The organism is Curtobacterium sp. MMLR14_006, from assembly GCF_001864985.1.
In the GTDB taxonomy this organism is placed as follows: domain Bacteria; phylum Actinomycetota; class Actinomycetes; order Actinomycetales; family Microbacteriaceae; genus Curtobacterium.
Window position 1 is genome coordinate 1 of the sequence record NZ_MJGU01000023.1, and the last position, 57671, is coordinate 57671.

The 57671-nt window shown below is 72.5% G+C and carries 49 protein-coding genes (1 of these 49 running past the window's edge); 25 read left to right on the forward strand and 24 right to left on the reverse strand.

Annotated elements, in window-relative coordinates; translation table 11 throughout:
- Positions 1-323 precede the first annotated feature (323 nt).
- The 4 genes from BIU94_RS11795 to BIU94_RS11810 are packed head-to-tail and all read right to left on the reverse strand — an operon-like array spanning position 324 to position 3980.
- A complete protein-coding gene (locus tag BIU94_RS11795; protein ID WP_071260455.1) occupies positions 324-1136 on the reverse strand; it encodes a fructosamine kinase family protein in 813 nt (270 codons plus the stop codon).
- A 45-nt stretch (positions 1137-1181) separates the two neighbouring features.
- Positions 1182-1877 (reverse strand): response regulator transcription factor, encoded by a 696-nt coding sequence (locus BIU94_RS11800; protein WP_083404784.1) that lies wholly within the window; start codon positions 1875-1877, stop codon positions 1182-1184.
- Entirely contained in the window at positions 1865-3076 is a 1212-nt protein-coding gene (locus tag BIU94_RS11805) for a sensor histidine kinase (protein WP_071260457.1), read from the reverse strand. The genes BIU94_RS11800 and BIU94_RS11805 overlap by 13 nt, the downstream gene beginning before the upstream one ends.
- A gap of 55 nt (positions 3077-3131) precedes the next feature.
- Positions 3132-3980 (reverse strand): LysR family transcriptional regulator, encoded by an 849-nt coding sequence (locus tag BIU94_RS11810; protein ID WP_071260459.1) that lies wholly within the window; start codon positions 3978-3980, stop codon positions 3132-3134.
- 70 nt (positions 3981-4050) lie between these two features.
- Between BIU94_RS11810 and BIU94_RS11815 the strand changes: the two genes are divergently transcribed.
- Positions 4051-4956 (forward strand): DMT family transporter, encoded by a 906-nt coding sequence (locus BIU94_RS11815; RefSeq protein WP_083404785.1) that lies wholly within the window; start codon positions 4051-4053, stop codon positions 4954-4956.
- A 43-nt stretch (positions 4957-4999) separates the two neighbouring features.
- On the opposite strand, the gene BIU94_RS11820 is transcribed toward BIU94_RS11815, so the two are convergent.
- Complete coding sequence (locus tag BIU94_RS11820) at positions 5000-5647, reverse strand: TetR/AcrR family transcriptional regulator (protein WP_071260462.1); 648 nt, start codon at positions 5645-5647, stop codon at positions 5000-5002.
- Positions 5648-5788: 141 nt separating this feature from the next.
- On the opposite strand from BIU94_RS11820, the gene BIU94_RS11825 reads away from it, so the two are divergent.
- The 7 genes from BIU94_RS11825 to BIU94_RS11855 all read left to right on the forward strand — a co-directional run bounded on the left by BIU94_RS11825 (position 5789) and on the right by BIU94_RS11855 (position 14525).
- Positions 5789-7465: an ABC transporter substrate-binding protein gene (locus BIU94_RS11825; RefSeq protein WP_071260464.1), complete on the forward strand. Its 1677-nt coding sequence runs from the start codon at positions 5789-5791 to the stop codon at positions 7463-7465.
- 82 nt (positions 7466-7547) lie between these two features.
- Positions 7548-8372, forward strand: coding sequence for an ABC transporter ATP-binding protein (locus tag BIU94_RS11830; RefSeq protein WP_071260467.1), 825 nt, complete (start codon positions 7548-7550; stop codon positions 8370-8372).
- A complete protein-coding gene (locus BIU94_RS11835; RefSeq protein ID WP_071260470.1) occupies positions 8369-9181 on the forward strand; it encodes an ABC transporter ATP-binding protein in 813 nt (270 codons plus the stop codon). The genes BIU94_RS11830 and BIU94_RS11835 overlap by 4 nt, the downstream gene beginning before the upstream one ends.
- A complete protein-coding gene (locus BIU94_RS11840) occupies positions 9178-10248 on the forward strand; it encodes an ABC transporter permease (protein ID WP_071260472.1) in 1071 nt (356 codons plus the stop codon). The genes BIU94_RS11835 and BIU94_RS11840 overlap by 4 nt, the downstream gene beginning before the upstream one ends.
- A 2-nt stretch (positions 10249-10250) precedes the next feature.
- Positions 10251-11339, forward strand: coding sequence for an ABC transporter permease (locus tag BIU94_RS11845; protein WP_083404786.1), 1089 nt, complete (start codon positions 10251-10253; stop codon positions 11337-11339).
- Positions 11336-13609 carry a glycoside hydrolase family 3 N-terminal domain-containing protein gene (locus tag BIU94_RS11850; protein WP_071260474.1) on the forward strand — a complete coding sequence of 758 codons (2274 nt, stop codon included), beginning with the start codon at positions 11336-11338 and terminating at the stop codon, positions 13607-13609. Before BIU94_RS11845 ends, BIU94_RS11850 begins: the two co-directional genes overlap by 4 nt.
- Positions 13610-13655: 46 nt before the next feature.
- Entirely contained in the window at positions 13656-14525 is an 870-nt protein-coding gene (locus BIU94_RS11855; protein WP_071260476.1) for a UbiA family prenyltransferase, read from the forward strand.
- A gap of 86 nt (positions 14526-14611) precedes the next feature.
- On the opposite strand, the gene BIU94_RS11860 is transcribed toward BIU94_RS11855, so the two are convergent.
- From BIU94_RS11860 to BIU94_RS11870, 3 genes are all read right to left on the reverse strand, one after another.
- Positions 14612-15802 (reverse strand): FAD-dependent oxidoreductase, encoded by a 1191-nt coding sequence (locus BIU94_RS11860; RefSeq protein ID WP_071260479.1) that lies wholly within the window; start codon positions 15800-15802, stop codon positions 14612-14614.
- 9 nt (positions 15803-15811) lie between these two features.
- Positions 15812-17026 carry an acyltransferase gene (locus BIU94_RS11865; RefSeq protein ID WP_071260482.1) on the reverse strand — a complete coding sequence of 405 codons (1215 nt, stop codon included), beginning with the start codon at positions 17024-17026 and terminating at the stop codon, positions 15812-15814.
- Between the two features lie 385 nt (positions 17027-17411).
- Positions 17412-17984, reverse strand: a complete 573-nt coding sequence (locus tag BIU94_RS11870) for a TetR/AcrR family transcriptional regulator (protein ID WP_071260486.1) — start codon at positions 17982-17984, stop codon at positions 17412-17414.
- A gap of 96 nt (positions 17985-18080) precedes the next feature.
- Here BIU94_RS11870 and BIU94_RS11875 point away from each other — a divergent pair, with 96 nt between their 5' ends.
- Positions 18081-18986: an NAD-dependent epimerase/dehydratase family protein gene (locus BIU94_RS11875; RefSeq protein WP_071260489.1), complete on the forward strand. Its 906-nt coding sequence runs from the start codon at positions 18081-18083 to the stop codon at positions 18984-18986.
- 168 nt (positions 18987-19154) lie between these two features.
- Here BIU94_RS11875 and BIU94_RS11880 read toward each other — a convergent pair whose 3' ends face one another.
- Positions 19155-20453 carry an NAD(P)/FAD-dependent oxidoreductase gene (locus BIU94_RS11880; RefSeq protein ID WP_071260491.1) on the reverse strand — a complete coding sequence of 433 codons (1299 nt, stop codon included), beginning with the start codon at positions 20451-20453 and terminating at the stop codon, positions 19155-19157.
- Positions 20454-20553: 100 nt separating this feature from the next.
- Positions 20554-21102, reverse strand: a complete 549-nt coding sequence (locus tag BIU94_RS11885; RefSeq protein WP_071260493.1) for a dihydrofolate reductase family protein — start codon at positions 21100-21102, stop codon at positions 20554-20556.
- Between the two features lie 79 nt (positions 21103-21181).
- Between BIU94_RS11885 and BIU94_RS11890 the strand changes: the two genes are divergently transcribed.
- Both BIU94_RS11890 and BIU94_RS11895 read left to right on the forward strand, forming a co-directional pair.
- Positions 21182-21955, forward strand: coding sequence for an alpha/beta fold hydrolase (locus BIU94_RS11890; protein WP_071260497.1), 774 nt, complete (start codon positions 21182-21184; stop codon positions 21953-21955).
- On the forward strand, positions 21952-22677 hold the full coding sequence (locus BIU94_RS11895) for a triacylglycerol lipase (protein ID WP_254784807.1): 726 nt from the start codon (positions 21952-21954) through the stop codon (positions 22675-22677). The genes BIU94_RS11890 and BIU94_RS11895 overlap by 4 nt, the downstream gene beginning before the upstream one ends.
- A gap of 119 nt (positions 22678-22796) precedes the next feature.
- Here the strand turns inward: BIU94_RS11895 and BIU94_RS11900 are convergent, their stop codons facing one another.
- Positions 22797-23183: a VOC family protein gene (locus tag BIU94_RS11900; protein ID WP_254782989.1), complete on the reverse strand. Its 387-nt coding sequence runs from the start codon at positions 23181-23183 to the stop codon at positions 22797-22799.
- A 36-nt stretch (positions 23184-23219) separates the two neighbouring features.
- Positions 23220-24227 (reverse strand): LacI family DNA-binding transcriptional regulator, encoded by a 1008-nt coding sequence (locus tag BIU94_RS11905; RefSeq protein WP_071260501.1) that lies wholly within the window; start codon positions 24225-24227, stop codon positions 23220-23222.
- 385 nt (positions 24228-24612) lie between these two features.
- On the opposite strand from BIU94_RS11905, the gene BIU94_RS11910 reads away from it, so the two are divergent.
- From BIU94_RS11910 to BIU94_RS11920, 3 genes are read left to right on the forward strand one after another with little or no spacing between them, the layout of a single operon-like run.
- Positions 24613-25485, forward strand: a complete 873-nt coding sequence (locus BIU94_RS11910) for a sugar ABC transporter permease (protein WP_071261886.1) — start codon at positions 24613-24615, stop codon at positions 25483-25485.
- Complete coding sequence (locus tag BIU94_RS11915; protein WP_083404789.1) at positions 25482-26408, forward strand: carbohydrate ABC transporter permease; 927 nt, start codon at positions 25482-25484, stop codon at positions 26406-26408. Before BIU94_RS11910 ends, BIU94_RS11915 begins: the two co-directional genes overlap by 4 nt.
- Before the next feature lie 5 nt (positions 26409-26413).
- Positions 26414-28036: a hypothetical protein gene (locus tag BIU94_RS11920; RefSeq protein ID WP_083404790.1), complete on the forward strand. Its 1623-nt coding sequence runs from the start codon at positions 26414-26416 to the stop codon at positions 28034-28036.
- A 250-nt stretch (positions 28037-28286) separates the two neighbouring features.
- Here BIU94_RS11920 and BIU94_RS11925 read toward each other — a convergent pair whose 3' ends face one another.
- The 10 genes from BIU94_RS11925 to BIU94_RS11970 all read right to left on the reverse strand — a co-directional run bounded on the left by BIU94_RS11925 (position 28287) and on the right by BIU94_RS11970 (position 40933).
- Positions 28287-29621, reverse strand: coding sequence for a family 16 glycoside hydrolase (locus BIU94_RS11925; protein WP_071260504.1), 1335 nt, complete (start codon positions 29619-29621; stop codon positions 28287-28289).
- The gene (locus tag BIU94_RS11930) at positions 29618-30556 is read right to left on the reverse strand and encodes a hypothetical protein (RefSeq protein WP_071260506.1); all 939 of its coding nucleotides are present in this window, start codon (positions 30554-30556) and stop codon (positions 29618-29620) included. Before BIU94_RS11930 ends, BIU94_RS11925 begins: the two co-directional genes overlap by 4 nt.
- Before the next feature lie 41 nt (positions 30557-30597).
- Positions 30598-31218 carry a hypothetical protein gene (locus BIU94_RS11935; protein ID WP_071260510.1) on the reverse strand — a complete coding sequence of 207 codons (621 nt, stop codon included), beginning with the start codon at positions 31216-31218 and terminating at the stop codon, positions 30598-30600.
- 230 nt (positions 31219-31448) lie between these two features.
- Entirely contained in the window at positions 31449-32117 is a 669-nt protein-coding gene (locus tag BIU94_RS11940; RefSeq protein WP_071260513.1) for a CatA-like O-acetyltransferase, read from the reverse strand.
- A 32-nt stretch (positions 32118-32149) separates the two neighbouring features.
- Positions 32150-32518 carry a VOC family protein gene (locus tag BIU94_RS11945; protein WP_083420952.1) on the reverse strand — a complete coding sequence of 123 codons (369 nt, stop codon included), beginning with the start codon at positions 32516-32518 and terminating at the stop codon, positions 32150-32152.
- A gap of 19 nt (positions 32519-32537) precedes the next feature.
- Positions 32538-36410 (reverse strand): ATP-dependent RNA helicase HrpA, encoded by a 3873-nt coding sequence (hrpA, locus tag BIU94_RS11950; protein WP_071261894.1) that lies wholly within the window; start codon positions 36408-36410, stop codon positions 32538-32540.
- 18 nt (positions 36411-36428) lie between these two features.
- On the reverse strand, positions 36429-38261 hold the full coding sequence (locus BIU94_RS11955; RefSeq protein WP_071260518.1) for a thioredoxin domain-containing protein: 1833 nt from the start codon (positions 38259-38261) through the stop codon (positions 36429-36431).
- 91 nt (positions 38262-38352) lie between these two features.
- Positions 38353-38898, reverse strand: a complete 546-nt coding sequence (locus BIU94_RS11960) for an AAA family ATPase (RefSeq protein ID WP_071260520.1) — start codon at positions 38896-38898, stop codon at positions 38353-38355.
- A gap of 2 nt (positions 38899-38900) precedes the next feature.
- Entirely contained in the window at positions 38901-39968 is a 1068-nt protein-coding gene (locus tag BIU94_RS11965) for an NAD(P)-dependent oxidoreductase (RefSeq protein ID WP_071260522.1), read from the reverse strand.
- 98 nt (positions 39969-40066) lie between these two features.
- On the reverse strand, positions 40067-40933 hold the full coding sequence (locus BIU94_RS11970; RefSeq protein ID WP_175472215.1) for a sulfurtransferase: 867 nt from the start codon (positions 40931-40933) through the stop codon (positions 40067-40069).
- Between the two features lie 174 nt (positions 40934-41107).
- On the opposite strand from BIU94_RS11970, the gene BIU94_RS11975 reads away from it, so the two are divergent.
- The 5 genes from BIU94_RS11975 to BIU94_RS11990 all read left to right on the forward strand — a co-directional run bounded on the left by BIU94_RS11975 (position 41108) and on the right by BIU94_RS11990 (position 48069).
- Entirely contained in the window at positions 41108-42160 is a 1053-nt protein-coding gene (locus BIU94_RS11975) for a hypothetical protein (RefSeq protein WP_071260528.1), read from the forward strand.
- Between the two features lie 74 nt (positions 42161-42234).
- Entirely contained in the window at positions 42235-42411 is a 177-nt protein-coding gene (locus tag BIU94_RS17845) for a hypothetical protein (protein ID WP_175472216.1), read from the forward strand.
- 26 nt (positions 42412-42437) lie between these two features.
- Positions 42438-43841 (forward strand): nuclease-related domain-containing protein, encoded by a 1404-nt coding sequence (locus tag BIU94_RS11980; RefSeq protein WP_071260530.1) that lies wholly within the window; start codon positions 42438-42440, stop codon positions 43839-43841.
- Positions 43838-44548, forward strand: coding sequence for a hypothetical protein (locus BIU94_RS11985; RefSeq protein WP_139196027.1), 711 nt, complete (start codon positions 43838-43840; stop codon positions 44546-44548). Before BIU94_RS11980 ends, BIU94_RS11985 begins: the two co-directional genes overlap by 4 nt.
- A complete protein-coding gene (locus BIU94_RS11990) occupies positions 44545-48069 on the forward strand; it encodes an AAA family ATPase (protein WP_071260536.1) in 3525 nt (1174 codons plus the stop codon). Before BIU94_RS11985 ends, BIU94_RS11990 begins: the two co-directional genes overlap by 4 nt.
- A 327-nt stretch (positions 48070-48396) precedes the next feature.
- Here BIU94_RS11990 and BIU94_RS11995 read toward each other — a convergent pair whose 3' ends face one another.
- A complete protein-coding gene (locus BIU94_RS11995; protein WP_071261900.1) occupies positions 48397-49938 on the reverse strand; it encodes an MFS transporter in 1542 nt (513 codons plus the stop codon).
- Between the two features lie 168 nt (positions 49939-50106).
- Between BIU94_RS11995 and BIU94_RS12000 the strand changes: the two genes are divergently transcribed.
- Positions 50107-50775 carry a TetR/AcrR family transcriptional regulator gene (locus BIU94_RS12000; RefSeq protein ID WP_071260539.1) on the forward strand — a complete coding sequence of 223 codons (669 nt, stop codon included), beginning with the start codon at positions 50107-50109 and terminating at the stop codon, positions 50773-50775.
- 295 nt (positions 50776-51070) lie between these two features.
- Here BIU94_RS12000 and BIU94_RS12005 read toward each other — a convergent pair whose 3' ends face one another.
- On the reverse strand, positions 51071-52711 hold the full coding sequence (locus tag BIU94_RS12005; protein WP_071260542.1) for a dolichyl-phosphate-mannose--protein mannosyltransferase: 1641 nt from the start codon (positions 52709-52711) through the stop codon (positions 51071-51073).
- Between the two features lie 66 nt (positions 52712-52777).
- Here BIU94_RS12005 and rsmI point away from each other — a divergent pair, with 66 nt between their 5' ends.
- From rsmI to BIU94_RS12030, 5 genes are all read left to right on the forward strand, one after another.
- Positions 52778-53599 (forward strand): 16S rRNA (cytidine(1402)-2'-O)-methyltransferase, encoded by an 822-nt coding sequence (gene rsmI / locus BIU94_RS12010; protein ID WP_071260544.1) that lies wholly within the window; start codon positions 52778-52780, stop codon positions 53597-53599.
- A gap of 122 nt (positions 53600-53721) precedes the next feature.
- The gene (metG, locus tag BIU94_RS12015; RefSeq protein ID WP_071260546.1) at positions 53722-55290 is read left to right on the forward strand and encodes a methionine--tRNA ligase; all 1569 of its coding nucleotides are present in this window, start codon (positions 53722-53724) and stop codon (positions 55288-55290) included.
- Positions 55287-56219, forward strand: a complete 933-nt coding sequence (locus BIU94_RS12020) for a TatD family hydrolase (protein ID WP_071260548.1) — start codon at positions 55287-55289, stop codon at positions 56217-56219. Before metG ends, BIU94_RS12020 begins: the two co-directional genes overlap by 4 nt.
- A 2-nt stretch (positions 56220-56221) precedes the next feature.
- On the forward strand, positions 56222-57073 hold the full coding sequence (rsmA, locus tag BIU94_RS12025) for a 16S rRNA (adenine(1518)-N(6)/adenine(1519)-N(6))-dimethyltransferase RsmA (protein WP_071260550.1): 852 nt from the start codon (positions 56222-56224) through the stop codon (positions 57071-57073).
- A 360-nt stretch (positions 57074-57433) separates the two neighbouring features.
- A protein-coding gene (locus BIU94_RS12030; protein ID WP_139196386.1) for a type II toxin-antitoxin system VapC family toxin crosses the window boundary here: on the forward strand, positions 57434-57671 show its 5' portion. Its footprint extends 302 nt past the window's final position; 238 of the gene's 540 nt are visible here — the first part of the coding sequence; it begins with the start codon at positions 57434-57436; the stop codon falls past the right edge of the window.

Below are 57671 nucleotides of genomic sequence, written 5' to 3' on the forward strand. Positions count from 1 at the left end.
ACGGCGACGACGACGAGCGCGGCGATCGGCACGCCCGCGATCCACAGGCCCGCCCGCACCTGCGTGCGTCGGATCGTCGGCGGGGCGTGCGAGGAGCGGGCGAACTCGGTGGCCGCCACGAGTTCGGGGGCGGCGGCCGGGGGAGCCGGTTCCGGCTGGGGGGCGGTCGTCCTCGAAGGCCGGGACCTCGACGACCAGGTCGGCCGGGTCCGGTCGGCCGGGCAGCTCGTCGTACTGGTTCGTCATGCGGGCCTCCTCGTCGTGACCGTCCACCCAGTATCGCGCTCGGACACCGGCCGCGCACGACGCTCCGCCCGCCGCGGTCAGGCGTACCGCTGTGCCGCGCGCAGCGCCGACCCGGTGTACGACCCGCCGAACAGGAACACGTGCAGCAGCAGGGGCGCGAGCTGGTGCAGTTCGACGCGCTCCTGCCAGCCGTCGGCCAGCCGGGACTCCCGGTCGTAGGCGGCGAGCACCGTCTCGAGCCGGGGCAGCCCGAACAGCCCGAGCAGCGCCAGGTCCGTCTCGGCGTGCCCGCCGTGCGCGATCGGGTCGATGAGCACTGCCCCGGTCGGCTCCGACGAGTCGGTCGGCCAGAGCACGTTGCCCGCCCACAGGTCGCCGTGCAGTCGCGCCGGTCGGTCGCCGACGAGCGCCGGCTGCGGCGACCCGAGGGTGCCGTCCTGCACCCGGTCGGCGACCCGGTCGAACACGGCGGCCTGGTCGTGGTCGAACCCGCCGGCGTCGACGATGCGGCGGACGAAGTCCCGGATGCGGTACTCGGCGAAGAACTCGCCCCACGTGGCCGGCGCGCGCTCGGCGCTGACGAACGGGGTGCGCGAGCGCCCCATGCGCAGCGGCGACCCGGCCGGCCAGCCCGCGGGCGGCGCGCCCCAGTGGTCCGCACCGGCGGCGTGGGTGTGCGCGAGGGAGCGTCCGAACCGCTCCGCCTGCGCGGCGGTGGGGGAGCCGTCGGAGACCAGTTCGAGGTCGAGCACCGTCCGGCTCGGCCGTCCGAGCACCCGCGCCGTCCTGGTGCCGCCGTCCGGCTCGGCGGCCGCGAGCCACTCGAGTCCGGCCGCCTCGGCGGCTGCCTCGTCGGGGGTGGTGAAGGTCTTCACGTGCGTCTCGGCCATCGCCCCATCCTGCCGACGACCGCGGCGTGCCCGTTCAGCGCCCGGTCACCCGGCGGCCCGCCCGCGCCGGGCCGCGTGCACGACCAGCGCGAGCTGCACCCGGTTCTCGACGCCGAACTTCTCGTAGACGTGGCCGATGTGCGTCTTCACCGTGGCGAGCCCGACGAACAGGTCGGCGGCGATCTGCGCGTTCGACGCCCCGTTCGCGACGGCGAGGGCGACCTCGGTCTCGCGCTCGGTGAGCAGCGCGAGCAGTCGCCGCTCCGCCGCCCCGTCGGTGTCGGGGCGCACCGGCCCGGCGTCCGGTGCCGCGGCGAACGCGATGACGCGGTCGAGCACGGACGGCGACAGGATCGACCGGCCGGCGGCGACGGTGCGCACGGCCTCGACGAGCTCGTGCGGCGGGGTGTCCTTGAGCAGGAACCCGCGGGCACCGCTCCGGAGGGCGCCGAGCACGAGGTCGTCCCCCTCGAACGTCGTCAGGACGAGCACGGCGAGTTCCGGCCGACGCCGCAGTTCGCGAGCGGTCGCGACCAGGCCGTCGCAGCGCGGCATCCGGATGTCCATGAGCACGACGTCGGGTTCGGTCGCCGCGATGACGCCCTCGGCCTCGAGCCCGTCACCGGCCTCACCGACGACGTCGAGGCCGTCGTCGCCGCTGAGTAGCAGCCGGAGGCCGGCGCGCACGAGCTGGTCGTCGTCGACCAGGACGACCCGGACCGGTGCGGTCACGCCGTCCACGGCAGCACCGCCTCGACGGTCCAGACGCCCTCGACACCGGCCCCGGCGCGGAAGGTGCCGCCGACGAGCCGGGCGCGCTCGGCGAGGCCGCGCAGCCCGTGCCCGACGTCGATCGTGCCGGCGTCGGCGGCGTCGTCGGTCGACGCGACCGGGTTCGTCACGACGACCCGCAGGGCCGGGGCGGGGAGCAGGTCGAGCACCACGTCGACCGGCCGCCCGGTCGCGTGGCGGCGGGCGTTCGTCAGGGCCTCCTGCACGATGCGGTACGCGTGGCGACCGACGACGGCCGGCACCGTGTCGAGGTCGCCGAGCGTGGCCCGGACCGTCGTCCCCGCGGCGCGCGCCTGGTCGAGGAGCGCGGGCAGGTCGCCGAGCGTCGGCTGCGGAGGCGCGGTGCCGGTGACCTCGTCGCCCCCGGTGGACGCGGGGTCGCGCAGGACCCCGAGCACGTCGCGCAGGTCGGTGAGCGCGGCGTGCGCCTCGGCGCGGACCACGCCGGCCGCGGCCGCCGTCTCGTCGGGGGAGAGCGCGGGACCGCGGTACTCGAGCGCCCCGGCGTGCAGCGCGACGAGGGACAGCCGGTGTCCGAGCACGTCGTGCATCTCGCGGGCGATGTGCGCGCGTTCCTGCTCGCGGGCGCGGTCCTCGCGGAGCTGCTGGTCGCGTTCGAGCAGGGCAGCGCGTTCGCGGAGCGACACGACGAGGGCGCGGCGCTGGCCGACGCCGATGCCGATGGCCGCCAGCAGGGCGACGACGACGGCGGCGGCCACCACGACCTGCCACAGCGGTGTGGCGTCGTCCGGCACGAGCAGGCCCTCGTACACGATCGTGGCGACGACCATCACCGCGCTCGTCACGGCGATCTCGACGACGCGACGGCGGGTGGCGACCGAGACCACCGCGAGTGCGGCCGCCCCGATCGCCAGCGTCGAGACCGCGCTCAGCGCGACGACCACGATCGTTACCAGCAGGGGCGCACGGTGTCGGAACGGCACGAGCAGCAGGGCGAGGAACCCGCACAGCAGGTCGGCGACGAGCAGACCGCCGACACGGGCGTCGTTCCACCCCGCGGTGTCGAGCGTCGACCAGACCAGGGCGAAGGCGGTCACGCCGGCCAGCGCGGCGACGGCCAGCCGCCAGGTCTCCGCCCAGATGCGTCGACCGACGGGGACGGCGGGCAGGGTCGCGGTCGTGGTCATGCTCCGAGCCTAGGAAGCCGGGGCTGTCGGCGGATCCACCGAAGGTCGTACGCGCTCAGACCGCGTCGACGAGCGCCCGGGCCAGCGGGTGCCACTCGCGCGACACCGGCCCGCTCAGCACGAGCGTCCGTTCCAGTCGTCGGGCCATCGGCACCATGACGAGGTCCGGCGGCAGCATCACGCGTCCGAGCGTCGGCACGATCGAGACGCCCTCGCCCCGTTCGATCATGCCGAACATGGTGCTCATCTCCCGCACGCGGTGGGCGTAGCGGAAGGGACGCCCCTCGAGCTCGTGCAGCTTCTGGATCTGGTACTCGCAGCCGCCACCACCGGCGACGAGGCCGTCCTCGTGCAGGTCGTCGAGCGAGAGCGCGGGCAGTTCGGCGAGCGGGTGGTCCCGACGGACGACCGCTGCCATCTCGTCCTGGGCGACGACGACCCCGCCGACGGGGACCGGCGAGGGGTCGACGAGCACGGCGGCGTCGACGGTGCCGGCCTCGAGCCACTCGGGCATCTCGTCGTCGTCCCCCTCGTAGACCTGGACGTCGACGTCCGGCAGGGTCACCGCCCACAGCTCGCGGAGTCGCGGCAGCAGGCCCTGGCAGACGGTGGGGACGGCGGCGAGCCGCACGGTGCCGCGGGCCGTGGCGGGCCGGACCATCGCCTCCAGGGCGTCGACGGAGGCGAGCACGCTGCGGGCGTGGGCCAGCAGACGCTCGCCGAGGGGTGTCGGGGTCGCGACGCCGCCGCGGCGGACCACCGGTCCGCCCACCTCGCGCTCGAACCCGGCGACGGCGTGCGACACCGCGGACTGGCCGACGCCGAGCTCGGCGGCGGCCGCCGTGAACGAGCCGGCGTCGAGCGTCGTGACGAACGCCCGCAGCTGCGGGACGGAGACGGTCATGCGTGCTCCTCATGTCGGTATGAGCGACATGCGTTCGCGACATGCCGCCCGGTTGTCGAGACTGTACCTCGTGAACGCCGCCCTCTACGTCCTCGTCGCCCTCACCTGGGGTTCGAGCTTCCTCTTCGCGAAGATCGGACTCGACGGCCTCGCGCCCCAGCAGGTCGCCACCGTGCGGACCGTGCTCGGCGCCGTCACGCTCGTCGTGGTGCTGCTCGCGACCCGGCGGCGCTGGCCCCGGGAACCGCGGGTGTGGGGGCACCTGGCCGTCGTCGCGGTGTTCCTCAACGCGCTGCCGTCGTCGCTCATGGCGTGGGCCGAGCAGACGGTGCCGTCGGGACTCGCGAGCATCTACAACGCGACGACCCCGATCATGACGCTGGCCGCCCTCGCGGTGCTCGTGCCGTCCGAGCGGCTGCGCGGCCGGCAGGTGCTCGGGATCGTGCTCGGCATCGTCGGGGTCCTCGTGCTCGTCGGGCCGTGGGACGTCCTCACCGACCCCGAGGTCCTGGCGAGCGTGCCGGGACAGGTCGCGCTGCTCGGCATGACGGCGTCCTACGGCGTCGGGCTCGCCTACCTGCGCCGGGTCGCGGTGGCGAGCGCGTACGACCCGGTCACGTTGGCGACGGTCCAGCTGACGCTGGCCTCGGGGATGCTCCTGGTGGTCGCGCCCGGCATCGCGACCGGTCCGGTGCAGCTGGACGGGAGGATCGTGGCCGCGATGGTCGCGCTCGGTTGCGTCGGGACGGGGCTGGCCTACGCCTGGAACACGCGCCTGGTGCAGGCGTGGGGCGCGGGTCGCGCGTCCACCGTGACCTACCTGACGCCGGTGGTCGGGGTGGCGCTGGGCGTGCTCGTGCTCGGGGAGCGGGTGCGGTGGAACGAGCCGGTCGGCGGCCTGGTCGTGCTGCTCGGCATCGCGCTCGCGTCCGGGGTGCTCGGGCGTCGCCGGACGGCGGTGCGGACCGCGGTCTGACAGCGGGGCCCCGTGGCGTGCGGCGCCGACGTCCGGTGCCGGGTCAGTCCTCGTCGAGGTGCGCCGACAGCGGCGGACCCGGGTGCAACACGCCGTTCACGATCGCCTGGATCGCGAACTCGCTCGCCGCGGCGAGGTCGACGGCCGACGGGTCGAGCAGCCACTGCAGCTGCAGGCCGTCCATGACCGCGAGGACCGCCGCCGAGGCGTGGTCGACGGTGCGCAGGTCGGTCACGCCCTCGGCTGCGCAGAGCGCACGGAACGCGTGGTCGACGTCGGACCGCAGGGTCCGGTACCGCTGCTCGAAGTAGGCGCGCGCCGGGTGGTCGTCGGTCACGGACTCGGACGACAGGACCGTGTAGACCTGCACGATGCCGGGCCGGAGGCTGTTGCGCAGCACGGTCGACACGAAGTGCACGAACAGGCCAGCGCCGCCCGGCATCTGCTTGCCGTCGAGGTCGGCGACGTCGTCGCGGTCGCGGAACTCGATCACCTCGAGCAGCAGGGCCTGCTTCGAGCCGAAGTGGTGCAGGACGCCCGCGCGGGTGATGCCGACCTGGTCCGCGATGTCGGCCAGGGTGCCGTTCGTCGAGCCCTTCGCGCCGAACGTGTCGACCGCCGCCCGGAGGATGTCCTGCCGCTTGCGTTCGGTCTCGGGTCGTGGCGTGGCACTGCTGGCAGTCGTGGTCATCGCACCGGTCTCCCGCCTTCGAGTCGCTCGTCACACTACACCGGATCGTTACTTGCTTTCTGGTCAGTAAGTACGTTACGTTCTGCCGCAGTCGCCTGTTCAGCAGGCCACGGAAACGACGAAGTTCCCGAGGGAGAAGCAATGAGGCTCAAGAAACACCTGATCACGGCGACCGCAGTCGCCGCGCTGGGCGCCATGGTGCTCACCGGATGCTCGAGCGGCGGCCAGGGCGGCTCCGGCGGCTCGGGCTCGTCGACCCTGACGATCGCCAAGCCGGACGGCGCTGCCGTCCTCGCGACGCAGATCAACAACCCGTTCATCAGCACCGGCTCCGGCATGTCCCTCGGGTACGACCGGATGATCTTCGAGCCGCTCGCGATGGTCAACCCGGTGGGCGACAACCAGACCACCCCGTGGCTCGCCTCGAAGGTCACCTGGAACGACGACTACACGAAGCTCACCGTCACCCCCCGCGAGGGCGTGAAGTGGAGCGACGGCGAACCGTTCACGGCGGACGACATCGTCTTCACGTACTCGCTCATCAAGGACAACCCCGCGCTCGACCTCGGCGGCCTGAAGCTGACCAGCATCGAGAAGGACGGCGGCGACGTCGTCATGGACTTCAGCGAGTCGAAGTTCGTGAAGCAGGGTGACGTGCTGCACGTCAGCATCGTCCCCGAGCACCAGTGGAAGGACATCGCGGACCCGACGAAGGACGCGGTCAAGGACGCCGTCGGCACCGGTCCGTACACGATCTCGACCTTCTCGTCGCAGGGCGTCGTGCTCAAGGCCCGCTCGGACTACTGGGGCGGCAAGGTCCCCGTCGCGCAGCTGAAGTACCTCGAGTACAACGACAACACCGGCCTGCTGCGCGGTCTGCAGAACCGTGAGACCGACTGGGCGCAGATCTTCATCACCGACTTCGAGAAGAACTACGTGCAGAAGGACCCGGAGCACAACGTGTTCTGGGGCGCCAACATCCTCAGCCCCGACATGATCGTCGTGAACACCACGAAGGCACCGTTCAACGACGTCGCGCTCCGCAAGGCCGTCAACATGGTCATCGACCGCAAGGCGCACGCCGAGAAGGCCCGCAGCAACGCCGGGCCCGAGCTGAAGAACGTCACCGGCATCCCGCAGCCGACCGGCGACCAGTACATCGCCGACGAGTACAAGGACCAGGAGTTCTCGATCGACGTCGACGGCGCCAAGAAGGTGCTGACCGACGCCGGCTACACGTGGAAGAGCGGCGCACTGACCGACCCGTCGGGCAAGGCAATGTCCTTCACGCTGCAGAACCCGCAGGGCTGGAACGACTACGTCACCGGCATCCAGCTCATCGCCACCCAGGTGGAGAAGACGCTCGGCGCCGACGTCAAGGTCGCGACCCCCGACGCCGACACCTGGACCTCGAACGTCGCCACCGGCAACTTCGACGCCGTCCTGCACTGGAGCGGCTCCGGTTCGAACCCGTGGCACATCTACGACGACACGATGAACGGCGCCTACCTGGAGCAGGAGTCCGGCGGCAAGGTCGCCGACAACTTCGGCCGCTACGACAACCCGGAGGCGACCAAGCTGCTCAAGGAGTACGCCGCGGCCTCGGACGACGCGACGCGCAAGGAGGCGCTCGACGAGGTCCAGAAGATCTTCGTCGAGGACGTCCCGGCGATCCCGATCGGCACGCACCCGCAGCTCGGTGAGTACAACACCCGGAACTTCACCGGGTGGCCGAGCGAGGAGGACCAGTACGCCACGGCCGACCCGACGCAGCCGTGGGCCGTCCAGGTCCTCATGCAGCTGAAGCCGGCGAAGTAGCACCTCCACTCCAGTCCGGGGCGGGGCACGGACCACCGCGTCCCGCCCCGGACGTCGCGGTCAGCAGGAAGGCGACGAGCACATGACCGACACACTCCTCTCCGTGCGCGACTTCTCGGTCGTGTACGACGTCGACCCGCCGGTGCGCGCGGTCAAGGGCGTCACCCTCGACATCCAGCGCGGCGAGATCGTCGGTCTCGCCGGCGAGAGCGGATGCGGCAAGACCACCCTGGCGTACGGGGTCCAGCGACTCCTGCGGCCGCCGGCCGTCATCACCGACGGCAGCGTCGTGTTCCACGACCGTTCCGGCGAGGACGTCGACGTCAACGCGCTCGACGTCGAGGCCATGCGCCGCTTCCGCTGGGACAAGATCTCGATGGTCTTCCAGGGCGCGATGAACGCGCTCAACCCGGTGGCGACGATCGGCGCCCAGCTCGACGACGTGTTCGTCGTGCACCGCCCCGACCTGGACCGCAAGCAGCGCCGTCGTGCCGTCGTCGAGCTGCTCGACATCGTCAAGGTCGGCGCGCAGCGCTTCCGGTCGTACCCGCACGAGCTCTCCGGTGGCATGCGGCAGCGCGTCATGATCGCGATGGCGCTCGCGCTCCGTCCGCAGCTCATGATCATGGACGAGCCGACCACCGCGCTCGACGTGCTCGTCCAGCGCGAGATCCTCAGCCAGATCTCGCAGCTCCGGCACGAGTTCGGGTTCTCGGTCGTCTTCATCACCCACGACCTGCCGCTCCTGCTCGAGATCAGCGACCGCATCGCGATCATGCGCGAGGGCGAGATCGTCGAGCTGGCGACCGCCGAGCGCATCTGGAACGACCCGCAGCACGACTACACCCGCAAGCTCCTGGCATCGTTCCCGCGTCTGACCGGGGAGAAAGGGGTGGTCGTACGATGACGACCCTCGAGTTCACCAACGTCACGAAGGTCTACAACGTCCGGGGCTCCGGACAGCTCAAGGCCCTCGACGACGTCAGCTTCACGCTGTCCTCCGGGCAGACCATCGGCCTCGTCGGCCAGTCCGGCAGCGGCAAGTCGACGATCGCGAAGATCCTCACGCAGCTGGAGCGGCCGACGTCCGGGCAGGTCCTGCTCGACGGGTCGCCGATCCCGACCTCGGGCAAGGGACTGCGGAAGTACCGGCAGCAGCTGCGCATGGTCTTCCAGGACCCCTTCGCCTCGCTGAACCCGTACCACTCGATCCGCCACCACGTCGAGCGGCCGCTGCGGCTCGACCGGGTCGTCCCGCGCGACCAGGTCGACGACGAGGTCCGTCGGCTGTTGGAACGGGTGCGCCTGGACGCCGACGCGGTGATCGACCGTCGCCCGCACGAGCTCTCCGGCGGTCAGCGGCAGCGCGTCGCGATCGCCCGTGCCCTGGCGTCGCGTCCCTCGCTGCTCGTCGCCGACGAACCGGTCTCGATGCTCGACGTCTCCATCCGCCTCGGCGTGCTCAGCCTGCTCGCCGAACTGCAGCGCGAGGAGGGGCTCGGCGTCCTCTACATCACCCACGACCTCGCCACGGCGCGGCACTTCAGCGACGAGATCATGGTCCTCAACCAGGGCCGCGTCGTCGAGAGCGGCCCCGCCGACGACGTCATCCTGCGCCCGCAGGACCCCTACACGCGCGAGTTGCGCTCCGCTTCGCCCGACCCCGAGAAGCACTTCCGGGACCTGTCGGCACAGTCATCAGGAGGTGCGCGGTGAGCGCCGAACTGCAGACCCCGGTCGACCCGACGCTCGTCGGCACGACCGCCACCGGCACGGACGGGCAGCGCAGCCGCGTGCCGTGGCGGTTCATCGGTGGCCGCGTGCTCTTCTATGCGTTCACCCTCTGGGCCGCGATCACGATCAACTTCTTCCTGCCGCGCATGCTCAAGGGCGACGCGGTCGACGCGTTCATGGCCCGCAGCCAGGGGCAGCTGACGCCGGACGCCGAGAAGTCCCTGCGGGCACTGTTCGGCCTGGACACCTCGGTGCCGCTCTGGCAGCAGTACCTCGACTACTGGAACATGCTGCTGCACGGCAACCTCGGCATCTCGATCTCGACGGGCCTCGCACCGGTCGGTGAGGCCATCGCCTCGGCGCTGCCGTGGACGCTCGGCCTCGTCGGCTTCGCCACGATCATCTCGTTCCTCATCGGCACCGCTGTCGGCGCGGTCATCGGCTGGCGCCGCGGCAGCAGCCTGGACGCACTCGTCCCGATCACGACGTTCCTCGGCACCGTGCCGTACTTCTGGCTGGGCCTCATCTTCATCGCCGTGTTCTCCACCGCCCTCGGCTGGTTCCCGGCCGGCCACGCCTACGAGATCGGCGTCGAGCCCGGGTGGAACGGCCCCTTCATCCAGGAGGTCGCGTCGCACGCGGTCCTGCCGGTCGTGACGATCGTCATCGTCTCGCTCGGCGGCTGGGTGCTCGGCATGCGCAACATGATGCTCACCGTCCTCGACGAGGACTACATCACGGTCGCGCAGGCGAAGGGCATGCCGAACCGTCGCGTGCTGTGGAAGTACGCCGCGCGGAACGCGGTGCTGCCGCAGATCCAGAGCTTCGCGCTCGCCATCGGGTTCATCGTCGGCGGCACGCTCGTCATGGAGATGGTGTTCTCCTACCCGGGCATCGGACTCCTGCTGCTCAACGCCACCAACGCGAAGGACTACGCGCTGATGCAGGGCATCTTCCTCGTCCTCGTCCTGGCGGTCCTCGTGGCGAACGTCATCGCCGACATCGCCTACGCCGTCCTCGATCCCCGTACCCGTCAGACGGAGGCCTGATCATGAACAGTCCAGCCGAGAAGACCCCCGTCCTCGTGCAGCCGGTGGGCGCCGGCGCCCCGGAGACCGCGGCCGTCCTGACCACCGAGCCGGCAGGCCCCCGCCGCGGCGGCGACAAGACCTTCTGGTCGCAGCTGCGGGCGTCGACCGCGATGTTCGCCAACCCGAAGTCCGCCACCGGGCTCGTCATCCTCGGGGTGTTCGTGCTCGTCGCGGTCTTCGCTCCGCTCATCGCCCCGGCCGACCCGCACGCGCAGAACCTCGACGCGACGCTCGAGCGGCCGTCGTTCCGGCACCTGCTCGGCACCACGCACATCGGGCAGGACGTCTTCAGCCAGCTCGTCTACGGCACGCGCGGCGTGCTGGTCGTCGGGTTCCTCGCGACCATCATGGCGACCGTGGTGGCGATCGCCGTCGGCGTCACCGCCGGGTACCTGCGCGGGTGGAAGAGCGAGTCGCTGTCCGCGCTGTCGAACGTGTTCCTCGTCATCCCCGGGCTCCCGCTGATGATCATCGTCGCCTCGCAGTTCCAGGACCCGCCGCTCTGGGTCGTCGCCGCCGTGCTCGGCTTCACCGGCTGGGCGTGGGGCGCCCGGGTGCTCCGCGCGCAGACCATGTCGCTCCGCAACCGCGACTTCATCCAGGCGGCCCGCGCGAACGGCGAGCCGCTGCACCGGATCATCCTGGTCGAGATGCTGCCGAACCTCATGGCGATCATCGCCTCGAGCTTCGTCGGCACGATGACCGCGGCCGTCCTCGGCCTGACGACGCTCGCGTTCATCGGGGTCATCCCGGTGTCGAACCTGAACTGGGGCACGATCCTGTTCTGGGCGCAGCAGAACAACGCGTTCCCGGACTACTGGTGGTGGTACGTCCCGGCCGGGCTCTGCATCGCCCTGCTCGGTGTGGCGCTCTCGCTCATCAACTTCGGCATCGACGAGTACGTCAACCCGCGCCTGCGCTCCGCCGGTGAGCGTGCCCGTGCGATGAAGCGCAAGGGCATGAACGTCAACGCCGCCGTCACCCAGGTCCGTCCGGTCCGCACGGCCGCCGACCCGGACGACCGCGATCCGTCAGGGGACCGCGCATGAGCACCACCGCACCCGCCGCCGCGACCGACGGGCGGCCGGACGGCGCCCCGGCCTACACCGACCCGTCCCTGCCGACCGCCGACCGCGTCGCCGACCTGCTCGCCCGGATGACCGTGGAGGAGAAGGTCGGGCAGATGCTGCAGCTCGACGCCCGCGACGACCTGCGCGACCACGTCCTGCGGCGGAACGTCGGCTCCGTCCTGCACACGTCGCCGGAACGCATCCTCGAGGCGAACCGGCTCACCGCCGAGACGCGCCTGCGGATCCCGCTGCTCGTCGGCGAGGACTGCATCCACGGGCACTCGTTCTGGCCGGGGGCGACGATCTACCCGACCCAGCTCGGCATGGCCGCGTCGTGGGACACGGACCTCGTCGAGCGGGTGGCGCGTGCCACCGCACGCGAGGTCGCCGCCACCGGCGTGCACTGGACCTTCTCGCCGGTGCTCTGCATCGCCCGGGACCTGCGGTGGGGGCGCATCAGCGAGACCTTCGGCGAGGACCCGTTCCTGATCGGCGAGCTCGCCAGCGCGATGGTGCGCGGGTACCAGGGCGACGGCCTCGACGACCCGACCGCGATCCTCGCCACGGCGAAGCACTTCGCCGGTTACTCGGAGACGCAGGGCGGCCGGGACGCCAGCGAGGCCGACATCTCGCGTCGCAAGCTCCGCAGCTGGTTCCTGCCGCCGTTCGAACGCGTCGCCCGCGAGGGCTGCCGCACGTTCATGCTCGGGTACCAGAGCACCGACGGCGTCCCGATCACCGTGAACGACTGGCTGCTCAACGAGGTGCTGCGCGGGGAGTGGGGCTGGACGGGCACCCTGATCACCGACTGGGACAACGTCGGCCGCATGGTCTGGGAGCAGCAGGTCCAGCCGGACCACGCCCACGCGGCCGCCGCCGCGGTGCGCGCCGGCAACGACATGGTGATGACCACGCCCGCGTTCTTCGAGGGCGCCCTCGAGGCGGTCGAGCGCGGCATGCTCGACCCCGACGCGTTCGACGCCGCGGTGGCGCGCATCCTCACGCTCAAGTTCGACCTGGGCCTGTTCGAGGACCCGCGGCTGCCCGCCGCCGACCTCGACGACGTCATCGGCACCGAGGAGCACGCGGCGCTCAACCTCGACGTCGCGCGCCGGTCGATCGTGCTGCTCGAGAACGACGGCACGCTGCCCCTCGACGAGTCGGAGCCGCTCCGGGTCGCGGTCGTCGGACCGCTCGCCGACGACGCGCAGACGCAGCTCGGCGACTGGGCCGGCGGGTCCGGTCAGGCGGGCTGGCTCGACGGCCAGCCGCGGTCGATGATCACCACGGTGCTCGACGGTCTGCGCGGGATCGGGACGTGGGACGTCCGCCACGCGACCGGTGCCGAGATCCTGAGCCTCGAGCAGGACCCGCAGGGCGCGACGTTCCCGGACGGGCAGCCCCGGCCGCCGGTCGTCGTGCCGGCCCCGTCCGACCCGGCGCTGCTCGCCGAGGCCGTCCGCGCCGCCGAGGAATCGGACGTCGTCGTCGCCGTGGTCGGCGACCGCATCGAGCTCGTCGGCGAGGGGCGCTCCACCGCCACGCTCGACCTGATCGGCGGCCAGGGCGCGCTCCTGGACGCCCTCATCGCGACGGGGAAGCCCGTCGTGGTCGTCCTGCTCGCCTCGAAGCCGCTCGTGCTGCCGCCGTCGGTGGCGGACGCCGCCGCGGTCGTCTGGGCGGCGAACCCCGGCATGCTCGGTGGTCGGGCGCTCGCCGAGCTGCTGGCCGGCCGGGTCGAGCCCTCGGGGCGCCTGCCGATCTCGTTCGCCCGGCACGTCGGGCAGCAGCCGACGTACTACAACCAGATCCGCGGGCAGCACGGCGACCGGTACGCCGACCTGACCCAGGAACCGGCGTGGGTCTTCGGCGAGGGCCGTTCGTACACCACCGTCGAGTACACCGACCTGGCCGTCGTCGACCCCGAGCTCGGCCCGGACGACACCGTCGTGGCCGAGGTCACCGTCCGGAACACCGGCGCGCGGCCGACCCGTGAGACGGTCCAGCTCTACGTCCGCGACGCGGTCACGAGCGTCAGCTGGGCGGACCGCGAGCTCAAGGCGTTCCGGCAGGTGGACGTCGCCCCCGGCGCCGCGGTGCGGGTGCGGATCGAGCTCCCGGTCGCGGACTGCTCGATCGTCGACGCCGCGGGCGTGCGCCGGGTCGAGCCCGGAGCCTTCGAGGTGCTGGTCGGACCGTCCTCGCGGCCGTCGGCACTGCACGCCGCGCGCTTCACGGTGACGGGCTGACCCGGTCACGCGGTCGGCGTCGGTCCCGCGACCGTACGCTGACCGTGTGACCGACTCCGGCAGACCCTCGACCGCCCGGCTGCTGTTCGCCTCGTCCCACCCCGGGCCGACGGTGACCGTGACGGTCCTGGCCACCGTGCTCGCCGCGGCCGTCGGGCACCCGGTCTGGCTCGTGGTGCTGGTGGCCGCGGCGGTCGTGGCCGGGCAGCTCTCGATCGGCCTGGCGAACGACTGGATCGACGCCGACCGCGACCGTGCCGTCGGACGGAGCGACAAGCCCGTCGCGCGGGGTCTCATCGACGTCCGCACCGTCCGCACGGCGGCGTTCGTGACCGCGGCCGTCGCCGTGCTGCTGTCGATCGGCCTCGGTCCGGTCGCCGCGGTCGCGCATCTCGTGCTCGTGGCGGCGGGCTGGGCCTACGACGCCGGGCTGAAGCGCACGGTGTGGTCGGTGGCGCCGTTCGTGGTCGCGTTCGGCGCGTTGCCCGTCGTCGCCGTCGCCGCTGGTCCGGCCGGGCAGTGGCCGGCGCCGTGGGCGGTCGCCACCGGCGCGGTGTTCGGCATCGCGATCCACTGCACCAACGTGCTGCCGGACCTGGTCGACGACGCCGCCACCGGGGTCAGGGGCTTCCCGCACCGGCTCGGGCTGCGCGGCGCGGGTGTGACGGCGTTCGGCGCCCTCGTCGTGGCGGCGATCCTCGTGCTCGGGGGCCAGCTGGCCGGGGACGACCCGGTGCGCGGCGTCGGCGTCGTGCTCGCCGTGGGCGGCACCGCCGTGGTCGTCGTCCTGGCGGCGGTGGGCGTGCGGCTCGTGGTCGCCGGTCGGGCCTCGCGGACGCTCTTCCGGCTCGTCATCGCGTCGTCGCTCGTCCTCGTGGTCGAGCTCGGGCTGGCCGGGGCGCGCCTGGTCGGGTGACGCCGGCCGTGACCTGGTGGAACGTGCCCGCCACCGGCTCGGCCCGGCCGGCGCGGGGGAGCCGACCAGACGACCGACGTGCGCCGTCAGGCCCAGCGCATGGCGTAGAGCCGGGCCAGGCCGTGCGCGGTCGGGAGCGCCAGGGCGGACCGGAGCACGGCCTCCCGGGCGACCGCCGCGACCGGGCCGAGCGGACGCCCCGTCGCCATGTTCGCCTCGGCCTGGCGGGCGGCCCGGCGGGCCGATGCCTGTCGCCGAGCGGCGTACCGCGGCCACGGGCCGGCGGCACCGGAGGCGACCGCACCGGCGAGCAGGGGTGCGAGGTCGACGGCGTCGAGCCAGCCGAGGTTCATGCCCTGGCCGCCGATCGGGCTGATCTCGTGCGCCGCGTCGCCGACCAGGACGACGCGGCCGACCCCGACGCGGTCGGCGGTCCGCCGTCGGACGCCGAACGTGCTCGTCATGGTGCAGCTGGTGGGGTCGGGGTCGGCGCCCGTGCGGGAGCGGACGAGCGCGGCCAGGCGGGCGGCGGCCTCCGGGTCGGGCGTGCCGCGGTCGCCCGCGCCGGACGGTGTCGGGGCGTCGGCGGGCAGGAGGGCGACGTACCGACGGCGTCCGCCGGGCAGCGGGAACGACTCCGTCACGCCGTCCGGTCCGACGTCGACGAGTGCTGCGGTCCGGGCCGAGGGGTCCTCGGGGTCGGCGAAGTCGCCCATCAGGTAGCGCTCCGGGTAGTCGCGTCCGGTCGTGCGGATGCCGAGCAGGGCGCGGACCGCGCTCCGGCCGCCGTCCGCGCCGACGACGAACGACGCCCGCAGGGTGGTCGTCGCGCCGTCGGGGCCGACGCCCGAGGCGACGACGTGGTCCGGGTGCCGGTCCAGCCCGGAGACGGTCGTGCCGGTGGTCAGCGCTCCCGGCGCGAGTGCCTCGAGACGCTCGCGGAGCAGGGACTCGGTGCGGTGCTGGTCGAGCGTCGCGACGTAGGGGTGGGTGGTCGAGGCACGCGCGAACGACAGCGTGCCGAGCGTGCGGCCCCGGCTGCGTGCGACGCCCCGGCGGACGAGGACGGCCTCGGCGAGCACGGCGCCGGCCAGCCCGACGGCCGCGAAGGCGTCGAGCGAGGGCGGGTGGATGCCGATCGCGCGCGAGCCCACGGGCGGTTCCGTCCGACGTTCCCACACCCGGACGTCGAGCCCGCGGGCGGCGAGCAGGACGGCCGTGAAGAGGCCGACGGGTCCGCCGCCGACGACGAGGACGTCGGTGCGGTCACTGGTCACGGGCCGAGCCTACGGTCCGACGGGGTCCTGCGCGGGCGCGGCGGTGGCCCGGGCGGCGGCAGACCGCGCCTCGAGCCGCTTGCGGAAGCGTTCGACGGGCACCTCGACCGCGTAGGCGGCGCCGATCGACACGACCAGGACGGCGGCGACCAACCCGATCGTCCCCCAGGCCCCGATCGCGAAGGTGCCGAGCAGGGCGATCACGAGCGGGTGCCAGAGGTACGCCGAGTACGAGACCCGTCGGCCGAACCAGGAGACCGGGGTCCACGCGAGTGCGGCGGAGACGGGGGAGCGCACCGAGACGAGGCCGCCGATGAGCAGCGCCGACACGAGCGCGGTCGCGGGCAGCACCACGCCGAAGGTCCAGGCGTGCTGGGTCCAGTCGTCGTCGATCCAGACGAGCACCCCCACCAGGAGCGCGAACCCGAGCCAGGTCGCCACGGTGCCGGCCAGACCGGCCGCGAGCACGCGGACCCGGGCGTCGTCGAGCAGCAGGGCGAGCGCGCATCCGACCGCGAGCGGCACGACGCCGAGCACCGGCGAGAAGTAGACGTCCGGCGTGGCACCGCCGCTCGGGGTGCGGTAGCTCAGCCACGACGCGACCGAGGCGCCGACGACGAGTGCGCCGAGTCCGGTGAGCAGCCAGCGTCGCCGGGTCCGCAGCGTGGCGAGCAGCACCAGGACCGGCGGCCACACCAGGTAGAACTGCTCCTCCATCGACAGGCTCCACGTGTGCGCGAAGACCCCCTGCGTGGTGTCCCAGAACGCCCGGAACAGGTTGCCGGTGTAGGTGAGGGCGATGAAGGCGGCCTCTCCCGCCGAGAAGGTCGCGCCCTTGTAGTCGCCGACCCAGTTCCAGAGCAGGAGCCCGACGACCACGAACGCGAGCAGCGCCGGGTAGAGCCGCAGCAGTCGCTTGCCCCAGAACGTCCCGAGCCGCACCCGACCGGTCCGGCGCCGCTCGCCGAGCAGCAGCGTGGTGATGAGGAAGCCGGAGAGCACGAAGAAGACCGTGACGCCGATGAAGCCGCCCTCGAACTGCGGCACGTGCAGGTGGTACAGGACCACGACGAGGATCGCGAGGGTGCGCAGTCCGTCGAGGGCCGGCGCGCGGTGTGTCAGCGGCGGCGGCGGTGCGGTCGGGGACCCGGCAGCTCGGGCGTCCGCAGCGCGCGGGGGAGCACCGACCCGCGATCGCGCGGGCGTGAGCGTGTCCGTGGTCACGGTCCTCCTGTGCGGTGTCGGGCGGCCGGAGGCCGCGCCCGGAACTGCCTGCCGGGTCATCCCAGGGTGCTCCGCCCGCCCTTGAGGAACCTCAGAGTGCCCGCGCCTTCCGTCCGGCACCGGTCCTGGGCGCTGCGTCCAGTGAACAGGAGACGTCGGGTGTCGTGGTCGGATCCGGCGGTTCTGCTCACCGGGCGAGTGCGCGTCCCGCGCGGACGGGCCAGTCGCGGGACGGGAGGCCCGTGGCGGCGCCGCCACGCGCCTCCCGTCCGTCGTCGGTCCGGATCGCTGCGTTCAGTGAGCAGAAGACGTCGGGTGCCGTGGTCGGACCCGGCGTGTTCTGCTCACTAGGCGCGGCCGCTCCCCGAGGCTGCGCCGCGCGGCCTCAGCCCGCCGACCGCACCATGGCGGTGAGCGCGTCGAGCCGTTCGTGCACGAGCGTGCGGAACGGCCGGGCCTCGTCCGGGGCGATCCACTGCGCGAACGCCAGGTGGAAGACGGTGACGGCGGTCTCCGCGGCCATCGTGGCGGTCGGCTCGGCCACGCCGCGTTCCCGCAGGAGCTCGCCCAGTCGTGCCGTCAGGGTCGCGAGCTTGCCGAGTTCGCGCTCGCCGAGGGCGGGGGTCGCGTCGATGACGACCTGCCGTGCACGCGACCAGGCCCGTCGCTCCTCGGGGAAGAAGCCGACGGACCCCTCGAGGGCCAGGCGGACCAGGGCGAACGGGGCCGTGCCGTCCGGCGCCGAGCGGACGGCGTCGCTGAACATGCCGAGGAAGCCCTCCTGCCCGGCGAACAGCACCTCGGGCTTGTCGGCGAAGTGCCGGAAGAACGTGCGCTCCGTGACCTCGGCCTCGGCGGCGATCCGGGCGACGGTGGTCGCGTCGTAGCCCTCGCTCGTGAAGAGCTGCAGCGCGACGGCCTGCAGTCGTTCACGCGTTCCGGGTTGCCACCTGACCATGGCGAGAGTCTACTGATGACAGCGACTGACATGGAGTGCTACGGTGACGTCAGTTCATGACATCACCGTCGTGGACGCCTGCGAAGGGAAGCACTCATGCACGTGTTCGTCACCGGGGCCTCCGGCTGGATCGGCTCCCACACCGTCGACGACCTGCTCGCCGCCGGCCACACCGTCAGCGGCCTCGCCCGTTCCGACGCCTCGGCCACCGCGCTCGAGGCGAAGGGCGTCGCGGTCGTGCGGGGCGGCCTCGACGACCTCGACGTCCTCGCCGGGGCCGCGGCAGCCGCCGACGGCGTCCTGCACCTCGCCAACAAGCACGACTGGTCGGATCCGGTCGGCACGAACGCCGCCGAGCGCGCGGCCGTCGAGGCCCTCGCCGGCGCCCTCGTCGGCACCGACCGGCCGCTGGTCGTGGCGTCGGGCGTCGCGGGGCTCGCCCAGGGGCGTCCGTCGACCGAGGCGGACGTCAACCCGTTCGTCGGGCCGGACACCATGCGCGGCGGCAGCGAGAACCGCGGGTTCGACTTCGTCGACCAGGGTGTCCGCTCGATCGCGGCCCGCTTCAGCCCCACCACGCACGGCGCCGGCGACCACGGCTTCATCGCCGAGATCGTCGCGGCAGCACGGCGGTCCGGCGTGTCCGGGTACATCGGCGACGGCACGAACAGCTGGGCAGCCGTGCACGTCACGGACGCCGCACGGGTGGTCCGGCTCGGCCTCGAGCAGGCACCGGCCGGCACGCGCGTGCACGCCGTCGCCGAGACCGCGATCCCGACCCGGCAGATCGCCGAGGCCGTCGGCGCAGGACTCGGGTTGCCGGTCACCTCGATCGACCCGGCGGACGCGGACGCGCACTTCGGGTTCATCGCCCGGTTCTTCGGCATGGAGATGTCCGCCACGTCCGAGGCCACCCGTGCGCTCCTCGGTTGGGAGCCGACGGGGCCTGGTCTGCTCGAGGACATCGCCGCCGGCGCCTACTCCGAGCCGCGGGTCGCGTAGCCGGGGCGACCAGCCGCCGGACGGGAGGGTCGTGGCGGCGCCGCCACGGGCCTCCCGTCCGGCGCCGGTCCGGACCACCGCACATGGTGAGCAGGAATGGTCGGGTGCCGTCGTCGGACCCGACCGTTCCTGCTCACGAAGCGAGCGGGCCGTGCCCGCGCCGCCCTGCTACTCGGCCTTCTGCATCTGCCAGGGCTCGGGTTCGCGGTCGCCGTTCGGACGCACGGGACGCACGTCGCCGACGATCGGGATCGCCCGCTTCCGCATGAACCACAGGTAGCGGACGAAGAAGTGCGACAGCGTCGACAGCCGGTTGCCGTTGCCGAGCAGCGAGGCGATGTGCACCGCGACCCAGGCGAGCCACGCGACCGGGCCGACCATCGTGATGCCGCCGCGCAGCTGGGCGACCGCGGCGTTCGTGCCGATCGTCGCCATCGTGCCCTTGTCGAAGTAGGTGAAGTGCTCGGTGGGCTTGCCCTCGAGCAGGCGCTTGATCTGCTTCGCGACGTGCTTGCCGCCCTGCAGCGCGGGCTGAGCCAGCTGGGCGAGCGCGTCGTCCTGCGCGGCGATGTCCCCGGCGGAGAACACCCGGTCGACACCCTGCACCGCGAGGTCGTCGCCCACCTTGATGCGGCCGCCGTGGGTCTGCGGCATGCCCCAGCCGGAGACCTCCTTGTGGGCGGCGACGCCGGTCGCCCAGATCACCTGCGAGGCGGGGATGAACTCGCCGTCGGCGGTGGTCACGCCGTCGCGCTGGACCTCGGCGACGCCCGTGTTCAGCCGGAGCACGACCCCGCGCTTCCGCAGGACCTTCGCCGCGTACCGGCGCAGACGCGGTGCGAACGGCTTGAGGAGCTCGCCACTGCGGTGCACGAGGGTGATCGAGATGTTGCCGCGCTCGATCTCCGGGTAGGCGCCGACCAGCGCCTGGTCGCGGAGCTCGGCGAGGGCACCGGCCATCTCGACGCCGGTCGCGCCGCCACCGACGATGACGATGCGGATCTCGTCCGGGCCCTGGTTCGCCGCAGCCTCTTCGAGGCGGGTGAACAGCTCGTCGCGGATCCGGAGCGCCTGCGAGCGGGAGTACATCGAGTAGGCGTACTCGTACGCGCCGGGGGTGCCGAAGTAGCTCGTGTTCACCCCGTTCGCGAGCACCAGGTAGTCGTACTGCAGGTGCTCGCCGTCGGACATCTCGGCGATGCGTTCGTCGGTGCGGATGCCGGTGAGCAGGCCGTGGCGGAACTCCGCGTTGGCCTGTCGGGCCCGCAGGCTCCGCAGGAAGTACGTCACGTCGCCGGCGTTCAGCCCGCCCGTCGCCACCTGGTACATGAGGGGCTGGAACATGTTGTAGACGTGCCGGTCGACGAGCGTCACCCGGACCGGTGCGTCGGCGAGCTCCCGCATGGCGGCGACACCGGCGAATCCTCCGCCGACGATGACGACGTGCGGGCGGGTGTCCTGGGGCATGCTGGTTCCGGCTTTCCTCGGCGAGTGGGTCACCCACGAGGGTACGCGCGCTGCGGCGCGCTCCGGTCCACCGCCGACCGGGAGGCACGGGTCGGCTCCGTCAGGCGTCGTGCCTGGCGTAGGTGCTCACGACGTTGCCCTTGCTCGTCACGGTGCTGTCGACCAGCCGCAGGCGCGTGGGCGGGTCGGTCGGTTCGAACAGCCGGCGCCCGGCACCGGCGATCGCGGGGTGCACCATCAGCTGCAGCTCGTCCAGCAGGCCGGCGAACAGCAGGTGCCGCACCACCGTGACGCTGCCGCACACCGCGATGTCGGCGCCGTCGCGCTGCCGGAGGTCGCGGACGAAGGTGTCGAGGTCGCCCGGGATCCTGGCGGCGTTCTGCCACGTCAGGTCGTCGCCCAACGTCGTGGAGGCCACGTGCTTCTCGATCGGGTTGATCCACTGCCCGAACGGGTCGTCCGGGTGCGCCGGCCACCACTCGGCCCACTCGAGGTAGCTGTTCCTGCCGAGCAGGACGGTGTCGGTACGGGCCATGAAGGCGCCCATGCCCGCACCGAGCTCGTCGTCGAAGCTGTCGTACTGGAACCGGAACGGGTCCTGCACGACCCCGTCGACCGAGGTGAAGAGTCCCGCGGTGACCGTGCGCATGGTGCGGATCGTACGCCCGGTCCTCCCGGTCCGCGAGGACGCTGACCCGGTGCTGCGAGTGGTCGCGTAGCCTCGGTCCGTGCGCGCCAAGGTGGAGACCGTCCGGATCGACGGCCTCGCCGTGCGCCTGCACACCGCGGCTCCCGCCGGTCGCGTCCGCGCCGACCTGGCCCCCACCGTCGTGCTCGTGCACGGCATCGGGATGTCGCACCGTTCCTTCGGGCGGTCGCAGCGCGCGCTCGCCGCGACCCACCGCACCGTGAGCGTCGACCTGCCCGGCTTCGGCGGGGTGCCCGGCGCCGGTCGGGCGCTGTCGGCCGCGGAACTCGCCGACCTGGTCGTCGCGGCCGTCCGGTCGTGCGGCGCGGACGACCTCGTGGTCGTCGGGCAGTCCCTGGGGACGCAGATCGCGGTCGAGGCCGCCCGCCGGCACGCCGACGCCGTCGGCTCGGTCGTGCTCGTCAGCCCCGTGGTGGCGTCCGACCGGCGGTCGCTGCTGCTGCAGGCGCTCGACCTGGCCCGTGACTCGCTCGTCGAGGGGCCGCGCATGAACGCCGTGCTGACCACCGACTACCTGCGGAGCGTGCGCCAGTACGTGCCCGAGCTCGCGCCGATGCTGCGCTACCGCATGGAGGACACCATCACCGAGGTCCGTCAGCCGGTCCTGGTCGTCCGCGGCTCGCTCGACCCGATCGCCCGGCACGGCTGGTCGGCCGGCATCGCCGCGGCAGCCCCAGTCGGCGCGTTCGTCGAGCTCGCCGGTGCCCACCACGTGCAGGAGCGGCAGCCCGTCGCCTTCGCCCGGCTGCTCGGCGAGTTCCGACGTGCCCAGGCCCGCGAGGGCCTGCGGTGACCGAGGTGCTCCGGTCCGCCGACCGCGTGCCGCTGCTGCGACGCGCACGGTGGGCGGTGCTCGACTGGTGGTACGCGGTCGTCTGGCAGGTGCGGAGCCTCGGGCCGACCACGACCGACGACTACCGGACGGGTGACGGCCAGCCCGTCGTCGTGATCCCGGGCGTCTACGAGACCTGGCACTTCATGCGGCCGCTCATGGACGCCCTGCACGACCGCGGGCACCCGGTGCACGTGCTGCCCGTGCTGCGGCACAACCTGCGCCCCGTGCCCGAGTCGGCGGACGAGGTCCTCGGGTACCTGCGTGAGCACGACCTGCGGGACGTGCTGGTGCTCGCGCACAGCAAGGGCGGACTCATCGGCAAGTACGCGATGACGCGACTCGACGACCACGCCCGCATCGACCGCATGGTCGCGGTCTCGACGCCGTTCGGCGGTTCGGGCTGGGCCCGCCTCGCGCCGGTGCGGCACCTGCGGGCGTTCCGGGCGTCGGACCCCGTGCTCGCCGCACTCGCCCGGGAGCTCGACGCGAACGCGCGGATCACCTCGGTCTACGGGGTCTTCGACACGCTCATCCCGGAGGGCAGCGAGCTCGCGGGCGCGACGAACGTGCGGCTGCCGGTCGGCGGCCACTTCCGGATCCTCGGCGACGCGCGGACGCGGTCCGCGGTGCTGTCCGCTGCCGACCCGGGCACCGCGGCACCGGACCGGGAACCGGCCTGAACGATCGGCCCTGCGCCGGCGGGTCCGAGCACCGTCGCCGACGCCGGCCCGGGGCATCGCGTGCCCGGGTCAGGCCCGGCTCAGGCCCCGGGGCATCGCGTGCCGAGGTCTGGCCCGGCTCAGGCCCCGGGCAGGAACAGGCAGAACGGGTGCCCGTCGGGATCGAGCAGCACGCGGACGTCGTCTTGCGGCTGGAACGCTGCCTGCGTCGCACCGAGCTCCTCGGCGCGCGCGACGGCTGCCGGCAGGTCCTCGACCTGGAAGTCGAGGTGCAGTTGCATGCCGGGGGCTCCGGGCGTGCCGGGCCAGGTCGGGGCGACGTACCCGGACTCGTACTGCACGGAGAGACCGGGGCCCTCGGCGGGGCGGATGCGGGCCCAGGTGGGGCCGTCCTCGTGGACGGTCCACCCGGTCAGGGCGCCGTAGAACCGGGCGAGGGCGATCGGCTCCGGGGACTGCAGGACGGTCGCGGCGAGCGTCGGCATCGAGGCGTCTTCGCTGGTCATGCCGCGGAGCGTACGCCGATCAGCGGCCGGAGCCGTTCACCGGGCCGCCACGCTCGCGCGCTCGACGATGCGGTGCGGCACCACCACGGTCTCGGGCGGCCGGCCCCGGTCCTCGATCCGTCGGGTCAGCAGGTCGAGGGCCGCGGTCGCGAACGCCCGCCGGTCGAACGACACCGTGCTCAGCGCCGGGATCGCGTACGCCGCGCCGTCGATGTCGTCGAAGCCGATGACGCTGACGTCCTCGGGCACGCGGACACCCCGCGCCGCGAGCACGTGCAGCACCCCGAACGCGATCGAGTCCGTGAACGCGAAGACGGCGTCGGGGAGCGGGTGCGCGTCGAGCCAGGACGCGAAGGCCGTCGCCGCCGCGCTGGTCGTCCACGCCGGCAGCGGCACGCGGAGCGACGGGTCGGGGTCGACGCCGGCGGCGCGGAGGGCCTCGAGGTGGCCCTGCTCCCGCAGTTCGCCGGTGGCGGTCGGTGCCGACGCCCGGGGCGCCCCGACGATCGCGATGCGGCGGTGACCCGCGGCGAGCAGGTGCTCGGTGACCTGTGCGGCGGCCGCTCGGCTGTCGACGTGCACCTGGTCGACGTGTTCGGGTTCGACCTCGCCGATGACGACGGTCGGGGGGAGCCCCTCGGTCGAGGCGAGCACGCTGCCGCTCAACGACACCGGGTTGAGCACGAGCCCGTCGACCAGGTGGGCGCGGGCCCGGGACACCAGGTCGCGCTCGCGGGCCGGGTCGTTGCCGGTCTGGTCGAGCTGCACCACCCACCCGCGGTCCCGGGCGAGCTCGACGAACAGCTGGGCGAGTTCGGCGGAGTAGGCGCTGCCCATCTCCGGCAGGGTCAGGGCGATGGCACCGGAGCGGCCGTTGCGCAGACCGCGGGCGGACAGGTTCGGGACGTAGTCGAGCTGGGCGAGTGCCTGCTCGACGCGCTCCCGGGTCTCCGGGCGCACCGCGACCCCGCCGTTGATGACGTTGGAGACGGTCTTCGGCGACACCCCGGCGAGGGCGGCCACGTCCCGCACGGTTGCGCGCATCGGGTCGAGCGTAGCGCCGCTGCCGGTCGCGGGTGCAGCGGGTCCGCTCCGCGCGGTTCGTGAGCAGCAACGGTCGGGTTCCCCCGGACGACCCGACCGTTCCTGCTCACGAAGCGCGCAGCCGCGCTCGCGACGCCCCCGGACCGCCCTGCGGAGCGGGTGTGCGCTCACTGGAGCGTGACAACCGTGGAAACAGATGGCAACCGATTGCCACGTTGTAACCGCGTCCGCCAGGGTCGCTCCAGGAATCCAACGGAGGAGGCCCCGAGTGACGACGCTCGACGACCGCGCGACCACCACCGCGCAGACCGCACCACCCCCGGACCCCGGGCTCCGCCGCCGCACCACGTGGCAGCGGATCCGACGCGACCGGGTCCTGCTGCTGATGGGGCTGCCCGGCCTCGCGCTGCTGCTCGGCTTCCACTACCTGCCACTGATCGGCAACCTCATCGCGTTCCAGGAGTACCTGCCGTTCGTCCCGCTCGGCCGCAGCCCCTGGGTCGGGTTCGAGAACTTCTCGGTGGTGTTCGACGGCGATGCCGAGTTCCTCGGGGCGCTGCGGAACACGCTCGTCATCACCCTCGTGCAGGTCGTCTTCGTGTTCCCGGCACCGATCGTCCTGGCGCTCATGCTCAACTCGCTGTTGTCGGAGCGGGTCAAGGGGGTCGTGCAGTCGATCCTGTACCTGCCGCACTTCCTGTCCTGGGTGATCGTCGTCGCCGTGTTCCAGCAGATCCTCGGCGGCTCCGGGCTCGTGAACAACGCGATCCGGGCGGCTGGCGGCGACGCGATCGACTTCCTCGGCAACCCCGACGGGTTCATCGCCCTGCTCACGAGCCAGGTGATCTGGAAGGACACCGGCTGGGCGACGATCCTGTTCCTCGCCGTCCTCAGCTCGATCGACGCGAGCCTGTACGAGGCGGCGAAGATGGACGGCGCGAGCCGCTGGCGGCAGCTCTGGCACGTCACGTTGCCGGGCATGCGCGGGATCATCGTCCTGCTGCTCATCCTGCGCCTCGGGGACTCGCTCACGGTCGGCTTCGAGCAGATCATCCTGCAGCAGCAGGCCGTCGGCCGTGCCGCCAGCGAGGTCCTCGACACCTACGTCTACAACAACGGCGTGCTCGGCGGCCAGTGGGGCGTCGCCGCCGCCGTCGGACTCGTCAAGGGTGTCGTGGGCGTGCTGCTCGTGCTCGGCGCCAACAAGCTCGCGCACGTCTTCGGCGAAGCGGGCGTCTACCGGAAGGAAGCGCGATGACCGCCACGCACACGGTGACCGTCCCCGGGCAGCGGAAGCGGAAGCGCGGCGGGCCGGACGCCGCACCGCTGCCCGGCCGCCTGCTCACCGGCACCGTCCTGTTCGTCATCTGCCTCGTCGTCATCCTGCCGTTCGTCGGCATCGTCTCGACGAGCCTGGCCCCGACCGCGCAGGTGAACGACGCCGGCGGGTTCGTGATGTGGCCGGAGGGCCTCGACCTCGGTGCCTACGAGAGCATCTTCGCCGGCGGGGTCGTCACCCGCGCACTCGTCGTGAGCATCGGCATCACGACGGTCGGCACGCTGATCAGCCTGTTCGTCACCGCGATGCTCGCCTACGCGCTCAGCCGCCCCGGCTCGTACGGCTCGGGCGTCGTGCTCGGCCTGGTGCTCGTCAGCCTGCTGTTCGCACCGGGGCTCATCCCGAACTACCTCGTCGTCAAGCAGTTCGGCCTGCTCGACTCGTACTGGGCGCTCATCCTGCCGACGGCACTCAGTGCGTTCAACGTCATCGTGATGCGGTCCTTCTTCATGGCGATCCCGCAGGAGCTGCTCGAGTCGGCCCGCATCGACGGCGCCGGCGACTTCGCGGTGTTCTGGCGGATCGTGCTGCCGTTGTCGAAGGCCGTGCTCGCGGTCATCGGCCTGTTCTACGCGGTCGGGTACTGGAACGCGTTCTTCAACGCCCTGCTCTACATCAACGACACCGCGAAGTGGCCCCTGCAGCTCGTGCTCCGGACCTACGTCATCAACAACGCGCAGCTCGGCGGCTCCGATCTCGGCGCCTCCTCCGACGCGTTGCCCCCGCAGGCGTCGATCCAGATGGCGATCCTCGTCGTCTCGATCGTGCCGATCCTCATCGTCTACCCGTTCCTGCAGCGGCACTTCGCCAAGGGTGTCCTGACCGGCGCGGTGAAGGGCTGACCGACGTGACCACCAACGGCATCACCCGCCGCGCGCTCATCGCGGGCGGTCTCGGGGTCGCGGCCACGGGCCTCCTGGCCGGCTGCTCGACCGTGACCCGCTCGACCGACGTCACCGCCATCAACCGCGCGGTCACCCTGCCGGACCACGTGCCGTGGACCGGAGGTCCGCGACCGGCGCTGCCGCAGACCAGCACGCTCATGCCGAGCGCGTTCCGGAGGATCCCGGCGACGCTCGTGCCCACCGACGGCACGCCCGGCGACGGCTCGACCGTGCACGGCAGCGTCCCCACGAACTCGCCCGTGCCGCCCTCCAAGGGTTCGAACCCGTACTGGCAGGGCCTCGACGAGCGGATGGGGATCGACCTCGACCTCACCATCACCCCGAACGCCGACTTCGGCAACAAGTTCGCCACCCAGGTCGCCGGCGACACCCTCGGCGACGTCTTCACCGTGTTCGGGTCGTTCCCGTACCTGCCGCAGTTCCTCGAGGCGAAAGCGGCGGACCTCAGCCCGTACCTGTCGGGCAGCGGGGTGCGCGACTACCCGTACCTGGCGAACCTGCCGACGGCGTCGTGGCGGGGCACGGTGTTCTCCGGCGGCATCTACGGCGTCCCGGTCCCGCGCGGACCGCTCGCGTCGCAGGCGTTGTCCCGCCGCCAGGACCTGTTCGCGCAGCTCGGCGTCGACCCGTCGTTCTCGTCCGTCGACGAGTTCGTGCAGCTCTGCCGCGAGGTCTCCGACCCGCACCGCAACCGCTGGGCGCTGGCATCCGTCCCGACCAACGCCCTCGCGCCGATGTTCGGCCTGCCGAACCAGTGGCGGCAGGAGGGCGGGCGCTTCACCCACATGTACGAGCTCGACGAGTACCAGGACCTGCTCGAGGTGTCGCGGAAGCTCGTCGCCGAGGACCTCGTCCACCCGGACAGCATCACGGCCTACAACGGCAAGGTCTGGTTCGTGCAGGGCTCGGCGCTCATGCTCTGCGACACCTACACCGCCATCCCGGGGCTGCTGCAGCAGGCGACGCCCGGCAGCGGCTTCGAGCTGACGATCGCGCCGTTCGTCGGTCCGGCCGGATCCGAGCCGGAGCCGTGGCTCGGCGACCCGAACAACACCATCAGCGCCGTCGCCGCCGGCTCCGAGGAACGCGTGCGGGTCCTGCTCGAGGTGCTCAACTGGTGCGCGTCGCCCTTCGGCACCGAGGCCTGGACCTACCGCAAGTTCGGCATCGAGGGTCGCGACTTCGAGTACCGGGACGGCGCCCCCGTCCTGACGAAGACCGGCAACAGCGAGACCGCGCTCGGTGAGTTCCCGCTGCAGTACTTCACCGAGTGCCCGCTGCCGCTGTTCTACGCGGGGCACCCGGAGATGACCGACACCGTGCACGACTCGCTCGCGTCGTGGGTGGACCGGGGTCTCGCCAACCCCGCGTACGGCCTGTACTCGCCGACGAACTCGACGAAGGGTCCGGCACTCGGCACCTTCGCGACGAACGCGATCAACGACGTGCTGCTCGGGCGGGCGAAGGTGTCGTCGTGGCGGTCCGTCGTGCGCGAGTGGCGTCGCCGGGGCGGTGACGCCGTCCGCCGGGAGTACCAGCAGGCGCTGGCGGCGCGCTCCTCCTGACCGCGCCGGAGGGTCGGGGCGCGGCGGGCTGCCGGCGGTCGCTTCTGCGGAAGCGACAGATTCCTGCGGATGGTCGGCGGCAGACTGTCGCTTTCGCGACCTGCTTCCGGTCGGGAGGCACGGGGCGGGCCGGTCACGTGCCTCCCGTCCGTCTGCCGGTCACCACCCGACGGTGCGGGGCGGGCCGGGAACGTCGGAGGCGAGCGAGCGCGTCAGCGGCGGGCGATCGCGTCAGCGGCGGGCGATCGCGTCAGCGCGGGGTGACCGCCAGGTTGCGCCACTGCGCCTCGACGGCGTGCTCACGGACCCCGACCGCGCCGCTCGTCGTGCTGCAGGAGCCGAAGTCGGCGCTCGCCTGCACGACGGTGCCACCGGCCGAGGGAGAGGCGGTGGCCGTGACCACGCAGCCGACGACGGCCACCGTGACGTGCCACCACTCGCCGAGCCGGGCCGGACGGGGCAGGGCCGTCGACGCCCCGGGCACCCACCGACCGGCGTCGTGCTGCCCGACGACGAGGCTCGTGCCGCTGATGCCGGCGGAGAACCCGCGGAACGCGTCCGTGCCCGCTCCGGCGTCGTTCACCCGCGTGATGAACCCGGCGTCGGTGGCGGCGGTCGGTTCCCGCATCAGGCGCACGTCGCCGGTCAGCGTCATGTCGCCCCACGAGCGGTTCAGTACCTGCTTGTCGCCGACGTTCTGGTCGGCGGTGTTGAGGATCGTCTCCTGCTGCTGGTCGAAGGTCCACGAGCCGCCGTACGTCGCGGCCGCCGAACCGTCGTTGAACGAGGCGGTCGCGAAGGTCGAGTTGTACGGGGAGGGGGTCACCGACGGCTTCGGAGCCCCCTGGGTCGCGGTCACGAACCGGTAGCCCGCCTTGCTGTCCTGGTTCCGCAAGCCGATCGCACCGGCGGTCAGGCACGTGTCCGAGGAGTCCGTGTAGGTGGCGCGGGTCCAGTCGTTCGCGCCGACGGTGGTCTGCCAGGCCATGATCGTGCACCCGGACGCCTGGACGACCAGGTGGTAGAACTGCCCGCGCCGCAGGTCGCCGGGGATCGTGGTGCGCGCCAGCGACGGCGAGTAGGTGCCGTTGCGCATCCGACCGATGAACAGTGCGTTCGTCGACAGGTCGATCGCGGCGTAGTACGCGTTCATCGCGTCGGTGCCGGCAGCGGGCGACGTCACCCGGACGAGCAGACCGGCCTGGTCGCCCTCGTTCACCTGCACGTCGCCCTGCATCGTGTAGTCCGTCCACTCCGGGTTGCCCGTCACGGCCTTCGGGCCGTCGGTGCCGCCGCAGGACTCGATGAACTTGCCGTACCCGAAGGTCGTCGTGGTCGCCCAGCAGCCGTTGTAGGTGGTCCAACCGGCCTGGCCGCCGGCGAACGAGTCGCGGTACGGGAACGTGGTGCGGTTGTAGCTCGACGCGCTCGCCACCGAGTTCGTCGGGTGCGCGAAGGTCGCCGTGTAAGCGCCGTCGGTGGTCGGGAACAGGCCGGCGACGACGACCCCGAGCGCGAGCAGGGCCACGACCAGGGACCGCCACGGACGCCGCGTCCGCGCGGGTCCCGGGACCGTCGCGCTCACCGTGCGTCCTCCGCGGTCGGGGCGGCGGACCCGGCGGCGTCGACCAGCGGCGCGGTCGTCCGGCCGACGACGAACGCGACGACGACCGGGACGGCGCAGACTAGCCCGAGGACGGCCCACCCGGTCGGGGACAGGTCGAGCCGCGACGCGACGTGGAAGACGCCGTCGGTGTCGCCCGGCACGGCGAGTTCGGCGGTCCCGCCGCTCACCAGGTGCGCGGACCCGCCGTCGGTGACCGTGGCGCGGATCGGGAGCACGCCCGTCGACACGACCCGTGCGACGCCGTCGCCCGTGTCGGCCGAGGTGCCGAGCAGCTGGAGCGCCACGAACGGCCGCAGGACCGCGCCCACCACCGCGACCGACAGGGCGGCACCGAACAGCCGCAGTGCCGACCGGAGGTCGCCCGGGGCGAGGAAGCCGGTGGCGAACCACACGAGGGCCACCGCGGCGACGATCCAGGGGAGCGCGCGGCCCGCCCACCCGACGACCGGCAGGACGGCGACGACCTGGCCGACGGTGTCGGAGGGGTCGAGGAGCCAGGCGTCGGGCGAGGCGTTCACGTCGCCCTTGGTGCGGATGCCCGACGGCCCCGACGCGTCGATCCGGTGCGTGTACCGGTCGCCGCCCGCTCCCGGACGGAAGGTGATGACCTCGCCCACCGCGAGGCCGCCCGCCGTCGCCGGCCGGGTGACGACGAGGCTGCCGACGGGCGCCGCGGTGCCCATCGACGGCGTGCGGACGTCGAACACCCGCACGCCCGACAGGGCTGCGATCGTCAGGGCGCCCACCCCGAGCACCACGAGCAGCAGGACCACCCCGACCCGGACCGAGACGCCGGTGCCCCGCCCTCGGCGACGACCGCGCGCGGGCAGCACGGCGACCCCGGGGCCGTCGACGACGACGGTCCCGGGGCTCCGGAGGCTGCTCGTGCTCATCGGCTGTCAGGGATCGACGACGGCGTCGTCGACCGTCCCGCTCAGGCGGTGAAGGTCCAGGTGAGGGGCTGGGAGAGCGAGAGGCCGGCGGTGTTGTTGGCCGAGTTGGCCGGCAGTGCGACGGTGATCTTCGCGGTCCGCACCTCGGACGGCTGCAGCGGGTACGGGATCGTGGTCGACGTGCCGGCGAGGCTCGCCGGGGTCGTCGCGTCGGGCAGCACGTCGGCGTCCAACCACTTCATGGTGACGATCACCTTCTGGCACAGGTCGACGCTGCTCCCCGACGGGGTGGTGGCGCAGGAGCCGCCGGACAGCGTCATCTGCTTCGGCTCCGCCTTGCCGCTGTTCTTGAAGGTCACGGTCGTGGTCTTGCTGTCGCCGGGGCGCAGCGTCTGCCCGCTGTACAGGTTGGGCGTCGAGCACGTGGCGGAACCGGAGGCATCGGTGGTGCAGGTGGTGCTCGACCCGGCCTCGTTCGTCTCGGCGACGTCGACCGACGCGGTCGAGACGGTGTTGTTCGGGTGCAGGAAGCTCGCGGTGTACGCCGAGAGGGTGCCCGAGAAGGACATGGACAGGGCGATGGCAGCTGCGATCCCCGCGCCGATGACGAGCGGGCTGAACCGCTTGCGACCAGCGGTGGTCGCGACGACGTGCTTGGACATGGCTGTGCTGTACCTCCGAGAGGCCCGGGTCGGGTCAGGGACACCGCGCGCGACCCACTGGCCGGCGCACGGAGCAGCGCCCCCGGGGATGGGCGCTGCGTACTGAGTGGTATTCAGTCCTGCACGCGACTGTAGGCACGCTCAGGCCGCGCCGTGTCCCCCAGAGCGCGGGCAGACAGGTCCGTGCATCCCTCGGCCGAGGGGTGTCCGGGGCCGGTCGTGCCCCCGGATCAGGGGGCGATCCAGCCCGGCTCCCCGAGGAGTTCCTCGACCTCGCGCACGAGCCGAGCCGCGTGGAAGCCGTCGGCGGCGGCGTGGTTCACCTGCAGGGCCATCGGCAGCAGCACCCGGTCGCCGACGGTCCGGTACCGACCGAGCGTGATGATCGGCAGCAGGTGGTCCCACCCGTCGGCGATGTGCAGGGCGAAGCCGGTGAACGCCGTCCAGGGCAGGCTCGACACGTCGAACACGTTCCGCGGGCGGTCCTGCTGCGGGAACATGCGGGTGTCGTGCCGGTACTCGGCGATGGTCGCGACGGCGTCGTCGTGGAACCGGCGGAAGTCGGCGTCGTGGCGGACCACCAACCCCGAGAACGTCTCGGTCTCCGTGTGGAACACGGTGAACTCCGGGTGGACCACGTCCCACACCGCGGGGGATCCGTCCGGCAGGAGCTGCATCCGGAACTCCGGGTGCCGGTTCACGACGGTGCTGATCGCCCAGAGCTGCGCGGGGTAGGTCCGCACACCGGCACGACGGACCGCGTCGACGAACCGGGTGGCGTCGAGCTCGACCGTCATCTCGTACGAGCAGGGCACCCGCCGCCGGTAGTGCTCGAAGTGCTCACGCCGGGCCCAGCGGTCCGTGTCGATCGGTTCGAGGTGTGCGTCGGACGGGGTCATCGGACCAGCATGGCCGTCGGTGCCGCAGCCGCTCAGTCCGTCGGGTGCACGAGGCAGAACGGGTGACCGGCCGGATCGAGGTACACCCGGAACGTCGCCGTCCCGGAGCCCGTCGCCGTCGCCCCGATCGCCAGGACCGCGGTCTCGCCCGCGTCGAGGTCGTCGACCTTCACGTCGAGGTGGCTCTGCTGCGGGACCGCCTGGCCCGGCCACTCCGGCGCGCGGTACTCGTCGACCCGCTGGAACGCGAGGATCGGACGGTGGTCGGTGAAGGGGAGCGCGACCTCCGCCCAGTCCTCCTCGAACTCGACGATCTCCCCGCCGAGCAGCTCGGCGTAGAAACGGGCGAGGGCGCGGGTGTCCGAGCAGTCCAGGACGACGACGTCGAGTGTGCCGATCATGGCCGTCACGCTAGCCCCGTCAGCGCGCCGTTGCCAGGGCCTTCGTGATCCGCTGCAACGAGACCGTCTCGGCGGTGCCGAGCTCCTGCGCGAACAGGCTCAGCCGGAACTCCTCGAGCATCCACCGGGCGTGCACGAGTTCCGGGTGGGCACCGACGGCGGGTGGGAAGCTCCCACCGGCGTCGATGTACCGGTCGGTCGCGACGGTGACCTCGCGCATCCACGTCGCGTCGCGACCGGGGTTCTGCAGGAGCTTCTGGACACGTGCCTCGACGCCCTGCAGGTACACCCGGACCCGCCGGAGCCGGTCGAGCCCCGCGTCCGAGACGAAGCCCGGGTACACGAGGCGTTCCACCTGCTGGCGCATGTCCGTCAGGGCGCCGAGCAGCGACATCGAGTTCGCCTGCTTGAGCGCGCGCTCCGCGGACCGCTGCGCGGCGAACACGGCGGCGAGCTCGGAGACGGCCGCGAACATCGTGTCGACGACCGTGGCCGACACGGCGTCACGGACGGCCTCGAACCCCGCCTTCGTGAACACCAGGCCGTCCGGGTGCGCGCGACGGATGCCGGCGTCCACCACGGCCGCGAGCACGTCGTCGAACAGCGCCGCCGTCGACGGGTACGGGCTCGCGGCGAGCGCGAGCTTCTCCTGCGCGGTCAGGTGCGACTGGATGTACGACACCGGCGAGGGCACCGCGAGCATCACGAGCCGCCGCACCCCGGCGGGCATCCGGACCTGGCGGTCCGCCGGGGTCGCGAGCAGCTGCACGCCGACCGTCGCCTTCGGCCCCGAGCCCTCCTCCACCAGCGCCGGGTAGGCGCGGATCACGCCGCCCGCCTGCTTCGTGTCGAGGGTCTGCGGCAGGTCGTCCGTCGGCCACGTGGTGAGACCGGAACGCTCCACCGTCCGACCGGCGGTGGCGTCGGCGACCTGCGCCGGGCCTCCCGGTCGGTTCCGCCCGCGTTCCTGCGTCGCCCGGGCGACGCTCTCCTGGGTGCGGTCCTTCAGCTTGGTCTGCAGCGCCGACAGGTCCTTGCCGGCCTCGACCCGCCGCCCGCGTTCGTCGACGACCGCCCACGTGGGCAGCAGGTGTGCGGGGACGCGGCTCAGGTCGAAGTCCGACTCGGACACCGGCACGTAGGTCATCCGCTGGATGGCCTTGGCGAGGGTGGCGCGGAAGGACTCCGTCGGCTCGGTGGGGGCGTCGTCGGGCAGCTCGGCCACGATCTTCTCGGCCCAGTCCGCCGCGGGCACGACGTTCTTGCGGATCTGCTTCGGCAGCGACTTGATGAGCGCGGTGACGAGCTCCTTGCGCAGGCCGCGCACCTGCCAGTCGAAGCCCTCCTCACGCATCCGGGGGAGCAGCGCGAGCGGCACCTGGACGCTGACGCCGTCGTCCTGGGCTCCCGGCTCGAAGCGGTACCGGATGGCGAGTCGCTGGTCGCCGCTCCGCCACTGGGTCGGGTACTCCTGCTGGTCCTGCGCGGCCTCGGCGGCGTCCTCGTCGAGCAGGTCGGACCGCTGCATCGTGAGCAGGTCCGGCTCGTCGCGTCGCGCCTGACGCCACCACCCCTCGAAGGCGCGGGTCGTCGCGACGTCGGCGGGGACGCGGGCGTCGTAGAACTCGTAGACGTTCTCGTCGTCGAGCAGGATGTCGCGGCGCCGGGTGCGCTCCTCGAGCTGCTCGAGTTCCTTGCGGAGCTTCCGGTTGGCACGGTCGAACGCCTGCTGGGAGTCCCACTCGCCCTCGACCAGGGCGTGCCGGATGAAGAGCTCGCGGGAGTGCTCCGGGTCGATGCGGGAGTACTGCACCCGACGACGCTGCACGATGGGGACGCCGAACAGCGTCACCCGTTCGTACGCGACCACGGCGCCCTGCTTCTTCTCCCAGTGGGGTTCGCCGTACGTGCGCTTCAGCAGGTCGCCGGCGAGGGGCTCCACCCACGCCGGGTCGATCCGACCGACGGTGCGGGCGAACAGCCGGCTGGTCTCGACGAGCTCGGCGGCCATCACGGCGTCCGGCTGCTTCTTCGCCAGCACGCTGCCCGGGAAGACCACGAAGCGGGTGTTCCGGGACCCGAGGTAGTCGCGCTTCTCACGGTCGCGCAGACCGATCTGGCTGAGCAGTCCGGACAGCAGCGATCGGTGCACCGCATCGCCGTCGTCGGAGCGGGACTGCCCGACCCGGACGTCGACCTGCTTCGCGGCGCGGGAGAGCTGCCGGTACAGGTCCTGCCACTCGCGGATGCGCAGGTGGTTGAGGAACTCGGCCTTGCACAGGCGGCGGAAGGCGCTCGACGAGAGCTCCTCCTGCTTGTCCTCGATGTGGTTCCACAGGTTGAGCAGCGTGAGGAAGTCGCTGGTGGGGTCGGCGAAGCGGGCGTGCAGCTGGTCGGCGTGCGCACGCTTCTCGAGGGGACGCTCGCGCGGGTCCTGGATGCTCAGGGCGCTGACGACGGCGATGACCTCGCGGCCGACCCCCTGGCGCCCGGCCTCGAGCACCATCCGTCCGAGCCGGGGGTCGATCGGCAGACGTGTCAGCTGCCGGCCGGACTTCGTGATCCGACCGTCGGTGTCGACGGCGCGGAGCTCGCGGAGCAGGTCGAGGCCGTCCTTCACGCCGCGGGAGTCCGGCGGCTGCAGGAAGGGGAACGACTCGATGTCGCCGAAGCCCAGGGAGATCATCTGCAGGATCACCGCGGCGAGGTTGGTGCGGAGGATCTCCGGGTCCGTGTACTCGGGCCGGCGGCCGAAGTCGTCCTCGGAGTAGAGCCGGATCGCGATGCCGTCGCTCGTGCGCCCGGCACGCCCGGACCGCTGGTTCGCGCTCGCCTGGCTGATCGCCTCGATCGGCAGCCGCTGCACCTTGGCCCGCGGCGAGTACCGCGAGATGCGGGCCGTGCCGGTGTCGACGACGTACTTGATGCCGGGGACCGTCAGGCTCGTCTCCGCCACGTTGGTCGCCAGGACGACCCGGCGACGGACGCCCGGGGTGCTGCGGCGCTCGAACACCCGGTGCTGGTCGGCGGCGGACAGCCGACCGTAGAGCGGCAGGACCTCGGTGCCCGGGTAGCGCTTGCCCTCGATGGCGTCCTGCGCGTCGCGGATCTCGTTCTCGCCCGACAGGAACACCAGGACGTCGCCGGGTGCCTCACGGTCGAGCTCGTCGAGCGCGTCCGTGATGCCCTGCATGACGTCGCGGTCGTCGGGCGTCCGGCCGCCGCCGCTGTCGTCGGTGCGGGGGTCGTCCTCGTCGTCGGAGCCACCGGAGCCGTCGGCGTCCTTCGGGTCCTCGGCGACGAGCGGCCGGTAGCGGACCTCGACCGGGTAGGTGCGGCCCGAGACCTCGATGATCGGGGCGCCGCCGAAGTGCTCCGAGAAGGACTGCGGGTCGATCGTCGCACTCGTGATGATGAGCTTGAGGTCGGGACGGCGAGGGAGCAGCCGCTTCAGGTACCCGAGCAGGAAGTCGATCGTCAGCGAGCGCTCGTGGGCCTCGTCGATGATGATCGTGTCGTAGCGCTTCAGGTCGCGGTCGAAGTGGATCTCGTTGAGCAGGATGCCGTCGGTCATCAGCTTCACCCGGGTGTTCGACGACACCTTGTCGGTGAACCGCACCTGGTAGCCCACGAGGTCGCCCAGCTCGCCGCCGAGCTCCTCGGACACCCGCTCGGCGATGGTGCGGGCGGCGATCCGGCGGGGCTGCGTGTGGCCGATGTGCTCGCGCCCGAGCTCGAGGCAGATCTTCGGCAGCTGGGTCGTCTTGCCGGACCCTGTGGCCCCGGCGACGATGACCACCTGGTTGTCACGGATGGCGGCCGCGATGTCGTCCCGTCGCTGCGAGACCGGCAGCTCCGGCGGGTAGGTGATGACGAGCGGCGAGGAAGACATGAGCATTCCAGGATACCGTCACACGGTCTGTGCGGCGAGTTCCGTGACCGACCGGGCGGGCAGCGCGCACACGCGGTCGTGGCAGACGAAGGCCGCGGGGTCGAGCGACGCCCGCTCGTCGAACAGTGCGAAGCCAGCCGCCGACCAGTCGCGCGCCTGCTCCGGGGTCACCCGTGCGACGACGGTCCCCGGCCGACGGGCGCCCCTGACGGCGTCGCGCAGCGGGTCGTGCGGGTCGGAGGCGACGACGACGACCTCGCGCGACGGCCGCTGCAGCGCGAGGGCGACACCGAGGGCATCGGCGTGGCCGAGCGGCCGTTCGGTCCCGGTCACGGCACGGTCGGCGACGAGTCGGGTCGCGGCGACGCGGTACCCGTCGTCGCCGGTCAGTGCCGCGAGGGTCGCCGCAGCGGCGGCCAACGCCACCGTGCCCGACCGCACCGCGGTCTGCGGCTGCTCGCCGGTCGCGGTGCACGCGGCCGCCAGGACGGGGTCCACGTCGAAGCGCCCCGCGACGCCGTCGTCCACCAGGGACCGCGCCGCGACGGCGAGTCCGGCGTCCCCGGTGACGAGCGCGAGTTCGAGCAGCCCCTCGGCCAGGAGCCCGACGTCCTCGACGGTCGGCGGCGCGCTCGACGCCCCCCGCGAGGTGCCCGACCGGACGACGACGTGGCCGTCGCGGACGTGGGCACGCAGGACGGCGTCGGCGGCACCGCGGGCGAGGTCGACCATCTCGTCGTCGCCGTGGCGGGCGCCGGCGATCGCGAGCCCCCGGATCGCCAGGCCGTTCCAGCCGGTCAGGACCTGGTCGTCGAGGGGCGGGGGATCGAGCAGCGCGCGTTCGGCGAGCGGACGGCGGTACCACTCGCCCTCGACCCGCCGTCCGTCGATCGTCGACTCGCTGTCCTGCGCCGCGACGAACGCCCCGTCCTCGCGACGCAGCGTGTCGCGGAGGAAGTCCGCGATGCCCCGGGCCTGCTCGGCACCGGCGACCGCGAGCAGCCCCGCGTTGTCGTACAGCATCCGCTCGTAGTGCGGCACGCTCCAGTCACGCCGGGTCGCGTACCGGAAGACGCCGCCGTCGGCGTCGGTGAGCTCGGACCCGCGGATCGCAGTCAGCGACCGGTCGAGCAGCGCGGCGGCCTCGGCGTCGCCGTCGGCTGCCGCGTCGCCGAGGAACTCGAGCAGCGGTGCCCCCGGGAACTTCGGTGCGCCGCCGAAACCGCCGTACGTGGTGTCCTCGGACCGCAGGAGCTGGCCGGTGACGGCGCGGACCCGGTCGACGGACGGGAGGCGCGGGTCGCCCCCGGCGGGTTCGTCGCCGACCAGCGCGGCTGCGTCCGACTCGGCTCCCTGCCGGATCGCGGTCGCGATCGCCGTCGCGTTCGCGTCGACCTCGTGCCGGCGCTCCGTCCACGCGTCGAGCACCGCCGCCAGGATCTGCCGGAACGCCGGGACCTGGCCGACGGGGGTGGGCGGGTAGTAGGTGCCGGCGAAGAACACGTGCCCGTCGGGCGTCAGGAACGTGGTCAGCGGCCACCCGAGTTGCTGGGTGAACGCGCTCGCCGCGGCCATCAGGCTGGCGTCGACGTCGGGGTTCTCCTGCCGGTCGACCTTGACGGCGACGAAGTCGCGGCGGAGCAGCGCACCGACCTCGGGGTCGGCGAAGCTCTCGCGAGCCATGACGTGGCACCAGTGGCAGGTGGCGTACCCGACGGAGACCAGGACGGGCACGTCGCGGCGCCGGGCCTCGGCGAAGGCGTCCGGCCCCCACTCGCGCCAGTCCACCGGGTTGTCGGCGTGCATCCGCAGGTAGGGGCTGACCGAGGTGCCGAGTCGGTTGTCGTTCATGGCTCCCAGCGTGCCCCGTCCCGACTGGGTGGGTCGCCGTCTCGGAGGATCTGTGGACGGTTGCCGCCCGTCCACAGGGACCACCGGGGGATCAGGCGGGCAGCCACCCCGTGAGCGACGCGAGGTGGCGCGCGACCTGCTCGGGCGTCCGGCCGTCCGTGTCCACCCGGGTGACGGCGTCCGGGGTGGCCGTGTCGAGCCTCCTGGCCGTCCGCGCGCTGTGCGCGAGCTGCGCCGACGGGACCACGCCGCCGGACCGACGGCCCAGCCGCTCGGCGGTGACGTCGTCACCGGCCCGGAGCAGGACGGCGGTGACCACGGGGTCGTCGCCGACGGCGGCGGCCAGCCGGTCCTGTTCGAGCACGGACACCGTGTTCGTGAACACCAACCGGTGGTGCCCGAGGTCCCGGTACGCCGACCAGAGCCGGGCGAGGTTCCGCTCGGCGAGGCGGAGCCCGGGGTGTGCGACGCGCGGTGCCGGGTGGGCGAGGTCGAGGACGTCGCCCTCGATCACCGCGTGGTGCACGTCGGCGCCGACGAGCAGGTCGTGCAGGGCCTCGGCCACCGTCGACTTGCCGACACCCGAACGCCCGCCGAGGAACAGGACCTCGGGGCGGCCGGGCGCGACGTCGGCCACGGTCAGCCCAGGCCGAGGGAGAGCAGTGCGAGCGCGGCGTCCTCGGGGCCGTAGTCGAACATGCGGTCCCAGAACGGGTCGGCGGCCCACGGCACGTCGCTGCCCGCCGGGACCGCGTGGGCGGTCTCGACGAGCCAGTCGAGCTCCGGCAGGACGGCGGACGCGAACGTCGGCGGCTGCCACCCGAGCGCCCGGGCGGCGGTGGTGTCCAGGACGAACGGCGACGGCGACGACCACGGCGTGGTGCCGACGAACGCCGGCGCGTCCTGGTCGAGCAGGACCTCGTCGAACCGGTGGTCCAGGTGTGCGGCGATCGTCCGGACGATCTCGAGCGCGTCCGGGGCGGTGTCGTCCGCCACGTTCAGGATGCGACGGTCGGGCGCGTCGGCGACCAGGCGGACGAGCGAGCCGATGCCGCTCGCGGCGGTCGTGTGGTCGACGCTGCGGCCGGCGTCGGCGAGCAGGACGCGCTCGCGGCCGTCGAGGACCCGGCGGACGACGAACCACTCCCGCGGGCGGCCGATGCCCACGCCGTACACCTTGGACGGGCGCAGCACCGTCACCGGGGCGCCGTGGTCGAGCAGGACCTGCTCCGCGGCGACCTTCGCCGCACCGTAGCCGTCACGACTCGTCGGGTCGCCGTCGCCCGCGGCCACCGTGGGCTGGAGCTCGGTGACGGCCCCGCCGAACACCGGCTTGTCGAGGGAGTTCGCGTGCCGACCCTGCTCGTCGACGTAGACGGAGCGCGACGAGACGAACACCGAGGACCCGACGTCGTCGAGGAACGGCAGGAGCTGCACGGCGTCGTCACGGGTCAGGCCGACCGTGTCGACCACCAGGTCCGCTCCCGGGCGCAGCAGGCCGCGCAGGGTGCTCGTGTCGCGCCGGTCGCCCGCGGTGAAGGTCACGCCGCGTGCGGTCAGGGCGTCGGCGGCGGGGCCACCGCGTCGGGCGAGGACGTCGACCTGCCAGTCGTCACCGCCGCGGCCGGAGACGTCGAGGAGCTCACGCGCGACGGCCGAACCGATCCCGCCGGTACCGCCGAGGACGACCGCGCGTCTGCTGCTCATGTGCCCACGCTAGCCGTGCCGGGACGGTCGCACGTGCCGGGTCTGCCGGGTCGGTCTCGCCGGGCGCCGGGCCGTGGTCGGCCCGGTCGGCTGCCGGGTCAGGACGCGAGCGCCTCGGGCTCGTGCCGCCACCAGTCGGCCAGCGACCCGTCGTACACCCGCACCCGGTCGTGCCCCAGCACCGTCAGCGCGAGCGCGTCGACGCACGCGGCGCTGCCGACCCCGCAGTAGGTGACGATCTCGTCGTCGCCGATCACGTCGGCGAACGCCCGCGCCAGGGCGGGACCGCGCAGGTACGTGCCGGTGGTCGGGTCGAGCAGCGAGTCGGCCGCCACCGAGGTGCTGCCCGGCACGAGCGGCGGGTGGTCGTCGCCGAGCGCCGACGCGGGCGCCGCCAGGACCAGTGACGCGGGCTCGTCGCCGGACACGGCCCGCAGGACCCGGTCGCGGTCTGCCCAGAGCGGACGCTCCTGACCCGCCAGGAACGCGCGGTGCGGCAGGGCGGAGTCCGCCGGCGAGGTGTGGAGGGCACCGACCCGCACCGGGCGCCCCTCGTCACGCCACTTGGCGAACCCGCCGTCGAGGACCGCGACGGCGTCGAAGCCGAACGAGCGGAAGATCCACCAGAGCCGTGCGGACCACTCACCGCTCCCGTCGTCGTAGACCACGACGGTGGCGGTGTCGGTCACGCCGAGGGCTGCGGCGGCGGCCTCGAACCGGTCGGCGTCCGGTCGGGTGAAGGGGAGCTCGGCGTCCGGCGTCGAGAACGCTCGGATGAGGTCGGCGTACCGGGCCCCCGGTACGTGGCCACGCTGCTCGTGGGCGTCCCGCGCGCTGTGCCAGGTCGTCCCACGCCCGGCACCGTCCGTGTGCACCGAGGCGTCGAGCACGATGAGCTCGTCAGCACCGAGGTGGTCTGCGAGCCACTGCGTCGACACGAGCGGCGAGGTCAGGACGGGGGCCATGCCGCACACCATAACTCCGACCCCTGACGGCTGCGAGGGGAACGGACACACGGCGCAACGGGGTGTCGGGACGGGCGCTTCGGTCGGTCGGTGCGCTCCCCCGTTCTGGTGCCACCCCGGCCGGTTCGTGCTCGGTATGTTGGTTCCCCGGATCACCCGGGGGAGGGCCACCACGTGAGCACGCGGGAACAGCACGTCGGATCAGGGACCGCGGAGGCCTTCGCGGACCGTCTGCAACGGCTGCGCCGCGCTGCCGGGGACCCGTCGTACGGGGACGTCGCCGCCCGAATCACCGCACGCCGAGTCGCCGTCGGGACACCGGAGGCGGCGGCTCGCATCGCCCGGTCCACCGTGTACGACGTGTTCCGACCCGGGCGGACCCGACTGAACGTCAGCCTCGTCGGCGAGGTCGTCCGTGTCCTCGGCGTCGCGGACGGCGACGTCGAGGAGTGGCAGCGCGCGGCGCGCTCGCCGGTGGTCGCGCGTCCGGGGCCGGGACCCGCAGGACCCGTCCGACCCGAGGTCGGTCCGGCTCCGTCCGCCCAGTCGGAGGCCGACGAGCGGCCGACCGGGAGGCCCGGGTCGGCTCGACTGACCAGCTCGGCCTCCGCGGTGGTCGCGTCGTCCCTGCGCCGGTGGCCGGACCGGTTCCGCCACGACCTCGACGCGGGTTCCGTCGTGCTGCTCGTCGCTGCCGCTGTCGGACTCGACCTCTTCGGCGCCAGCGTCTCCGAGCAGTTCCACCTGCCGATCTGGCTCGACACGATCGGCACCGCCGTCATCGCCCTCCGACTCGGCCCGTGGGCAGGCGCCGGGGTCGGTGCCGGGGCGGTGCTCCTCAACCAACTCGCCCACGGGCCCACCTCCTTCTGGTTCGCCCTCGTCGGCGTCGTGGCCGGTCTGCTCTGGGGTGCCGGCGGCCGGTTGCGGGGCCTGCAGCGGTCATCCTGGCGGTTGCTCGTGCTCGGCCTCGTGGTGGCCGTCGGGTGCACAGCGGTGGCGACGCCGGTCACCGTCCTCGCCTACCAGGCGTCGGTGACGCACGGTACCCAGGCGTACATCGACCTGCTGTCGGCAGCGGGCGACGGTCCGTGGGTCGCCGTCGCCCTGGCGAACCTCGGAGCGTCTGTCCTCGACAAGGTCCTGACCACCTTCGTGGCGTTCGCGTTGCTCGTGCTGCTCGAGCGACGGATGACGCGCGCACAGGGGACTCCGCTCCCGGACTGAAGCGCTGTCCGGGTTTGTGCGGACAGCGGTCCGGACACCGGTCCGGACACGTCCGCACACCTACGGTCGGCGGTGTGAACCAGCTCCTCTCCACGACGGCCTCGGCGGTCGCGCTCGTCGGCGGCATCGTGCTCTTCGTCGCGCTCTTCACGCCGCGACGGTTCCGGGCGCGTCGTCCGGCCCGTTTCGGGATCGGCTTCGGCCTGCTCGGGGTCTCCGCCGTCCTCTGGACGGTGGCGGGGCGGAGCTGACGGTGCGCTCGACGAGAGGAACGAAGATGAGCGGTCCGCTGGAGACCCGACGGCGGAGGTTCGCGCGTACCGCGGACATCCTGGTGGTGGTGCTGACGATCCTGAACGGTCTGAGCTGGGTGGTGGGCGGCCTGACTTCCCCCGCATGGTTCGCCGTGGTCCTCGGCCTGGCACTCGCCGGCCGGGTGACGCGAGACCACTTCCGGCCCCGGTCGGGCGTGCTCGGCACCATCGTGGCCGTCACCGCGCTCGCCACCGCGGTCCTCGGCGGGATCGTCACGGCGTCGTCGTCGCCCGTCGCCGGCCACGTGCTTCCTGTGCACCTGCTGTGGTCGCTCGTGATCGTCGCCGCGACGATCGCTCGCCCGGTCGTCGCGACGAGCATCCGGACCGGCGCCGCCGCCGACACGGCCAACCGCATCCGTGCCGCCGAGGAAGAGCGGATCCGGTCCAACCGTGAACGGGAACTCGACCACGTCGCCCGCGTCGAACGCGACCGCAAGTGGGCAGCGCGGCCGTCGGGTGACGGCGAGCGCACCGGGTACGAACCGAGCGAGCTGGTCGACGTCGAGATCGGGCCGAACGCCTGGATGTACGGGGAGCCCGGTGCCGGCCTCGGTGGGTCCGGCTTCGACGCGCGCGCGATCGAGCGCGGGCGTGAGGGAGAGGTCAACTTCGCGAAGGTCCTCGAGCAGCGCGGCCTGCTCGGACGCTTCGCGACGTTCTGGTCCGTGCACATGCCGGACGAGGGCGTCGGAGCGAGCAAGCAGTTCCAGACCGACATCGACTGCGTGGTGGTCACCGGCTCCTCGATCTGGCTCGTCGACGTGAAGAACTACGACCAGGGCGGCGTGCGCTGGACCGTCGAACGTGAGGACCCCCAAGGCCGTTCCTCGGCACCGACGCTCATCGCGATCGACCTGCAGACCGAGGGCGCGGTCGGGCACCCGCGCAAGATGTCCGGGAACATGAAGCTCGCCCGCGAGCGTTTCGGCCTCAAGATGCGCAACCTCGGCATCCGGACGATGGTGAAGCCCGTCGTCGTCATGATGCCGCGGGACGACGGCCTCGGCCGGATCCAGGACGTCGCGTGGCCGGGGGACATCCCCGCGGCCGGCCTGCCGGACCTCCTGCGCTGGCTCGAGGACGAGCCGGACTTCGTCCCCTCCGACGAGAACGCGAGGCTCCTCGTCCCGATCCTGTCGGCGCTGCTCAAGGACGAGAGCGGCTCCGCGCCGGTCGTCGGAGAGCGCCGGCGTCCGTCGCCCGCGGCGACACCGACCCGCACCGTGTCGACCGCCCGTGCCACAGCCACACGACCGGCGACGGCGCCGAGCACGACCGAGGACGCCGGGTCGCGCAGTTGCTCCTCGTGCGGAGCGACCGTGACCGCGGAGATGGGCTTCTGCGAAGCGTGCGGGGCGGCGTGACCACCTGGTTGCTCGAGGTCGAGGTCGACGACCTCCGGGCCGCACTCGCGCACGTCGCCCCGTTCGCAGCGGCTGCGAACCCGTCCCCCTGGGACCGCATCCGCATGCACGTGCTGTTCGAGGGCGGCGTGGCGGACCTGCACCTGCTCGCCGGGTCGGACCGGAACCTCGCCGACGGAGCGATCGCACACGTGAGCGGGCGGACGCTCCGCGAACGGGACGACCGCGTGTTCTTCGGGACCGATCTGGTCCGTTCGGTCAGTGTGTCGTTGCCCTCGAGCGGCCTCGTGCAGATCGGCGTCGACCCGGGCGCGGTCTCCGTCCGCCACGTCGCGGACGGAGCGGTGGTCAGCACGTCGGCGGTCGTCGCGCGGATCAGCGTCGGGTGCTTCCCGACAGGAGCGGGGTGGCGGACCCTCGTCCCTGCTTCGCGCTGGACCAGGGGCGGACGAGCAGAGGTGTTCGAGGTGTTCGAGGACGACTACAGCTCGGAGCTGGTCGAAGCTGCGCCGACCGCGGTGGTGGTCGCCCCGGTGACGGGTCCGTCGACGACCGACACCGCACCCGGCGCGCCGGCGCCGACGCCCGCGAAGGCCAGGCCGGTCGTGATGCCGTCCCTCCCCGCGCCCGCAGCCGACCCCGCGCCGCGACGGACGCCCGTGCCGGCTCGTCGGACGGGTCACCTGTCAGCGGACGGCCGACGGTGAGCGTCGGACGGATCAGGGACGTCGAGCAGGTCCTCCGGCTCACGGTCGGTGCCCTCCGCCGTGCCGTCGCCAGGACCGACGGGTTCCGAACCTCCGACGGCTCGGGTGTGCTGGACGGCGTTGGCCTGTGGGTCGACGAGGGCACTCGTGTCCAGCTGATCGCGTCGGACGGCGTGCACGTCGCCCTCGAACCGGTCCTCGACGCGGTCCCGATCCTGACGACCTGGCTGACGTTGCCGCCGAGCTTCGTGGTCGAGCTCACCGGCCACTTCGGCGACGACGACGAGGTGTCCATCGGGCTCGGCTGGGGCGAGGACGGTCGGCAGGTCGTCGTCCAGGGCGCCGCCGACGAGCCGGTGCTCCACCAGGCGATGTGGACGTCGCCGCGTCTGCTGGAGCACCTCAAGGGCTCGTACGCGTTCTTCGGCGACGGGGAGGCGAGTCTGGTGACCGTCGACCGGAACGCGTTCATGAAGACCCTCGTGACCGCTGAGGCCGTCGAACCGTCATCGATCGTCACCCTCGCCCTCGCGCCCGAACGCGTCCTCGTCCGGGGCGCCGCCGGGTTGCTCGGCGATCCCGTGGCGGGGATCCTCGCCGGCCGACCCCGCCGGCTGCACGTGCCCGTCGAGCGGCTCCGTGCAGCGGTGCGCTTCGTCTGTTGGACCGCCGAACAGCGGTACGACGCCGTGGCGCTGCAGGTCTCGGGCGACGGATCGCGCGTGCGACTCTGGGGGACGGACGCCGACGGTGCGTCGGACGGTCCTGAGTGCTTCGTGCGGACGAGCTCCGACGAAGCCGGTGCTTCGCTCCGACGGATCGCTCGCGACGAACAGGCGGCTGGCCGGGAGGAGGCCGAGCCGGACGACGGGCTCGAGGTGCTCTCACCGCTCCCGCCGGCACAGGGGCCCGAAGCCGTCGCCGCCGTGCTCGCGGAGCTGGACGCGATCGTCGGGCAGGCCCAGCTCAAGGCGCAGGTGCGCAACGTCGTCGCGCAGGCGGAGCTCGTGCAGCTCCGCAGGGAGAAGGGCTTCCACGGCGAGCTGACCGCCGGACACCTGCTGTTCGTCGGGCCTCCCGGGACCGGGAAGACCACCATCGGCCGACTGATCGCCCGGCTCTACCACGCGCTCGGGTTCCTGCCCACGGACACCCTCGTCGAGGTCGACCGTGCAGCCCTCGTCGCAGCGCACGTCGGCGGCACCGAGGAACGCACGACCGCCGCTGTGGAGCGGGCGATGGGCGGCGTCCTGCTCGTGGACGAGGCGTACGCCCTCACCAGCGGCGGCGAGAACGACTTCGGCCGACAGGCGCTGGACACCCTGCTCAAGGCGCTCGAGGACCGCCGCGGGTCGTTCGTCTGCATCGCCGCCGGCTACCCGGCCGAGATGGACGCCTTCACCGCGGCGAACCCGGGCATCGCCTCGCGGTTCCCGCAGCGCATCGAGTTCACCCCGTACTCCGCGGACGAGCTCGTCGCGATCGCCGTGCAGATGGCGTCGGACTCCGGTGCCGTCCTCACCCACGAGGCGGTCGAGCGGCTCGGGCTCCGACTCCGCGAAGCCGAGGTCTCCGGTCGCTTCGCGGAACGCACGTGGGGCAACGCGAGGACGGTGCGGACCGTGGTCGACCGAGCGGCCGCCGCTCGGGACGCCCGCCTCAGCGCGCTGCTCGCCGGTGCGCCCGGACTCGGGGGCGACACCATCGACGGAGCCGCCCTCGTCGAGATCCGGGAAGAGGACATCGTCGTCGCGTGCGACGACCAAGGTGTCGGCCGTCCGTCGGCCCCGACCGAGGACGTCGAGACCGTGCTCGCGGAACTGCGCGCCCAGATCGGGCAGGACCAGGTCGCCCGGCAGGTCGAGTCGCTCGTCGCCAACGCCCGCGCGGCTCGTGCGGCGGCCGATCGTGACGAACGTGCGACGGTGCCGGACATCCCGCACCTGCTCTTCACCGGTCCGCCCGGCACCGGCAAGACCACGATCGCCCGGCTCATCGCGCGCCTGTACCGTGCGCTCGGGCTCCTGCCGGGTGGCACCGTCGTCGAGGTTGACCGTGGCGACCTCGTCGCCGGGTTCGTGGGACAGACCGCGACGAAGACGACCGAACGGATCGACGAGGCGATGGGCGGCGTGCTCTTCGTGGACGAGGCGTACGCACTCACGGCCGGAGGCGACGCCTTCGGGCGGGAAGCCGTCGACACGCTGCTCAAGCGGATGGAGGACGACCGCGGCCGGTTCCTCGTCATCGCCGCCGGGTACCCGGAGCCGATGAGGGACTTCCTGCGGTCGAACCCAGGACTCGCCCGGCGCTTCCCGACGACCGTCGAGTTCCGGTCGTACTCGGCCGAGCAGCTCGCCGAGATCGCGACCTCGATGGCGGCGGCGAGGAACGAACGGTTCACGGAGGACGCCGCACAGGTGCTCCGCGCCCGGTTGTCGGGGGCCGAGCGCGCCGGCCTGTTCGCCCGGGCCGACTGGGGGAACGCCGGAGCCGTCCGGAACCTCGTCGACGAGGCGGTCCGGGTCCGCAACACCCGCGTGTTCGCCGACGATCGCACCCCGCCGGTCGGTGCCGGCCTCGACGAGCTCGACGCGTCGGACGTCGAGGCGGCGTGCAGGTCGGTCCTGGCGGACGACGGGCCGGCCGTCGAAGCGGTGGGGGACGTCCTGGCGGAACTCGGCGCACAGATCGGGCAGCCCGGGGTCAAGGTCCAGGTCGAGTCACTGATGGCCGGGGTCCGCGCCCAGCAGGCGCGTCTCGCCCGGGGCATGTCGACCGGGCAGTCCCTGGTCGAGCACCTGGTGTTCACCGGCCCGCCCGGGACCGGCAAGACGACGATCGCCCGGCTGCTCGCGCGGCTGTACCGCGCACTCGGCGTCCTGCCGTCCGGACACGTCGTCGAGGTCGACGCCGCGGGACTCGTCGCGGGCTACGTCGGTCAGACGGCGACGAAGACGGAGGAACGCATCGCGGAGGCCCGGGGCGGCGTGCTGTTCATCGACGAGGCGTACACGCTCGCCGGCGACCGGGACAGGAGCTTCGGGCAGGAGGCGATCGACACGCTGCTCGCTCGCATGGAGAACGACCGGGGAGCCTTCATGGTGATCGTCGCCGGGTACCCCGACGAGATGGCCGGGTTCCTGCGTTCCAACCCCGGACTCCCGTCGCGCTTCACCCAGACGATCGCGTTCCGCCCGTACTCGTCCGACGACCTCGTCGGGATCGCGGAGCACATGGCGGTCGGAGCGCACGAACAGGTCACCGAGGACGCTCGCGAGCTGCTGTTGCGCCGTCTGACGGCAGCGGAGGCGGCCGGACGGTTCTCCGACCGGGAGTGGGGCAACGGGCGTGCGGTGCGGAACATCCTCGACGACGCCGTGCGTGCCCGGGACCTGCGGTTGTTCGCGGATCCGTCGTCCGAGCCGACGTCGGACGAGATGGTGACGATCGAGGCCGTGGACATGACCGTCGCCGCCGACGCTGCTGCGCTCCCGGCCGGGGTCCCAGCAGCCTCCTGACCGAGCGGGCGAGCGGGTAGGCGGGGCAGTGGGGCAGCGTCGGGCCCTGGCCTCGGGAGCGCGCGGCGCGGGGTCCGCGACAGGACACGCGTCGATCGACACGTGGTTCGTCGGATCATGCACGCACAGAGGTTGCGCGCGCGTATTCCGTCGGACCACCTGTCGTTCGACCGGTGGTTCGTCGCACCATGCGCAGGCATGCGCCCGGCCGCCCCGCCGCCCACCGCCCCGCGTCACGGCCCGCCGCCCCACTGCCCGCCGCACGCACGACGGCCCGCCCCGGTCTCCCGGGACGGGCCGTCGCAATCGTGCTGCGGTGGATCGGCGTCAGTGAGCCGCGGCGGGGATGCTCCCGGTCGTGGCGGACCCGGCGCGGGCGAGCCGCTCGAGTCGCACGGACTGCCGGTTGATGAGCAGGCCACCCGCGAGGGCGACGAGCACCAGCACACCGGCCGAGATCCCGAAGGCCACGTGGTAGCCGTCGAGCACGGCCTGGGCCTGCTGCAGCTTCGTCGGGGCCGCGTTCAGCCCGGACAGGCTGTTCGCGACGACGTCGGCGAAGATCGTCGAGAGCAGCGCCGTGCCGATCGAGCCGCCGATCTGCTGCATCGTGTTGACCGTGGCAGAGGCGACGCCGGCGTCGGCGCGGGCGACCCCCGTCGTCGCGGTGTTCATCGCGGACGAGAAGATCGTGCCCATGCCGAGGCCGATCACGATGAGCGCCGGCAGGACGGTGCCCGCGTAGGAGCTGTCGAGGTCGGTGCGGAGCAGCAGGAGCAGCCCGGTCGCGGCGACCAGGCCGCCGGCGAAGATGAGCACCTTCGGGCCGACGCGCGGCAGCAGGCGGCCGCCGATCTGCGTCGCCGAGATCATGATCGACGCGGGCATCGGCAGGAACGCTAGACCGGTCTGCAGCGAGCTGAACCCGAGGGTCTGCTCGAGGTAGTAGGTCAGGAACAGGAAGATGCCGAACATGCCGATCGCGACGAGGCCGATGGCGATGAACGAGCCGCCGCGGTCGCGGTCGAGCACGACGCGCAGGGGGAGCAGCGGGTGGGCGACCCGGGTCTCGATGAGCACGAAGGCCGCGATCAGCAGGACACCGCCGGCGAGCATGACGATGGTGAGCGGGGCGTCCCAGCCGTTGGTCTCGGCGTTCGAGAAGCCGTAGACGACGCCGACCAGGCCGAGGGTGATGGTGAAGACGCCGGCGACGTCGATGCGGGGACGCTCGACCTTCGGCGGGCGCTCCATGAAGACGAGGGCGCCGATCACGCCGAGGACGGCGAAGACGACGTTGACGTAGAGGCACCAGCGCCAGGACGCGTACTCGGTCAGGACACCGCCGAGCAGCAGGCCGATGGCCGCACCCGAACCGGCGATCGAGCCGAAGATGCCGAACGCGCGGCCGCGTTCCTTCGGGTCGCGGAAGGTCGTGGTGAGCATGCCGAGCGCCGACGGGGCGAGCAGCGCGCCGAACACGCCCTGCAGCGCGCGGGCGGCGACGAGCAGGCCGAACGAGTCGGCGAGGCCGCCGAGCACGGAGGCGAGCGCGAACCCGACGAGGCCGATGATGAACGTGTTCTTGCGTCCGAACAGGTCGCCGAGGCGTCCGCCGAGCAGCAGGAGCGACCCGAAGGCCAGCGAGTAGGCGGTGACGATCCACTGCCGCTGGTCGGTGCCGAAGTCGAGGTCGGCCTGGGCCGAGGGGAGCGCGATGTTCACGATCGTCGCGTCGAGCACGACCATGAGCTGGGCGAGGGCGATGACCGCCAGGGCGATCCAGCGGCGGCTGCTCTTGGCGGGGGTGGTGCCCGGAGTCGTGGGTGCTGCCCCGGTGGGGGTCGGCACGGTCTGTTCTGCCGTCACGGCAGCCTCCTTCATGAAGGTTGGAGGGGGACTCGGAGCGCGCACCGTCGGGCACTCCGAAAGGAGAGGGGTCGAACCGGATGCACTGCATCCGCTTGTGGTCAGTGTAGACCGAAACGGAGGAACCGCATCCACTTGTTCCCAGATAGTTCAACTAGGTTCGTCCTCGTGAGCACCACCGAGTCCGCGTCCGACCTCGAGCGACCGCTGCGCGCCGACGCCGCGCGCAACCGCGAGCTCATCCTGCAGACTGCGCGGAAGTGCTTCGCCGAGCGCGGGCTCTCGGTCACGCTGAACGACATCGCGCACGAGGCCGGCGTCGGCGTCGGGACGGTCTACCGCCGGTTCGCCGACAAGGACTCCCTGATCGAGGCGCTGCTCGCCACCAAGTTCGAGGCCATGAACGAGGCCGCCGCACGCGCCGCCGATGTCACGGACCCGCGCGAGGCACTCCGCGTGTACCTGATGGGCGTGTTCGAGTTCCGTGCGCGGGACCGCGCCCTCGCTGACGCCATCGTCCGCGCCGGCAAGGCCCGTCCGTCGATCGTGCTCGAGCGCGACCGGCTCGAGCGTCAGGTGGCGACGATCATCGGCCGCGCCGAGACCGCGGGTGTCGTCCGTGCCGGCTTCGACTACCGCGACCTGCCGATGCTCACGACGATGGTCGGCTCCGTCGCCGACGCGACCCGCGCCCACGACCCGAACGCCTGGCGACGGTACGCCGAGGTCATCATCGAGGGCGTGCTGCCCCGCGGCGGCACCGGTGCTGCCGAGCCGATGCTCGGTGCGCCCCTCGACCGCGAGTCGATCGAGCGCGCCCTGCACGCCCAGCCCTGACGCGACGGCGCGACCGGGACGCGAACGCGCAGACGCGCGAGCGCGCATCGCGGCGCGAGCACGGCCCTCGTGCCCTCGTGCCCTCCTGCCCTCCTGCCCGAACGGACGAACGGACGAACGGACGGACGGACGGACGAACGGACGAACGGACGAACGAACGGGCAGGCGGACGGACCGGCAGGCGGACGGACGGATGGCCGGACGGACGGGAGGCACGTGCCGGCGCCGACCCGCGCCTCCCGTCCGACGGTCCGACGGCCGGTGCGCGACCGGTGCGCCGGTCAGGACCCGCGCGCTACAGCCAGCTCGGCACCCAGTAGTGCGACCGGACGAAGTCCCACGGCACCTGCATCGCCGTCCACATCGGGTACCAGTAGACCGATGCCAGCACGACGACGCCCAGGTACACGCCCACCCACACGACCGCCCGGGTGCGTCGGCGTCGTGGATCGTCCCGCGAACCGAGCACCAGCGCGATCGCGGCGGCGAGCGCCATCACCATGAAGGGCTCGAAGGCGATCGTGTAGAACTGGAAGACCGTCCGGTTCGCGTACGCGAGCCACGGCAGGTAGCCGGCTGCGACCCCGAGCAGGACGAAGCCGTACTCCCAGCGGCGGCGCAGGACCCAGAGCACGAGCAGGGCCACCGTCGCCACGACCGACGCGTACCAGATGAACGGGTTCGCGATGCCGGTGATCGCCGCCCCGCACCGGTCGACGACGCAGCCGTCCTGGCCGGCGCTCGTGCCGAGGTAGTACATCGACGTGGGGCGCTGCATGACGAGCCAGAGCAGCGGGTTCGCCTGGTACGAGTGCGGGGTGTGCAGGCCGATGTTGAAGCCGTAGATCTCGGTCTGGTAGTGCCACCAGTTCTGCAGGCTGTCCGGCACCCAGGCGAGCACGCCGGTCCACCGTTCGCCGCCGCCGGCGATCCAGTTGCGGTCCCAGCCGTCCTTCGACACGAACCAGCCGGTCCACGACGCCAGGTACGTCACCGCGGCGACCGGGACCGTGAGCAGGAACGACACCGGTGCCTGCTGCAGCAGCGCGCTGGACGACCAGAACGCCACCCCGGCACGACGGCGGGCCATCATGTCGCTCAGCACGGAGTACACGGCGAAGAACGCCAGGAAGTACAGACCGGACCACTTCGTGGCCGAGGCCAGCCCGAGCGCGAGCCCCATCGCGAACAGCCACGGGCGCCACCAGAGCACCGGACCCCACAGGGTGTCACGACCGGCGGCGGCCCGGCGGGCGACCCACGCGTCGAGTTGCCGCTGGCTGCGTCGGCGGTCGAGGAGCAGCGCACCGAAGCCGAGCACGACGAAGAACGTCACGATGCCGTCGAGCAGCGTGACCCGGGACATCACGATCGCCTGGCCGTCGAGCGCGAGCAGGCCGCCGGCGAGCGTGCCGACCAGGGTCGAGCGGAACAGCGACCGCGCGATCACCGCCGTGAGGAACACCGTCGCGATGCCGAGCACGGCGACGGCGAAGCGCCACCCGAAGGCGTTGTCGGGGCCGAAGAGCAGCATGCCGAGGCCGATGAGGTACTTGCCGAGCGGCGGGTGCGCGATGAACTCGGCGGCGCTCGTGAAGATGTCCGTCTCGCCCCGGACGAACCGGTCGTCGGTCGTCGGGGCGTCGTCACCGCTCGGGTTCGCCGGCCAGGTGCCCTCGTAGCCGAGGTGCACGACCGACCAGCCGTCCTTGACGTAGTACGTCTCGTCGAACACCAGCGCGTGCGGGTTGCCGAGGTTCACCAGCCGCAGGACGGCGGCGAGCAGCGTCACCGCGAGCGGCCCGGCCCAGCGCCACAGGGCGACGCGCTGCGTGGTGGACAGCACCCGACCCCACCAGTCGTCGAGGCGCGAGCCGACCGGCCCGACCGGCCCGTCGGGCACGGCCGTGCGGTCGTCGGTCAGCTCGCTGGTCATCGAAAGAGCATCTTACGGAGCCACCGCGTGTCCCCGCTCGGACGGCGGTGCACCCACAATGGGTGGGTGATCGTCCTCGCAGCAACGCCCATCGGCAACCTCGGGGACGCCTCGCGCCGTCTCGTCGAGGCCCTCTCCAACGCCACGGTCGTCGCGGCGGAGGACACGAGGACCGCCATCCACCTCATGCGTGCCCTCGGCATCGAGAACCGTCCGCGGCTCATCGCCCTGCACGAGCACAACGAGCGGGCGAAGGCGTCCGAGGTCGTCGAGCTCGCGCGTGACGAGGACGTCGTGGTCCTCACCGACGCCGGCATGCCCGCGATCAGCGACCCCGGCTTCCCGCTCGTCGAGGCGGCGGCAGCGGCCGGGGTCACCGTCACGGCGCTGCCCGGGCCGTCGGCCGTGCTCATGGCGCTCGCCGTGTCCGGACTGCCCACCGACCGGTTCACGTTCGAGGGGTTCCCGACCCGCAAGGCCGGGGAGCGTCGCCGGGCGTTCCAGGCGCTCGCGGGGGAGCAGCGGACGATGGTGTTCTTCGAGTCGCCGCACCGGCTGGCGGAGACGCTGGCCGACATGGCCGTCGGGTTCGGCGGCGACCGCCGCGCCGCGGTCTGCCGTGAGCTCACGAAGCTCTACGAGGAGGTCCGTCGCGGCTCGCTCGACGAGCTCACCGCATGGGCGTCCGACGGGGTCAAGGGCGAGATCTGCATCGTCGTCGCCGGAGCGGCCGAGGCGACGGAAGAAGCGACGCTCGACGACGGCGTGCGGCTCGTGCTCGAGCGGGTGGCCGCCGGCATGCGCATGAAGGAGGCCGCGGCGGCGGTCGCGGACGCGACCGGGCTGTCGAAACGCGACCTGTACGAAGGTGCGCTCGCGGCGCGGTAGACGGCCGGGTCGTCCCGGACGGGAGGCGCGGGTCGGGCCCGACACGGGCCTCCCGTCCGGTTCTCCACAGGCCGGGCGCGGGGCGCGTCATGCGGCTCGTGCGCGCCCGTAGGATGGTCGGCATGTCCGACGGGTCCTCGTTCAGCATCACCACGCCGATCTTCTACGTGAACGACGTGCCCCACATCGGGCACGCGTACACCGAGGTCGCCGCGGACGTCCTCGCACGCTGGCACCGGCAGCGCGGTGACGACACCTGGCTGCTCACCGGCACCGACGAGCACGGGCAGAAGATCCTGCGCACCGCCTCGGCGAACGACGTCACGCCGAAGGAGTGGGCCGACCGCCTGGTCAACGACGCCTGGAAGCCCCTGCTCGACACGGTCGACGTCGCGAACGACGACTTCATCCGCACCACCGACGAGCGTCACGAGCGCGGGGTGACGGCGTTCCTGCAGAAGCTGTACGACGACGGCTTCATCTACGCCGGCGAGTTCGAGGGCTTCTACTGCGTGGGCTGCGAGGAGTACAAGCAGCCGGGCGACCTCGTCGCCGGCACCGGGGCGTACGAGGGCCAGCAGGTCTGCGCGATCCACTCGATCCCGGTCGAGGTGCTGTCCGAGCGCAACTACTTCTTCCGGATGTCCGACTTCGAGCAGCGCCTGCTCGACCTGTACGAGTCGAACCCGCTGTTCATCCAGCCCGAGAGCGTCCGCAACGAGATCGTCTCGTTCGTCAAGCAGGGGCTGCGCGACCTGTCGATCTCGCGGTCGAGCTTCGACTGGGGCATCCAGATCCCGTGGGACAGCGACCACGTGCTGTACGTCTGGTTCGACGCCCTGCTCAACTACGTCACGGCGCTCGGCTACGGCACCGACGACGACGAGGCCTTCCGTTGCCTCTGGCCGAGCGTGCACATCGTGGGCAAGGACATCGCCCGCTTCCACGCCGTCATCTGGCCGGCGATGCTCATGGCCGCCGGTCTGCCGGTGCCGGAACGCGTGTTCGGCCACGGCTGGCTGCTCGTCGGCGGCGAGAAGATGTCGAAGTCGAAGCTCACCGGCATCGCGCCGTCGGAGATCACCGACACGTTCGGCTCCGACGCGTTCCGCTACTACTTCCTGCGCGCCATCACCTTCGGGCAGGACGGCAACTTCAGCTGGGAGGACATCTCCGCCCGCTACCAGGCAGAGCTCGCCAACGGCTACGGCAACCTGGCGTCCCGACTCGTCGCGATGCTGCAGAAGTACCGCGACGGCGAGGTCCCGGCCCGCGGCGACCTGACCGGGTCCGACCAGGCGATCGACAGCCTGGCCGTGTCGGTCACCGAGCGTGCCGACGCCGCGATCGCCGCCTTCGCCCCGCACGAGGCGATCGCCGCCGTGTGGGAGCTCGTCGACGCCCTGAACGGGTACATCACCGAGCAGGCGCCGTGGGCCCTCGCGAAGGACGACGCGAACCGCGAGCGCCTCGACACCGTCCTGACGACCGCGCTCCGCGGCCTCGGCACCGTGACCGTCCTGCTGTCCCCGGTGATGCCGAAGGCCACCGAGAAGCTCTGGGCCGCGATCGGCGCGGGCGGGTCCGTCGCCGAGCAGCGCGTCGACCGTGCGTACGAGTGGCAGGGCGCCTCGCACGTGGTGCCGCTCGAGAGCGGGCTGTTCCCGCGCATCGAGCAGGTCTCCCCGTGACCGACGCCGAGTCGCACGTCCGGTCCCGCGGGGACGGGTCGTCCGGTGGCTCGAAGCGCGACCTGACGTACCCGCCGCTGCCGCAGGCGCTCGTCGTGCCGGTCTACGACAACCACACCCACATGGAGATCGCCGACGGCGTCGGTGACGGCGGCGACGGTCCGCTCGACTACCGCGAGCACCTCGACCGCGCGTCGAGCGTCGGCGTCCGCGGTGTCGTGCAGGTCGGCACCGACCTCGCCACCTCGGAGTGGTCCGCGTCGATCGCCGCCCGTGAGCCCCGGGTCCTCGCCGCCGTGGCGCTGCACCCGAACGAGGCGCCCGTGCTGCAGGAGCAGGGGCTGCTCGACGAGCACCTCGCCGGGATCGAACGGCTCGCCGCGCTGCCGCGGGTGCGGGCGATCGGTGAGACCGGCCTCGACTTCTTCCGCACCGGCGAGGACGGCCGCGATGCCCAGGTCCGCTCGTTCGAGGAGCACATCCGCATCGCGAAGGAGCACGACCTCGCGCTAACCATCCACGACCGCGATGCGCACGACGCCGTGGTCGAGGTCCTCGACCGGGTGGGCGCGCCCGAGCGCACCGTCTTCCACTGCTTCTCCGGCGGACCCGACCTCGCCCGGCTCTGCGCCGAGCGCGGCTGGTACATGTCCTTCGCCGGCACCGTCACGTTCAAGAACGCGGCGCCGCTGCGCGAGGCCCTGCTGGTCGCACCGCGCCACCTGGTCATGATCGAGACGGACGCCCCGTTCCTGACACCCACCCCGTACCGCGGACGGCCGAACGCGCCGTACCTCATCCCGCTCACCCTGCGGTCGATGGCGGAGACCCTCGGCACCGACGCCTCGATGCTCGCGGCGCAGATCGCGTCGAACACCGAGCTCGTGTACGGCGCGTGGGACGCCGAGCCCGTCACGGTGGACGAGTAGCCGTGGGCGCACTGCTCGGCCCGGCGGAGATCCGGGACCTCGCGGCCGAACTCGACGTCACCCCGACGAAGAAGCTCGGCCAGAACTTCGTGCACGACGCCAACACCGTCCGACGCATCGTGTCCGTGGCCGGCGTGACGCCGTCGGCCCGGGTGCTCGAGATCGGGCCGGGGCTCGGGTCGCTCACCCTCGGACTCACCGAGACCGGCGCACCCGTCACCGCCGTCGAGATCGACAAGCGCCTGGCCGCCAAGCTCCCCGCGACCGTCGCCGCCATGCAGCCCGACGCCACGCTGACCGTCGTGCAGCAGGATGCCATGACCGTCGCCGCGTCGGACCTCGACGTCGAGCCGACGCACCTGGTCGCGAACCTGCCCTACAACATCTCGGTCCCGGTGCTGCTGCACCTGCTCGCGACCTTCCCGTCGATCGAGCGCTCCCTCGTGATGGTGCAGGCCGAGGTCGGGTACCGCCTCGCGGCCGGACCCGGCAGCAAGGTCTACGGGTCACCGAGCGTCAAGGCCGCCTGGTACGGCGCGTGGAGCACCGCGGGACTGGTCAGCCGCCAGGTCTTCTGGCCGGTGCCGAACGTCGACAGCGTGCTGGTGGCGTTCGACCGGCACGAGCCCCCGGGGGATGAGCACCTGCGGTCGCAGGTGTTCGCCCTGGTCGACGCCGCGTTCCAGCAGCGGCGCAAGATGCTGCGGCAGAGCCTGTCCGGCGTGCTCGGCGGCAGCGGTCCCGCCTCCGAGGTCCTGACGGCCGCGGGCATCGACCCGACCGCCAGGGGCGAGGCGATCGGGGTGGACGACTTCGTGCGGCTCGGACGGACGGTCCTCAAGGCGGCGGAGTAGTCCGTCCCTCTTCCAGTCCGGCGACATACGAAATGTTTGGGCGCGGCCGTTCGACCTCCTTACCGTTGAGCGCATCAACGAAGGAGACATCATGCGGCCCACTGACTCGCCTCGCCCCTCTCGAAGTGCCCTGACCGAGGAACAGATCGTCGAAGGTCGTCTCCGCGCGCTCCGGCGAGCGGAACCCGACGGAGTGCGTTCGTCGAGCGCGACCACAGCAGCCGAGCGCCAGGCGCTCTTCGCACGGACGCCACGGCCTGAAGGAACGTTCGAAGAGCGCCGCGAGCGTCGGCGGCGTGCGATGGAAGCGATCGATCCGGACTGCCGGGTCGTACCGATCGAGCGGTTGCACTGGGTGTCTTGACCGTGTTCGCGTCTCTCGGACCCGATGACTTCGACGAGCACCGGGTCTTGGAGTTCGACCGATGCTCTGGGCGACCCGCTGCAGTCCTCGTGGAGACGAGTTTCATCGAGTGCGTTCTCCACCGCGCGGAGCCACAACATGCCCGAGCCGCGGCGTTCTGGGACCATCTCGACCTGGCCGACACGAGCATCGTGTACAGCGGGTTCGCCGAGTTCGAGATCTTCGAATCAGCGC

Coding starts and splice junctions, on each gene's coding strand:
- BIU94_RS11795 (WP_071260455.1), bottom strand. CDS start 1,136: ATGGCCGAGACGCACGTGAAGACCTTCACCACCCCCGACGAGGCAGCC.
- BIU94_RS11805 (WP_071260457.1), bottom strand. CDS start 3,076: ATGACCACGACCGCGACCCTGCCCGCCGTCCCCGTCGGTCGACGCATC.
- BIU94_RS11810 (WP_071260459.1), bottom strand. CDS start 3,980: ATGACCGTCTCCGTCCCGCAGCTGCGGGCGTTCGTCACGACGCTCGAC.
- BIU94_RS11820 (WP_071260462.1), bottom strand. CDS start 5,647: ATGACCACGACTGCCAGCAGTGCCACGCCACGACCCGAGACCGAACGC.
- BIU94_RS11825 (WP_071260464.1), top strand. CDS start 5,789: ATGAGGCTCAAGAAACACCTGATCACGGCGACCGCAGTCGCCGCGCTG.
- BIU94_RS11830 (WP_071260467.1), top strand. CDS start 7,548: ATGACCGACACACTCCTCTCCGTGCGCGACTTCTCGGTCGTGTACGAC.
- BIU94_RS11835 (WP_071260470.1), top strand. CDS start 8,369: ATGACGACCCTCGAGTTCACCAACGTCACGAAGGTCTACAACGTCCGG.
- BIU94_RS11845 (WP_083404786.1), top strand. CDS start 10,251: ATGAACAGTCCAGCCGAGAAGACCCCCGTCCTCGTGCAGCCGGTGGGC.
- BIU94_RS11850 (WP_071260474.1), top strand. CDS start 11,336: ATGAGCACCACCGCACCCGCCGCCGCGACCGACGGGCGGCCGGACGGC.
- BIU94_RS11870 (WP_071260486.1), bottom strand. CDS start 17,984: ATGGTCAGGTGGCAACCCGGAACGCGTGAACGACTGCAGGCCGTCGCG.
- BIU94_RS11875 (WP_071260489.1), top strand. CDS start 18,081: ATGCACGTGTTCGTCACCGGGGCCTCCGGCTGGATCGGCTCCCACACC.
- BIU94_RS11880 (WP_071260491.1), bottom strand. CDS start 20,453: ATGCCCCAGGACACCCGCCCGCACGTCGTCATCGTCGGCGGAGGATTC.
- BIU94_RS11885 (WP_071260493.1), bottom strand. CDS start 21,102: ATGCGCACGGTCACCGCGGGACTCTTCACCTCGGTCGACGGGGTCGTG.
- BIU94_RS11900 (WP_254782989.1), bottom strand. CDS start 23,183: ATGACCAGCGAAGACGCCTCGATGCCGACGCTCGCCGCGACCGTCCTG.
- BIU94_RS11905 (WP_071260501.1), bottom strand. CDS start 24,227: ATGCGCGCAACCGTGCGGGACGTGGCCGCCCTCGCCGGGGTGTCGCCG.
- BIU94_RS11910 (WP_071261886.1), top strand. CDS start 24,613: ATGGGGCTGCCCGGCCTCGCGCTGCTGCTCGGCTTCCACTACCTGCCA.
- BIU94_RS11915 (WP_083404789.1), top strand. CDS start 25,482: ATGACCGCCACGCACACGGTGACCGTCCCCGGGCAGCGGAAGCGGAAG.
- BIU94_RS11930 (WP_071260506.1), bottom strand. CDS start 30,556: ATGAGCACGAGCAGCCTCCGGAGCCCCGGGACCGTCGTCGTCGACGGC.
- BIU94_RS11935 (WP_071260510.1), bottom strand. CDS start 31,218: ATGTCCAAGCACGTCGTCGCGACCACCGCTGGTCGCAAGCGGTTCAGC.
- BIU94_RS11940 (WP_071260513.1), bottom strand. CDS start 32,117: ATGACCCCGTCCGACGCACACCTCGAACCGATCGACACGGACCGCTGG.
- BIU94_RS11945 (WP_083420952.1), bottom strand. CDS start 32,518: ATGATCGGCACACTCGACGTCGTCGTCCTGGACTGCTCGGACACCCGC.
- hrpA (WP_071261894.1), bottom strand. CDS start 36,410: ATGTCTTCCTCGCCGCTCGTCATCACCTACCCGCCGGAGCTGCCGGTC.
- BIU94_RS11955 (WP_071260518.1), bottom strand. CDS start 38,261: ATGAACGACAACCGACTCGGCACCTCGGTCAGCCCCTACCTGCGGATG.
- BIU94_RS11965 (WP_071260522.1), bottom strand. CDS start 39,968: ATGAGCAGCAGACGCGCGGTCGTCCTCGGCGGTACCGGCGGGATCGGT.
- BIU94_RS11970 (WP_175472215.1), bottom strand. CDS start 40,933: ATGGCCCCCGTCCTGACCTCGCCGCTCGTGTCGACGCAGTGGCTCGCA.
- BIU94_RS11980 (WP_071260530.1), top strand. CDS start 42,438: ATGAGCGGTCCGCTGGAGACCCGACGGCGGAGGTTCGCGCGTACCGCG.
- BIU94_RS12005 (WP_071260542.1), bottom strand. CDS start 52,711: ATGACCAGCGAGCTGACCGACGACCGCACGGCCGTGCCCGACGGGCCG.
- metG (WP_071260546.1), top strand. CDS start 53,722: ATGTCCGACGGGTCCTCGTTCAGCATCACCACGCCGATCTTCTACGTG.